The 57,671-nt window shown below is 67.9% G+C and carries 51 protein-coding genes and 1 pseudogene (1 of these 52 running past the window's edge); 20 read left to right on the top strand and 32 right to left on the bottom strand.

Annotated elements, in window-relative coordinates; genetic code table 11:
• Positions 1–196: 196 nt before the first annotated feature.
• Positions 197–1,147 (bottom strand): non-homologous end joining protein Ku, encoded by a 951-nt coding sequence (ku, locus tag VZC37_RS23565; protein ID WP_488803387.1) that lies wholly within the window; start codon positions 1,145–1,147, stop codon positions 197–199.
• A gap of 83 nt (positions 1,148–1,230) precedes the next feature.
• Between ku and VZC37_RS23570 the strand changes: the two genes are divergently transcribed.
• Together VZC37_RS23570 and VZC37_RS23575 are read left to right on the top strand one after the other, a co-directional pair.
• Positions 1,231–3,726 carry an ATP-dependent DNA ligase gene (locus VZC37_RS23570; protein ID WP_330436405.1) on the top strand — a complete coding sequence of 832 codons (2,496 nt, stop codon included), beginning with the start codon at positions 1,231–1,233 and terminating at the stop codon, positions 3,724–3,726.
• A gap of 40 nt (positions 3,727–3,766) precedes the next feature.
• A pseudogene (locus tag VZC37_RS23575) lies at positions 3,767–4,509 on the top strand (dienelactone hydrolase family protein).
• 22 nt (positions 4,510–4,531) lie between these two features.
• Here the strand turns inward: VZC37_RS23575 and VZC37_RS23580 are convergent.
• Positions 4,532–5,386, bottom strand: coding sequence for an SDR family NAD(P)-dependent oxidoreductase (locus VZC37_RS23580; protein WP_330436407.1), 855 nt, complete (start codon positions 5,384–5,386; stop codon positions 4,532–4,534).
• Positions 5,387–5,520: 134 nt separating this feature from the next.
• On the opposite strand from VZC37_RS23580, the gene VZC37_RS23585 reads away from it, so the two are divergent.
• A complete protein-coding gene (locus VZC37_RS23585) occupies positions 5,521–6,279 on the top strand; it encodes a metallophosphoesterase (protein WP_330436409.1) in 759 nt (252 codons plus the stop codon).
• 1 nt (position 6,280) lies between these two features.
• Here VZC37_RS23585 and VZC37_RS23590 read toward each other — a convergent pair whose 3' ends face one another.
• The 6 genes from VZC37_RS23590 to VZC37_RS23615 are packed head-to-tail and all read right to left on the bottom strand — an operon-like array spanning position 6,281 to position 12,386.
• Positions 6,281–6,751 carry a nucleoside deaminase gene (locus VZC37_RS23590; protein ID WP_330436410.1) on the bottom strand — a complete coding sequence of 157 codons (471 nt, stop codon included), beginning with the start codon at positions 6,749–6,751 and terminating at the stop codon, positions 6,281–6,283.
• Entirely contained in the window at positions 6,748–7,728 is a 981-nt protein-coding gene (locus VZC37_RS23595; RefSeq protein ID WP_330436412.1) for an ornithine cyclodeaminase family protein, read from the bottom strand. The genes VZC37_RS23590 and VZC37_RS23595 overlap by 4 nt, the downstream gene beginning before the upstream one ends.
• A 48-nt stretch (positions 7,729–7,776) precedes the next feature.
• Positions 7,777–8,703: an ABC transporter permease gene (locus tag VZC37_RS23600; RefSeq protein WP_330436413.1), complete on the bottom strand. Its 927-nt coding sequence runs from the start codon at positions 8,701–8,703 to the stop codon at positions 7,777–7,779.
• On the bottom strand, positions 8,700–9,851 hold the full coding sequence (locus tag VZC37_RS23605) for an ABC transporter permease (protein ID WP_330436414.1): 1,152 nt from the start codon (positions 9,849–9,851) through the stop codon (positions 8,700–8,702). The genes VZC37_RS23600 and VZC37_RS23605 overlap by 4 nt, the downstream gene beginning before the upstream one ends.
• Entirely contained in the window at positions 9,851–11,392 is a 1,542-nt protein-coding gene (locus VZC37_RS23610) for an ABC transporter ATP-binding protein (RefSeq protein WP_330436415.1), read from the bottom strand. The genes VZC37_RS23605 and VZC37_RS23610 overlap by 1 nt, the downstream gene beginning before the upstream one ends.
• Positions 11,393–11,402: 10 nt before the next feature.
• Entirely contained in the window at positions 11,403–12,386 is a 984-nt protein-coding gene (locus VZC37_RS23615) for a BMP family ABC transporter substrate-binding protein (RefSeq protein WP_330436416.1), read from the bottom strand.
• A 164-nt stretch (positions 12,387–12,550) separates the two neighbouring features.
• Here VZC37_RS23615 and VZC37_RS23620 point away from each other — a divergent pair, with 164 nt between their 5' ends.
• Positions 12,551–13,258, top strand: coding sequence for a GntR family transcriptional regulator (locus VZC37_RS23620; RefSeq protein ID WP_330436417.1), 708 nt, complete (start codon positions 12,551–12,553; stop codon positions 13,256–13,258).
• Positions 13,259–13,271: 13 nt separating this feature from the next.
• Here the strand turns inward: VZC37_RS23620 and VZC37_RS23625 are convergent, their stop codons facing one another.
• From VZC37_RS23625 to VZC37_RS23690, 14 genes are all read right to left on the bottom strand, one after another.
• Positions 13,272–14,291 carry an ElyC/SanA/YdcF family protein gene (locus tag VZC37_RS23625; protein ID WP_330436418.1) on the bottom strand — a complete coding sequence of 340 codons (1,020 nt, stop codon included), beginning with the start codon at positions 14,289–14,291 and terminating at the stop codon, positions 13,272–13,274.
• A gap of 149 nt (positions 14,292–14,440) precedes the next feature.
• Positions 14,441–14,875, bottom strand: coding sequence for a DoxX family protein (locus tag VZC37_RS23630; RefSeq protein ID WP_330436419.1), 435 nt, complete (start codon positions 14,873–14,875; stop codon positions 14,441–14,443).
• Positions 14,876–14,955: 80 nt separating this feature from the next.
• Positions 14,956–15,378, bottom strand: coding sequence for a nitroreductase family deazaflavin-dependent oxidoreductase (locus VZC37_RS23635; protein WP_330436420.1), 423 nt, complete (start codon positions 15,376–15,378; stop codon positions 14,956–14,958).
• Between the two features lie 197 nt (positions 15,379–15,575).
• Positions 15,576–17,105, bottom strand: coding sequence for an NAD(P)(+) transhydrogenase (Re/Si-specific) subunit beta (locus tag VZC37_RS23640; protein ID WP_330436421.1), 1,530 nt, complete (start codon positions 17,103–17,105; stop codon positions 15,576–15,578).
• Positions 17,102–17,407, bottom strand: a complete 306-nt coding sequence (locus VZC37_RS23645; RefSeq protein WP_330436423.1) for an NAD(P) transhydrogenase subunit alpha part 2 — start codon at positions 17,405–17,407, stop codon at positions 17,102–17,104. Before VZC37_RS23645 ends, VZC37_RS23640 begins: the two co-directional genes overlap by 4 nt.
• Positions 17,407–18,495: a Re/Si-specific NAD(P)(+) transhydrogenase subunit alpha gene (locus tag VZC37_RS23650; RefSeq protein WP_330436425.1), complete on the bottom strand. Its 1,089-nt coding sequence runs from the start codon at positions 18,493–18,495 to the stop codon at positions 17,407–17,409. Before VZC37_RS23650 ends, VZC37_RS23645 begins: the two co-directional genes overlap by 1 nt.
• A gap of 233 nt (positions 18,496–18,728) precedes the next feature.
• Entirely contained in the window at positions 18,729–20,234 is a 1,506-nt protein-coding gene (locus VZC37_RS23655; protein ID WP_330436426.1) for an alpha/beta hydrolase family protein, read from the bottom strand.
• A gap of 208 nt (positions 20,235–20,442) precedes the next feature.
• On the bottom strand, positions 20,443–22,020 hold the full coding sequence (locus tag VZC37_RS23660; protein WP_330436427.1) for a molybdopterin-dependent oxidoreductase: 1,578 nt from the start codon (positions 22,018–22,020) through the stop codon (positions 20,443–20,445).
• Positions 22,021–22,072: 52 nt separating this feature from the next.
• On the bottom strand, positions 22,073–23,548 hold the full coding sequence (locus VZC37_RS23665; protein ID WP_330436429.1) for an FAD-binding protein: 1,476 nt from the start codon (positions 23,546–23,548) through the stop codon (positions 22,073–22,075).
• Positions 23,549–23,765: 217 nt separating this feature from the next.
• A complete protein-coding gene (locus VZC37_RS23670; RefSeq protein ID WP_330436430.1) occupies positions 23,766–26,045 on the bottom strand; it encodes a heavy metal translocating P-type ATPase in 2,280 nt (759 codons plus the stop codon).
• Between the two features lie 6 nt (positions 26,046–26,051).
• Positions 26,052–26,192, bottom strand: coding sequence for a hypothetical protein (locus tag VZC37_RS23675; RefSeq protein WP_330436432.1), 141 nt, complete (start codon positions 26,190–26,192; stop codon positions 26,052–26,054).
• The gene (locus VZC37_RS23680) at positions 26,189–26,392 is read right to left on the bottom strand and encodes a heavy-metal-associated domain-containing protein (RefSeq protein WP_330436433.1); all 204 of its coding nucleotides are present in this window, start codon (positions 26,390–26,392) and stop codon (positions 26,189–26,191) included. The genes VZC37_RS23675 and VZC37_RS23680 overlap by 4 nt, the downstream gene beginning before the upstream one ends.
• A 94-nt stretch (positions 26,393–26,486) precedes the next feature.
• On the bottom strand, positions 26,487–26,798 hold the full coding sequence (locus VZC37_RS23685) for a metal-sensitive transcriptional regulator (protein ID WP_330436435.1): 312 nt from the start codon (positions 26,796–26,798) through the stop codon (positions 26,487–26,489).
• Positions 26,799–26,916: 118 nt separating this feature from the next.
• Positions 26,917–27,408, bottom strand: coding sequence for a hypothetical protein (locus VZC37_RS23690; protein WP_330436437.1), 492 nt, complete (start codon positions 27,406–27,408; stop codon positions 26,917–26,919).
• A 76-nt stretch (positions 27,409–27,484) separates the two neighbouring features.
• Here VZC37_RS23690 and VZC37_RS23695 point away from each other — a divergent pair, with 76 nt between their 5' ends.
• On the top strand, positions 27,485–27,655 hold the full coding sequence (locus tag VZC37_RS23695) for a hypothetical protein (RefSeq protein ID WP_330436439.1): 171 nt from the start codon (positions 27,485–27,487) through the stop codon (positions 27,653–27,655).
• A 480-nt stretch (positions 27,656–28,135) separates the two neighbouring features.
• Here VZC37_RS23695 and VZC37_RS23700 read toward each other — a convergent pair whose 3' ends face one another.
• The 6 genes from VZC37_RS23700 to VZC37_RS23725 form a co-directional block, all read right to left on the bottom strand.
• Positions 28,136–28,579 carry an alpha/beta fold hydrolase gene (locus VZC37_RS23700; protein ID WP_330436441.1) on the bottom strand — a complete coding sequence of 148 codons (444 nt, stop codon included), beginning with the start codon at positions 28,577–28,579 and terminating at the stop codon, positions 28,136–28,138.
• Positions 28,576–29,031, bottom strand: coding sequence for an alpha/beta fold hydrolase (locus VZC37_RS23705; protein ID WP_330436443.1), 456 nt, complete (start codon positions 29,029–29,031; stop codon positions 28,576–28,578). The genes VZC37_RS23700 and VZC37_RS23705 overlap by 4 nt, the downstream gene beginning before the upstream one ends.
• A gap of 84 nt (positions 29,032–29,115) precedes the next feature.
• Complete coding sequence (gene nadB, locus VZC37_RS23710) at positions 29,116–30,762, bottom strand: L-aspartate oxidase (RefSeq protein ID WP_330436444.1); 1,647 nt, start codon at positions 30,760–30,762, stop codon at positions 29,116–29,118.
• A 360-nt stretch (positions 30,763–31,122) separates the two neighbouring features.
• Complete coding sequence (locus tag VZC37_RS23715) at positions 31,123–33,171, bottom strand: heavy metal translocating P-type ATPase (protein ID WP_431309485.1); 2,049 nt, start codon at positions 33,169–33,171, stop codon at positions 31,123–31,125.
• A 100-nt stretch (positions 33,172–33,271) separates the two neighbouring features.
• Positions 33,272–34,066, bottom strand: coding sequence for an alpha/beta fold hydrolase (locus tag VZC37_RS23720; protein WP_330436446.1), 795 nt, complete (start codon positions 34,064–34,066; stop codon positions 33,272–33,274).
• A gap of 11 nt (positions 34,067–34,077) precedes the next feature.
• Complete coding sequence (locus tag VZC37_RS23725) at positions 34,078–35,121, bottom strand: NAD(P)-dependent alcohol dehydrogenase (RefSeq protein ID WP_330436448.1); 1,044 nt, start codon at positions 35,119–35,121, stop codon at positions 34,078–34,080.
• Positions 35,122–35,346: 225 nt separating this feature from the next.
• Between VZC37_RS23725 and VZC37_RS23730 the strand changes: the two genes are divergently transcribed.
• From VZC37_RS23730 to pgfA, 5 genes are all read left to right on the top strand, one after another.
• Positions 35,347–36,291, top strand: a complete 945-nt coding sequence (locus tag VZC37_RS23730; RefSeq protein ID WP_431309486.1) for a metal ABC transporter substrate-binding protein — start codon at positions 35,347–35,349, stop codon at positions 36,289–36,291.
• On the top strand, positions 36,278–37,048 hold the full coding sequence (locus VZC37_RS23735) for a metal ABC transporter ATP-binding protein (RefSeq protein ID WP_330436450.1): 771 nt from the start codon (positions 36,278–36,280) through the stop codon (positions 37,046–37,048). Before VZC37_RS23730 ends, VZC37_RS23735 begins: the two co-directional genes overlap by 14 nt.
• Positions 37,045–37,905 carry a metal ABC transporter permease gene (locus VZC37_RS23740; protein WP_330436452.1) on the top strand — a complete coding sequence of 287 codons (861 nt, stop codon included), beginning with the start codon at positions 37,045–37,047 and terminating at the stop codon, positions 37,903–37,905. The genes VZC37_RS23735 and VZC37_RS23740 overlap by 4 nt, the downstream gene beginning before the upstream one ends.
• 47 nt (positions 37,906–37,952) lie before the next feature.
• On the top strand, positions 37,953–39,353 hold the full coding sequence (locus VZC37_RS23745) for an ABC1 kinase family protein (protein WP_431309487.1): 1,401 nt from the start codon (positions 37,953–37,955) through the stop codon (positions 39,351–39,353).
• Positions 39,354–39,462: 109 nt separating this feature from the next.
• On the top strand, positions 39,463–40,932 hold the full coding sequence (gene pgfA, locus VZC37_RS23750; protein ID WP_330436457.1) for a cell envelope lipid trafficking protein PgfA: 1,470 nt from the start codon (positions 39,463–39,465) through the stop codon (positions 40,930–40,932).
• A 66-nt stretch (positions 40,933–40,998) separates the two neighbouring features.
• Here the strand turns inward: pgfA and VZC37_RS23755 are convergent, their stop codons facing one another.
• Positions 40,999–41,673, bottom strand: coding sequence for a hypothetical protein (locus tag VZC37_RS23755; RefSeq protein ID WP_330436459.1), 675 nt, complete (start codon positions 41,671–41,673; stop codon positions 40,999–41,001).
• A 433-nt stretch (positions 41,674–42,106) separates the two neighbouring features.
• Positions 42,107–43,069, bottom strand: a complete 963-nt coding sequence (locus tag VZC37_RS23760; RefSeq protein WP_330436461.1) for an alpha/beta hydrolase — start codon at positions 43,067–43,069, stop codon at positions 42,107–42,109.
• Positions 43,070–43,406: 337 nt separating this feature from the next.
• Between VZC37_RS23760 and VZC37_RS23765 the strand changes: the two genes are divergently transcribed.
• The 8 genes from VZC37_RS23765 to VZC37_RS23800 all read left to right on the top strand — a co-directional run bounded on the left by VZC37_RS23765 (position 43,407) and on the right by VZC37_RS23800 (position 54,619).
• Positions 43,407–44,897 (top strand): amidase, encoded by a 1,491-nt coding sequence (locus tag VZC37_RS23765; protein ID WP_330436463.1) that lies wholly within the window; start codon positions 43,407–43,409, stop codon positions 44,895–44,897.
• 77 nt (positions 44,898–44,974) lie between these two features.
• The gene (locus VZC37_RS23770; protein ID WP_330436465.1) at positions 44,975–46,636 is read left to right on the top strand and encodes an FAD-binding dehydrogenase; all 1,662 of its coding nucleotides are present in this window, start codon (positions 44,975–44,977) and stop codon (positions 46,634–46,636) included.
• A 46-nt stretch (positions 46,637–46,682) separates the two neighbouring features.
• On the top strand, positions 46,683–47,768 hold the full coding sequence (locus tag VZC37_RS23775) for a Dyp-type peroxidase (protein WP_330436489.1): 1,086 nt from the start codon (positions 46,683–46,685) through the stop codon (positions 47,766–47,768).
• Between the two features lie 45 nt (positions 47,769–47,813).
• Positions 47,814–48,623 (top strand): family 1 encapsulin nanocompartment shell protein, encoded by an 810-nt coding sequence (locus tag VZC37_RS23780; protein WP_330436467.1) that lies wholly within the window; start codon positions 47,814–47,816, stop codon positions 48,621–48,623.
• A 183-nt stretch (positions 48,624–48,806) separates the two neighbouring features.
• Positions 48,807–50,540, top strand: a complete 1,734-nt coding sequence (locus tag VZC37_RS23785) for an ABC transporter ATP-binding protein (RefSeq protein WP_330436469.1) — start codon at positions 48,807–48,809, stop codon at positions 50,538–50,540.
• Positions 50,537–52,483: an ABC transporter ATP-binding protein gene (locus VZC37_RS23790; RefSeq protein ID WP_330436470.1), complete on the top strand. Its 1,947-nt coding sequence runs from the start codon at positions 50,537–50,539 to the stop codon at positions 52,481–52,483. Before VZC37_RS23785 ends, VZC37_RS23790 begins: the two co-directional genes overlap by 4 nt.
• A 116-nt stretch (positions 52,484–52,599) precedes the next feature.
• Positions 52,600–53,958: a TrkH family potassium uptake protein gene (locus VZC37_RS23795; RefSeq protein ID WP_330436471.1), complete on the top strand. Its 1,359-nt coding sequence runs from the start codon at positions 52,600–52,602 to the stop codon at positions 53,956–53,958.
• Entirely contained in the window at positions 53,951–54,619 is a 669-nt protein-coding gene (locus VZC37_RS23800) for a potassium channel family protein (RefSeq protein WP_330436472.1), read from the top strand. Before VZC37_RS23795 ends, VZC37_RS23800 begins: the two co-directional genes overlap by 8 nt.
• A gap of 10 nt (positions 54,620–54,629) precedes the next feature.
• Here the strand turns inward: VZC37_RS23800 and VZC37_RS23805 are convergent, their stop codons facing one another.
• Entirely contained in the window at positions 54,630–55,304 is a 675-nt protein-coding gene (locus VZC37_RS23805; protein ID WP_330436490.1) for a hypothetical protein, read from the bottom strand.
• 58 nt (positions 55,305–55,362) lie between these two features.
• On the opposite strand from VZC37_RS23805, the gene VZC37_RS23810 reads away from it, so the two are divergent.
• Complete coding sequence (locus VZC37_RS23810; protein WP_330436473.1) at positions 55,363–55,935, top strand: YdeI/OmpD-associated family protein; 573 nt, start codon at positions 55,363–55,365, stop codon at positions 55,933–55,935.
• A gap of 150 nt (positions 55,936–56,085) precedes the next feature.
• On the opposite strand, the gene VZC37_RS23815 is transcribed toward VZC37_RS23810, so the two are convergent.
• On the bottom strand, positions 56,086–56,877 hold the full coding sequence (locus VZC37_RS23815; protein ID WP_330436474.1) for an SDR family oxidoreductase: 792 nt from the start codon (positions 56,875–56,877) through the stop codon (positions 56,086–56,088).
• 175 nt (positions 56,878–57,052) lie between these two features.
• Here VZC37_RS23815 and VZC37_RS23820 point away from each other — a divergent pair, with 175 nt between their 5' ends.
• Positions 57,053–57,671, top strand: partial view of a M23 family metallopeptidase gene (locus tag VZC37_RS23820; protein ID WP_330436475.1) — the 5' portion only. It continues 113 nt past the right edge of the window; 619 of the gene's 732 nt are visible here — the first part of the coding sequence; its start codon is at positions 57,053–57,055; its stop codon lies off the right edge, out of view.

Consider the following 57,671-nt stretch of genomic DNA (forward strand, 5'->3'; position numbering starts at 1 on the left):
CTCGTCCGCAGCGCAGTCGGCGCCAGAATCGGTGTCGTCATGGTGTTCGGTCATCGTCACCCCCCGGCAGACCATTCATCCGAACGTATGTTCGAGAATAGACCCGTTTCGGGCAGCCGTCAACCCCCGAGCACCACCACTTGATACGTCTATCCGAGGACCCGAACGCAACGAGCAGAAAGTACTGCCGAAATCGTCAGGCGGACTTCTTGGCCGCCGATTTCTTCGCCGGCGCCTTCTTGGCTGTGGACTTCTTCGCCGTCGACTTCTTCGCCGCGGCCTTCTTGGCGGGCGCCTTCTTCGCTGCGGCCTTCTTCGCAGGCGCCTTCTTCGCGTCCTTGTCGTCGTCGTCCTTCGACGACCCGCCGGAATCCTTGTCCTTCACCGATGCCCGCAGGGCGGCCAGCAGATCGGCGACCTCGGAGTCCTCGTCTTCCTCGGGCTCCTCGTCGCTCTCCGGGAACGCCTCGGCACCGTCGGCTTTGGCCTCCACGAGCTTCGACAGCTCGTTCTGATAGCGGTCCTCGAACTCCGAGGGGTCGAAGTCCTTGGCCATGGTCTCGATGAGTGACGCCGCCATGTCGAGTTCCTGCGGCCGGATCTCGGTGTCCTCCTCGAGGAACGGGAAGTCGGCGGCACGCACCTCGTCGGGCCACAGCAGCGTCTGCAACGTCATCACACCGTCGACGACACGCAGCGCCGCCAACCGTGTGCGGTTGCGCAACGTGAACTGCGCGATGGCGAGCCGCTCGGTCTTCTGCAGAGCCTGCGCGAGCAGCGCATACGCCTTCGGAGACTTCGACGACGGCTCGAGGTAGTAGGGCTTGTCGAAGTAGATCGGGTCGACCTGCTCGGTCGGCACGAACTCGAGGATCGAGATCTCCGGGCTCTTCTGCACCGGCAGTGTCGCCAGGTCCTCTTTGGTGAGGATCACTGTTTCGCCGGAGTCGGTTTCGTAGGCATTGGCGATGTCGGAGTAGTCGACCTCGGTGTCGGTGCCCTCCCGAACGCGGCGATACCGAATCCGTGTGCCGTCCTTGGAGTCGACCTGATACGACTTCCGGTCGTGGCTTTCCGTGGCCGAGTACACCTTGACCGGCACGTTGACCAGGCCAAAGCTCAGATCGCCCTTCCAGATCGAGCGCATGGCGTTCATTGTGCCACCCGTTGGTGAAAACCTCGGCGCTCAATGGGAGATCGACCGGCGATCGAGCGTGGACAATGGTCGTCATGGCCGGTGGTGAGACCCTCGACGTCGACGGGCGTCGCATCGCGATCACCAACCTCGACAAGGTGCTCTACCCCGATACCGGAACACGGAAATTCGAGGTCATCGACTACTACTCACGGATCGCCAACGTGATGCTGCCGCATCTCGACGGGCGCCCGATAACCCGCAAGAGGTGGCCGAACGGTGTCGAGTCGATGCCGTTCTTCGAGAAGGATCTGCCGTCCTCCGCGCCGGAGTGGCTCGAGCGTTTCGGCGAGCAGCACAGCAAGCGGGTGATCACCTATCCGTTGGCGTCGTCGCGTGCGGATCTGGTGTGGTTCGGGCAAATGGCCGCGCTCGAGCTCCACACACCGCAGTGGCGGGTGCCCGAACCCGATTCGGGTCCGCCCAAGGCCGATCGCCTCGTCCTCGACCTCGACCCCGGGCCGGGCGTTCCGCTGTCCCAGTGCGCCGAGGTCGCGCTGATGATCCGGGACATGCTGGCCGCGGCCGGGCTGACCGCGTTCCCGGTCACCAGCGGCGGCAAGGGCATGCACCTGTACGCGCGGTTCGACCGGCCGGTCTCCCCCGACGCCGCCCGCACCGTCGCCAAACAGATCGCGACGAGCCTGGCCAACGCCCATCCCGACGACATCACCGCGACGATGGCGAAGTCGGTTCGCGACCGCAAGGTGTTCATCGACTGGAGTCAGAACAGCGGCTCCAAGACGACGCTCGCGCCGTATTCGATGCGGGGCCGCGAGCAACCGTGGGTGGCGGCACCGCGGACCTGGGATGAACTCTCCGACCGCGACATCGCGCAGTTGCTGTTCGACGAGGTGCTCGACCGGGTCGACTCCGAGGGCGACCTGTTGGCGGACCTCGACGTCCCCCCGACCCGTTTGACCCCTGAGGAGACCGCTAGCGGAGGGTCGTCCTCTTCGATCCCTGAGGAGACCCGGAGCGCTAGCGGAGGGTCGTCACGAAGGGCCACCCCCCAGAAACCCAACGCCGAGAGCCCCCCAACCGCACAGGAACTCATCGAGGCAACCGCCGATCCCCACATCCCCGATCCCCCTGTTCCCGACCCTGTCGTCAGCCTCGGCGAGTATCGCCGCAAACGCGACGCCGGTAAGACCCCCGAACCGTTCGGCGACGACGCCCACCGCGAACGCCAGGAGTCCGGCGACACCTCCGAGGGCCCGATCTTCGTGATCCAGGAGCATCACGCCCGCCGCCTGCACTACGACTTCCGGCTCGAGCGTGACGGCGTGTTGGTGTCGTGGGCGGTGCCGAAGAACCTGCCCGATGACCCGGGGCAGAACCGGCTGGCAGTGCACACCGAGGATCACCCGATGGACTACGCCGACTTCGAAGGTGACATTCCTGCAGGCGAATACGGCGGCGGGCATGTCGAGATCTGGGACCGCGGCACGTATGAAACGGAGAAGTGGCGCGACAACGAGGTCATCGTCCGCCTCCACGGGGAGCGAATCCAGGGGCGCTACGCCCTGATCCGGACCGGTGACAAGAACTGGCTGGCGCACCTGATGAGCGATGAGCCGCGGCCGATCCTGCCGGACAGCCTGCGCGATCCGCGGCCGATGTTGGCCACCGACGAGTCGATCGAGAACCTCGACGGCCGCGACTGGGCATTCGAGGGCAAGTGGGATGGCTACCGAATCCTGTTGCGCTACATCGACGGGAACTTCCGGCTCACGTCGCGATCGGGTATCGACATGACCAAGGATTTCCCCGAGTTGCGTTCCATCGCCGACGATCTGGGTCTCATCGACGTCGTCCTCGACGGCGAGGTCGTGGCCCTCGACGCCAGCGGTCGCACCAACTTCACGCTGCTGTCGGCGCGGAACGCCACCGAGGAGGACCTGACCCTCAAGCTGTACATCTTCGACGTCCTGTACCTCAACGGCACCTCGCTCCTGCGGCGGTCGTGGTCGCAACGTCGCGAGGTACTCGAGGAGATCGCGCCCCTGCTGTCGCGGTCGGCCTACGCCGAAGTGCCGCCGCTGCTGTCGGGTCCGGGTCGCGCGGCCGTCGAGGAGAGCCGCGAGCAAGGGTACGAGGGTGTCATCGCCAAGCGGCGGACGTCGACCTATCAGCAGGGTCGCCGCACCACCCAATGGCTCAAGCACAAGAACTGGAGCGATATCGAGGTGGTGGTCGGCGGCTACCGCCCGGGTCGTGGGAACCGCGCCAACACCATCGGATCACTGCTACTCGGACTGCCCGAGGAAACCGGCCTGCGCTACGTCGGCCGGGTGGGCACCGGCTTTTCCGATGCCCAATTGCGCATGCTGGCCGAAGAACTGGAGTCCTTGCGGATCAACCGATGCCCGTTCGTGGACAAACTGGACCGCCCGGTGGCATCCAGCGCGATCTGGGTGTTGCCCAAGATCGTCGGCGAGGTCCGATTCATGGACTGGACCACCACCGGCCACCTGCGTCACCCGAGCTGGCGCGGAATCCGGCGGGACAAACTACCAGGTGACCTGTGAGAGAAGCCGATCCGAGGAGAGGACCCCTGTGCCCAACGAGATGATCGACATCCGCACCGACGACGGCGTCGCCGACGCGTATCTCACCCGGCCGGACGGTGTTTCCGGACCGCTGCCGGGCGTGCTGTTCGTCATCGACGCCATCGGCCTACGTCCCGGACCAAGGAGATGGCCGATCGGATCGCGTCGTGGGGGTATGTCGTGTTGGCGCCCAACGTCTTCTACCGTCACGGCACCGCAACGGAACTCGAGTCCACCCTCGACCTCACCGACCCGGACAACCGCCGGCCGTTCTTCGCGCAGGCGATGCCCCGGGTCCACGCCCTCACCGACGACCTCGCCGAGGCCGACTTGTCGCGATACCTCGACACGCTGCGCGGACTCGACGATGTCGCCGACGGGTCGGTCGGCGCCACCGGCTACTGCGCCGGCGGGCGATGGGCGCTGCTGGCGGCCGCCACCCGACCGGATGTCGTCGGGGCGATCGGCATGTTCCACACCGGCGGGCTGGTGACCGACGATTCCGCCAGCCCTCATCTGCGCCTACCGAAGGTTCGCGCCGAGATCCTGGCGATCCACGCCGACCGGGACGCGACGATGCCTCCCGAGGCGATCGCGAGGTTCGAACACGCGTTGACCAGTTCCGGCGTCACTCACCACGCGACTGTGTATCCCGGTGCGCCGCACGGATACACCATGTCGGACACCGCCGCCTTCCATCCGGAGGCCACCGAGGAGCACTTCGACGCGTTGCGGTCATTGTTCGCGCGAACGCTTCACTGACCCCACGCAATGGCGGCAGGGATCAGAGCTTCTGGCGCTGCCGCTGCTGCGCAACGAACTTGGTCGCCAGATGCTGCATGACGCCGGGCGCGAACCGGGAGAACCGCCAGGCCATCCGGGCCTGCGCCGGGACGACGAGCAACGGCCGGTTGCGGTCGATGGCCTCGAGGGTCTCGGCCGCCAGACGGTCGGCGGGGTACGCGGCGCGCACGCCCTGCCCGGACAGGTAGTACGACCGCCCGCTGAAGCCACCGACCCCGGGGTCATCGAGCAGCGGCGTCTCGACGGCCGCCGGGCACAGGGCAAGGACGCCGACACCATGGGCGGCCGCCTCGGTGCGCAATGCCAGGGACAATCCGACGACGGCGTGCTTGGTCATGACGTAGCTCGTCAGGAGACCGGCCGCGGTGAGACCGGCCATGGACGCGGTGTTGACGATGTGCCCGGAGCGCTGGCGGATCATGTGCGGGTAGACGGCGGTGACCCCGTGCACGACACCTCGGATGTTCACGTCGATGATCGAGTCCCATTGCGCCGGGCTGAGCATCTCGGTGTTGCCGCCCAGTGCGAAACCCGCGTTGTTGAACATGAGGTCGATCCGCCCGACATGGTCGATCGTGGCATCGACGAGTTCCCGAACCGCAGCCCCATCGGTCACGTCGAGCCGGGCCGCACGCACGGTGCCGCGACCACTCGCGAGTTGCCCGGCGACCCGGTCGGCGGCCTCGCAGTCGATGTCGGTGCAGACGACATCGGCTCCCGCGTCGACGAGGGCAGTGGTGAGCGCAGCCCCGATGCCCGATCCGCCGCCGGTCACGATCGCTGTTCGACCCGTCCACCGATCCGAGTCGGCACCACGAACTAGAACACGTTTCACCCCGCTGACCGTGTCACTCGCGACCGCGGCTGTCAACGAGGTGCCGTGGGTGGACGCGGCCGGACCACGCCCTCATCGTGCCTTCTCGCGGACGCTTGGCTAGCCTCAGGTGAGTCAGTGACCAAGGAGCGTGTGTGTTCGTCGTCGCCCACATCAGCGACCCTCATTTCAACGGCACGCGGTACAACCGCCGCCGGATCGAGGCGACGCTCGACTACATCCACGCACGCGCGCACGGGATCGACGCCCTGCTGGTGACCGGCGACATCACCGACGAGGGCAGCGAGTCCGAGTACCGCGAGGCGCACGGCGTGCTCTACAGCCCGTTGCCGATGCTGATCACCGCCGGAAACCATGATCACCGCGAACGTTTCAACGCCGGCCTCCTCGGACGGGAGAGCAGCGCACCGGTCAACCGGGCACAGCTCATCGACGGTGTGCTGTTCGTGATCTGCGACAGCTCCATCCCCGGCCGCAACGACGGCCACATCGCCGACGAGACGCTGGCCTGGATGTCGGCGGAGATCGCCGCGGCAGGCGCCCAGACCCCGGTCGTGGTGGCGTTTCACCATCCCCCGGTGACACTGGGAATGGACTTCATGGACTCGATCCGCCAGACCGGAGAGGAACGTCTCGCGGCCCTGGTGTCCGAATACCCGAACATCGTGGGCTTCGTCTGCGGGCACGCGCACAGCCCGTCGGTCACCACCTTCGCGGGACGACCACTCGCGATCGCGCCCGGCGTCGCATCCACACTGAATCTTCCGTTCGAGGGCACCGAGGTGGTCAACCGCGGACAGCCGCCGGGTATCGCCTTCCATTTCCTGCTCGGTCTCGACGAGGGGCCCGATGCGTGGCGGCTCGTCACCCACTTCCGATCGGTGATGTTCTAGCTCACGGTGATGCGTATCGGCCCATCACCCGCAACGCCTCTGCTTCGAGGAGCGGCCCATCCACCACGGTCGCGGCGTCGCTTGTCGCGATCACCCCCGCACAGGTCGACCGGAACTGCGGACCGTCGGGCAGGATCTCCGTGAACGCGGCCGACGATGCGGCGAACACGATCCGCCCGATACCGCCCCACACACATGCCGCGGTGCACATGGGACACGGCTCACCACTGGCGTATACGGTTGCGGCCGTGAGCCGTTCGCCGAATCCCTCGTCGATCGCCGAACGCAACGCGACCAGTTCCGCATGCGCCGTGATGTCGCCGGTCGAGCCGACCTGGTTGTATCCCTCGGCGACAACAGCATCGTCCACGACGACAACGCTGCCGAATGGCCGATTCCCTTCCTCGCCGGCGAGTTGGGCCAGATCGATGCTGCGCTGCAAGAACTCTCGATCGCGATCCGGATTGGTCATCCCGCCAGCTCCACTGTCATCCCGACACCCCGCTCGGTGGCGGCATCGACCAGCAGGCGCGCGGTGACGAGGTCCTGCAGTCCGATCCCGACGGAATTGAACAGAGTGATCTCGTCGTCCTGAGCCCTACCTCGTTCGGGCTCGACGATCACGTCGCCGAGTTCGATCGCGACGTCGTCGGCCGTGAGGTGGCCTTCCTCGATGGCGAGCACCACGTCTCCCGATTTTGCCAGCGCGGTGGACCGGCTGTCCACGACGACGCGCGCCGCAGCCATGGCTGCGCCGTCGACCTCACGGTGATCCGCCCGCGGCGGGGCACCGACGACATTGATGTGCAATCCGGCCCGGAACCAACCGCCCTGGACGATAGGCTCACGCGACGGCGTCAGCGTACACACGACATCGGCAGCCGACACCACCTGCCGCGGCGAGTCGGCCGACTCGACCTCGATGTCGAGATCTGCTACGGCAGAGCGGAATCGGTCCACGGTCGCGGTGCTGCGCGACCACACGAACACCTTGTCGATCGGGCGGATTCGGGCGATCGCCCGGGTGTGTTCCACCGCAAGCGTGCCCGCCCCGATCAGCCCGAGCGATGTGCTCGAGGTGCGCGACAGGTGGGCCGTGGCGACGGCGCTGGCGGCCGCGGTGCGGATCGCCGTGATCAACCGCCCGTCGATCACCGCCTCGCACTCGCCGGTGTCGGCGGACATGAGGAGGATCGTCGACCGCTGCGCCGGGTGTCCCGCGTCCCGGTTGAACGGCATGTCCGACAACATCTTCACGGCACTGCAGCGATGCCGCCGGGCGGAGGCCGCCATCGGCAGGACCGTACCGCCATCGATCGGCAGCATCGACGGCGCCGGACTGGCGGCGGCGCCGGTGGACAGGTCGATGTGTGCCTGTTCGACCGCGGCGTAGACCGCCGCCCGGTCGATCAGGTCGACCACATCGGAATGGGTGAGGACGATGGCCATCACTGGGCCCTTTCTCGTGCCTTGACGTAGTTCTCGGACAGGGGTGGGTCAGATGCGACCGACATAGGGGACGGTGAGACACGATGGGGCCTTGCGCCCACCGACGAACCCGGCGACGGCCACGATCGCGATGACATAGGGCAGCATCACCAGCAGCGCGTAGGGAATGTCCACGCCGACAGCAGGCAACGCGAACTGCAGTGCCCGCGCGATACCGAAGAACAGCGTCGCGACGACGATACCGGCGACCCGCCAGCGGCCGGCGATCACGGCGACGACCGCCAGGTATCCCATGCCCGCGGTCATGTTCTCACTGAACGACCGCACCTCCGACAGAGCCAGCTGCGCTCCGGCCAATCCGCCGGCGCCCGCCGCGATCATCACACCGAGCACTCGAGTCCGGTTGACCGCCAAGCCCGTCCATCCCGCCGACGTCGCGTCCTCGCCCACCGCATCGACGCGGATGCCCATCATTGTCCGACCGGAGAAGATGACCGCGAGTGCCACCACGACCGCCAGGCAGAGGTATCCCAGTGCGGTCTGCCCGAACAGCGCCGGCCCGATGACGGGGAGGTCGCTGATGACGGGGATGTGGATGTCGTCGAATGCGGGGACGTTGTTGCCCTTGCCGCCGCCGAGCAGGATGCGCGACCCGAACGTGGTGAGACCGAGGGCGAGCGCGTTCGCCGCCACGCCGATCACGATCTGGTCGGCCCGACACCGGACGCTGAGCAGTGCGTTCATCACTCCGAAGATGAGTCCGGCACCGATACCGGCGAGGACACCGAGGACGGCGGAGCCGGTGGTGGCGGACGCGAGCACGCTGGTGAACGCACCGCACAGCATGATGCCCTCCATGCTGAGATTGAGGACGCCGGCTCGCTCGCTGATGGACTCGCCGGTGGCGGCGAGCAGCAGCGGGATCGCGAATGCAGCTCCGCTGGTGAAGATCTCGGTGATCATGGTGGTGTTCACGCGCGGACCTCCTCTGCATCGCCGGCCGCGTCGCGAACTTCGGCGTCATCGGGCTGTTGTGGTCGCGCCGGCGGCGCCGACGATGCCCACCAGGCCGTGGCCGCGATGAGGATGATGAGGATGCTCTGGACAACGGTGATGGTCGACGACGGGACGCCCGCCTCGAGCTGCAGATTGATGCCACCCGAGACCAGGAAGCCGAACAAGAGGGAGACCCCGGCGACGGCGATCATCGACCCGCGGGCCAGCAGTCCGACGACGAGCCCGCTGAACCCGAATCCGGATGAAAAGCCCTCGGCCAGAACGAATGGCGCCGACGCGACCAGCAGCCCGCCGGCCAGACCGGAACACCCACCCGCGGCGGTGAGCCCGAGGAACCTGGTGCGATCGATGGGTACACCCATGCGCGCCGCGGCCGACGGCGACGAGCCGACGGCGCGCAGACGCAACCCGATGGCGCTGTTACGCAACATGATCCCCACGACAATGGCCAGGACGATCGCGATCACGATCGCGATCGTGGCGGGATTGCGCGGGATTCCCAGCAGGGGTAGGTGCGTCGACTCCGCCAGCGATTCCGACTGCGGCAACGTTTCCGATGATGTCATGGGCTGGCGCAGTAACGCTGCTTCGTGCACCATGAGCACCACCATCGCCAGCCCGACGAAGTTCAGCAGCAGAGTGGTGATGATCTCGCTGGCGCCTCGCCGGACCTTGAGCCACGCGGCGATCGCCGCCCACAGTGCGCCGCCGAGGACCGCAGCGATCAGCGCGACCGGGACACCGACCATCGGCGGAACAGCGTCGGGCAACGACACCCCGACCGCGGTGGCGGCGATACCGCCGAGGCAGATCTGACCCTCGCCGCCGACGTTGACGAGCCCGGCACGGTAGGCGATCGTGAAGCCGATCGCGACCAGCATCAGGACTGCTGCGCTGTTCATCGAGGTGCCCACGGCGAACGGCGAACCCAGGGTTCCGTCGATCAGTGCTCGGATAGCGGTTGCCGGACTCGCGCCGGCCGTGGCGGCGAGCGCGAGGCCGACTCCGGCGGCGATCACCAGCGCTCCGAGCCCGACGACGATCGGGTTGCGTGGGCTCAGGGGCACGCTCGACAGCGGCCGCAACCGGGAGTGGACGGTGGTCATCACGCGACTCCTGTGAGTAGGTTGCCGACTTCGCGGGCGGCATCCGGGTCTCGGGTATCGACGGACCCATGCAGTCCGCCTCGGTAGGCGACGACGACGCGATCGCACACGGACAGCAGTTCGTCGAGCTCGCTCGAGGTCACGAGGACGGCCGCTCCCTCGTCGGCGGCGGCCCGCAATCGGTCGAGGACGAACGCGACGGCGCCGACGTCGAGCCCACGTGTCGGCTGCGCGGCGACCACGACACGCAATCCGGGTGTGCAGAGTTCCCGGGCGAGCACCACCTTCTGCTGGTTGCCACCGGACAGACTGCCGATCGATGCGTCCGGACCCGGCGCACGGACATCGAACTCGGTGATCGCGGTCTGCGCGTCGGCCCGCATCCGGGACCGATCGAGCAGGCCCCAGCGTCGATATCGGGAGAGCCGTGGCATCGCCAGGTTCTCGGCGATACTCATCGCGGCGATCATGCCTTCGGCGTGACGGTCCTCGGGGATCACCGCGAGACCTGCGCGCGTCCGGCGGGCCGGCGTCGCCGTGGTCAGGTCGACCCCGTCGATCGTCACCGTGCCCGCGTCTGGGCGCAACGCGCCCGAGAGCACCGCCGTCAGCTCCGACTGGCCGTTGCCCTCCACGCCGGCGATCCCGACGATCTCGCCCGCCCGGACGTCGAGATCCACCCCCGACAGGGCGACCCGGCCATCTTCATGGGTCACGCGGACACCGTTGACCTGTAGGCAGACAGGCGAATCGACAGGCGCTCGCGGTGCACGGAGCGGGGCTTCGATGGGTGATGTGGCGTCGCCCAGCATGAGCTCGAGCAACTCCGATCGCGTTACGTCGGCGAGCGGCCCACCGCCGACGACGGTCCCGCCTCGCAGCACGGTGGCCTCGTCCGCGACCCGGGCGACCTCACCGAGCTTGTGGGTGATCAGCACGACCGACTTCCCGCTCGCGGCAAGGGCCGTGCAGGTCGCGATGAGTGCGTCGATCTCGCCCGGATCGAGAACCGCGGTGGGCTCATCGAGCAGGATCAGACGCGGATCCCGCAGGAGCGCCTTGACGATCTCCACGCGCTGCCGAGCACCGACACTGAGGTCTTTCACCATCGTCGCCGGGTCGACCCGCAGTCCGTACTCGTCGGCGACCCGATCGAGGTTCTCCCGCAGTTGCCGCCGCGGCGGACGGAATCCTCCGGAGCCGAGCAGAAGGTTGTCGGCGACCGTCATGGTCGGGATCAGCGAGAAGTGCTGATGCACCATGGCCACACCGGCATCGATCGCGTCTGCCGGCCCGGCGGGTCGGTACGCTTTGTCGCCGAGCATCATCCGACCGGCATCCGGCGACACCGTCCCGAAGATGGTGTTGCACAGGGTGGACTTGCCTGCGCCGTTCTCGCCGAGAATGCAGTGCACCGCGCCGGTACGGACGGACATGGTCACGTCGCGTAGTGCCCGTACCGTTCCGAAGGTCTTGGCCACCGAGTCGAGGGTGAGCAGCGAGTCCGTCCCGGTCACCGGGATATCCGTGGTGATCGACATCGTGGGCGGCTCAGTAGGGGGTGACCGAGCCGTCGGCGATGGCGGATTTCGCCCGCTCGACCGCCTGGGTCACTGCGGGATCGGTCGAGCACACGACGTAGTCGGTGCCGTTCTTGTCGGTGGTCAGCCCGAACGGGACCTGTGCGGCCTCCCAGGTGCCGTCGAGCATCGAGGTCACCGCGTACTCGACCTCGGTTCCGATGTCGGTCTTGACGTAACCGGTGTAGACCGGATTGGTGCAGTCCCCGGGAATGGGCCCGCCGCTCATCCGGTTTCCGGTTTCCTGCGCCGCCTGCTCCAAACCCTGTTTACCGAGGTTGACGACCTGACTGAGGACATCGGCACCCCCGGCGTACGCCGCGGCCGCGGCCTGCTTGGCCTTGGCCGGATCGTTGAAGTCGCCGACGTACTGAGGGGCCAGAACCCGTACTCCGGGGCGCGCGAAGTCGGCGCCGTTCTCGAAAGCTATGGCAGAGTTGACGATCGCCGGAAGCTCCACGCCGCCAACGAAACCGATGGTTCCCGCTGTCGACGATGTGGCCGCCGCCGCACCGGCCACGAACTCGGCTTCGGCCTGTTGCGGGTCGTAGTAGGCGAGATTCTCCATCGGTTCTGCGTCCGCCGGACCGCCGATCTCGACGAACGTGACGTCCGGGAACTGCGGGGCGACCTTACGAAGGTCGGCATCGGTCTGCCCGCCCACCGAGATCACGAGCTCGTTCTCGGAGGCGAATCGCTGCAGCGCCTGCTGGTAGTCGGCGGCCGCGACCTGCTCGACGTAACTGATCTCGACCTGATCGCCGTATTGTTCCCTGACCCGGTCGACGCCGGCGTAGGCCGACTGCATGAATCCGGTGTCGTTGACCGAGCCGGGCAGAAACACCCCGACGGTGAGAGTTCCGTCGTCGGCAGCAGAGCCGGATGATCCGCAGCCGGTCAGGCCGAGTGCGAGCGCGCCCGCGGCGATCAGCGCGATGGGAAGCGTGCGTTTCATGGCTTTCTCCTGGTCAGTCGGGGCAACCCCTTAGCGGTATACCGTTATGAAGAGAGTCGAGGCCGTTCATTGCGTACGCATTACGCATCCGTAAGAGGACCGTTAACGGTATACCGTTAACGGTGCGGCCGGTACGCTGACCTTCGGGACGCGAGGAGACGACAGTGACCAGAGCCGAAGCGGCAGCAACGAAGAAGTCGCTGCGCGACCATGCCTACGACGCGTTGCGTGCGCAGATCGTCGGCCTCGAGCTACCTCCCGGGACCCGACTGGTCGAACGCGATCTCGCGGTCGAACTCGAGGTGTCCCGCATACCGCTCCGCGAAGCGATACAACGACTGCAGCAGGACGGCCTCGTCGTTGTGGTCCCCCGTCAGGGAGCGATTGTCGCCCCGTTCACCGCAGACGACGTGCGCGACCTGTTCGATGTCCGGGAGAGCCTCGAGGTCCTGGCGGCGCGGCTCGCGGCAGAACGCGCCGACGCGGCCGGACTCGAAGCTCTCGCCGACCAACTCGAGATCGCACGCGACGCGACTGCCCGCGACGACAAGCCGGCCATCGCCGCCGCCAACGCCCGGTTTCACACGATCATCGTCGATCTCGCGGCAAACCCCTTGCTGGAGAACATTCTCGGCCCACTCGAAGCCCGGACACAATGGCTCTTCCATCTGACGAAGTCGCGCGATCCCGGCGTGCAATGTCGCGAGCACGAGGAACTGCTGGCGGCCATCGCCGATCATGATCCCGACCGGGCGGCCGAATCCGCGTTCCACCACGTGCATTCGGGTCGCGCCACCAGTCTGGCGATGGCGGCCGAGTGGTCGCGCACGACTCTCGATCCGGTCGCCCTGACCAAGAGTCGGCGCAGGTGAGCGCGGGCCTCTCCTACTCCCCCAGCATGGACGAACCCGCGTCGAGCAGGCCCTCGAGGAACTCCGTGAGCAGCGCCGGTCCGGTGTCGGGCAGGTTGTCCGGCAGCGGGAGGCCGGCCTGACGTGTCGCCGGAATCCCGGCGGCACGGGTGGCCTCGAGGCGAATTCCCTTCTGCTGGTCGCGGGTCAGGGGGTTGGCGTACTTCGACAGTTCCGTCTCGGTGGTGACCGTCGCGACGGATCGGAGCCCGACCGCGGCGAAATCGGCTGCAGCACGACGGATGTGGTTGGGCGAGGTGATCAGGATGATCTCGCTGACACCTCGGCCACGCAGGATCTCGGCGGTGTTCTGGGCGTTTCCGACCGTCGATCCCGAGCGTCCCTCCTCGGTGATCCGGCCCGCGTCGACCCCCTTGGACACCAGCCACTTCTTCATCGCGGCCGCCTCGGTGACGCCGGCCTGAGGTGCTCCTCCACTCACCACGATCGGCGCGGTCGACATGGTGCCGGCCTGCGACTTGCCTGCGGTGACCCGACGAACGAGCTCGGGTGCCATCTTGCCGTTGCGATTGAGACCGAAGCCGAGGATGACGATGGTCGGCTGCCCGGAGATCGTTTTCGGCGCGGTGTCCGGGACTATCTGCGCCGCGGCGTCCACGCCGTCGATGATGTTGCGGGCCGCGGTCGCCAAGGTCCGGTTGATGCCGTTCAGCCGCGTCAGCGCAGCTTTGCTCGCGGCGGGATCATCGGCCTGTGCGGACCAGATCGCCTGCAGAGCAAGGGCATAGGGATCAACCGGAACGACGGCGAGCATCTCCTCGAGGGACTCGAGACCGCCGGGGACATCTCCGGCGGCGAACTTCTGCTGCGCCGAGTTGTAATAGGTGGACGGGTCGACCGCCGTGACCACCGGCCGCACGTCGAGGTGACCCGCGCGATCGGCCGGCAGCCCGCCGACGACGGCCCCGCCGATCGCACATGCCGCGATGGTGGTGAGCGCAGCGATTCTCCGGCGCCGTTTCACTCTGGTCACATTTGTCACTTGCGTAACAGTACGGCGGTTCGGCAACGACGCCGCACCCGTCCGGTCCCAGATGGATAACACCCGAAGGCCGTGGCCGCTCACACGACTCGTTCGCGCTCATCCCCCGATGAGCGCGAACGAGAGGTGTGAGTGGCGGATCAACGCCGGATTCCCGCCACCTTCAACAGCTCCGGACGACGCAGAGCCAGTGCGGCCCAGACGAGGATGCCGAAGTACACCGGGAACAGCGTGTGGTCCAGCAGCGGGTCCTCGACCCGCATGTGTGCGGTCACCGCTCCGCCGAAGTAGGCGGTCAGACCGATCGCGCCGAGCACAGCGGTACGCGGGATCGCATACGCGACAAGGCAAGCCGCAAGTGCGATCGCCATGACGTAGGTCTGGTCGATCGGGAACCCCAGTTCGGCGGTCCCGTCGATCACGGATTCGGGCTGGGTCACCTTGCCGACGATGTCGAACGCCAGGAAGGCGCCGAGCAGCACGCTGAGCACGACTCCCGTTGTGTGCCTCCAGTTCCGGGAACCGGTCTGCACGTCGGCGGTGGGGGTGCTGGTGGTGGTGGTTGAAGCGGTCATGATGTCCTCCGGGTGGGTGTGAGTGGTTCTGCCGGGTTAGACCACAGCTCGCGGAGAAACTCATCGCCGACCGCCGAAGGTCAGCGAGAAACCAGTTTGACCAGTGGGTATTCGCGATCGGACTTCGATGCGTATTTGGCGTAGCGCGGCTGTTCGCTGGTGATGCGCTGCCACGCGTGTTCACGGTCGGCCCCGTCGAGCAGCACCGGCGTCACGGCTTCCTTCTGACCGTTCGGAAGTTCGATCTCCGCGGATTCCGGATGTGCCATCAGGTTCGCGTACCAGTCGGGGTTGCGTTTGCCGCCTCCCGACGCGACGAGCAACCGCGCGCCGTTCTCTGCGGCGAACCAGGAGATCGGGGTCTCGCGCGCTGCTCCGCTCCTGCGCCCGGTGGTGTGCAGGATGAGCATGTCCATACCCATCATCTGCGGCTTGCCCTTTCGCCGCAGCTTACTGGTGGTGTACGCGTTCATCTTTCGCTGAAACCACAGTGACAACGACATCGTCTCCTCCTTCATCGGGCCTACTACCACCCACGGTAGTGAGCCCCCTCGGACCACGCTTCTCGATTCCTGACCCCATCGTCGCCGCCCCACCCGAAAACGACTCTTCCCCCAGACCTTGCTTCGTCGGCCGACTGCAACCGGCCGACGAAGCGAGACCTGGGGGAAGAACCGACAATCAGCGTCGGCGAGCCCGCCTACAGCGCCTTGAGCTCCTCGATGACGCTGTCGACACTCTTCTTCGCGTCGCCGAAGAGCATCGAGGTGCCGTCGGCGAAGAACAGCGGGTTCTCGATGCCGGCGTAGCCGGAGCTCATCGACCGCTTGAGCACGATCGTCGAACGTGCCTCGTCGACATTGAGGATCGGCATCCCGTGGATCGGCGAACTCGGGTCGTTGCGTGCCGCCGGGTTGGTGACGTCGTTGGCGCCGATGACGATGGCGACGTCGGTGCGGTTGAACTCACCGTTGATGTCGTCCATCTCCTTCATCGCGTCGTACTCGACGTCGGCCTCGGCGAGCAGCACGTTCATGTGGCCGGGCATCCGGCCGGCGACCGGATGGATGGCGTACTTGACCTCGACGCCCTTCCCTTCCAGCAGAGCGGCCATCTCCTTGACGGCGTGCTGCGCCTGTGCGACGGCCAAACCGTAACCGGGAACGACGATCACCTGATTCGCATATGCCATCTGGATGGCGGCGTCGGCGGCCGAGGTGGCCTTGACGGTTCCGCCCGCGGCACCGGGTCCACCGGCCGCGGCGTCGTCGCCGCCACCGAAGGAGCCGAACACGATCGCCGGGATGGACCGGTTCATCGCCTTGGCCATCAGGTTCGTCAGGATCGAGCCCGACGCGCCGACGATCATGCCGGCGACGATCAGTGCGGTGTTGTCCAGCGCGATACCCGCTGCGGCGGCCGACAATCCGGTCATGGCGTTGAGCAGCGAGATGACCACCGGCATGTCGGCGCCGCCGATCGGGAACACCACGAACAGTCCCATCACACCGGCCGCGACGAGCAGACCGACCATCCACCATCCGCTGGCACCGCCGCCGTTCGCGGCGTCGATACCGAGGTAGATCGCGATGCCGAGCGCCACCACCAGCAGCACCATGTTGGCCAACTGGAACAGCCGCGCGTTGCCGACGAATGCCTTCTCCACACCCTTGGGCACGATGTCCTGCAGTTTGGAGAATGCGACCAGCGATCCCCAGAACGAGATCGACCCGATGATCGCCGCGATCAGTGACCCGATCACCAGCGGCGAGGCGGGCTCGGTGTTGTGGAACACCGAGAATCCCGAGGTCTCGAGGAACTCCGCCCACGCGATCAGTGCGACGGTGCCGCCACCCACGCCGTTGAACAGCGCGACCAGCTGCGGCATCGCGGTCATCTTGGTCTTCAGGGCGGGCGGAATACCCAGTACCACACCGAGAACCAGACCGATGACGATCAGAATCCAGTTGATCGCCGGAACCCCGACGGTGGAGTGTCCGTCGTCTCCGACGGCACCTTCGTTGTAGACGTAGAGCAGTGTCGCCGCGACGGCCAGCCCCATACCGACGGCGGCGATCCAGTTGCCGCGCACCGCCGTCTTCGGACCGGTCAGACCCATCAGGCCGTAGATGAACAGGGAGAACGAGACGATGTAGAGGGCCATCACCAGATAGGAGATGCCCTGACTCGGGGTGTGGGCGTCCGCCGCCAGCACCAGGTGCGCGGTCACTTGGCGACCTCCTTCTTACCCTTGAACATGCCCAGCATCCGGTCGGTGACGGCGAAGCCACCGATCACGTTGAGGGTGCCGAACACCAACGCGACGAACGCGATGATCCGAATACCCCAGTTGGCGTCGGCGGGCAGTTTGCCCAGCACGACCAGCGCACCGAGCACGACGATGCCGTGGATGGCGTTGGTGCCCGACATCAGCGGGGTGTGCAAGGTGTTGGGCACCTTGGAGATGACGGCGAAGCCCACGAACCCGGCCAGAACCAGGATCGCGATGTTCGCCAGCAGTCCGGTGTACATCAGGCCGACACCTCCTCGTCGCTGCGGGTGACGCACGACGCGGCGACCACCTCGTCTTCGAAATCCGGTGTGATCGCACCGTTGTCGTCGAGCATCAGCTCGATGAGTGCGAGCAGGTTCTTCGAATAGAGCTCACTGGCGTGCTCGGGCATCGTCGCCGGCAGGTTCAGCGGCGACGTGATGGTCACGTCGTGCTTGACGACGGTCTGCCCGGGTTCGGTCAGTTCGCAGTTCCCGCCGGTCTCGCCCGCGAGGTCGACGACCACGCTGCCGGCTTTCATCCCTTCGACCGCGGCAGCCGTCACCAGGCGCGGCGCGGGACGACCCGGCACCAGCGCGGTGGTGATCACCACGTCGAAGCTCTTGATGGCGTCCTCGAGGGCCTGCTGCTGCTTCGCGCGCTCGTCATCGGTGAGTTCACGGGCGTAGCCCCCTTCGCCCGCGGCGTCGATGCCGAGGTCGAGCCACTGGGCACCCACCGACCGCACCTGCTCGGCCACCTCGGGCCGCACGTCGTACCCGGTGGTCCGGCCACCCAGACGCTTGGCGGTGGCCAACGCCTGGAGTCCGGCGACACCCACACCCAACACCAACACCGTCGCCGGCTTGACCGTCCCGGCAGCGGTGGTCAGCATCGGGAAGAACCGGGTCGACAGATCCGCCGCGGAGATGACCGCCTTGTAGCCGGCGACGTTGGCCTGCGAACTGAGCGCGTCCATCACCTGCGCGCGCGAGATCCGCGGAATGGCCTCGACCGCGTACGCCTCGACTCCCGCCGACTTCAGCGCGTCGATCTGGTTGTCCGCGTTGCGCGGCGCGAGGAATCCGATCAGTTTCTGCCCGCTGCGCAACTTCCCGATCTCGGCATCCGACGGCGGAGCAACCCGCACCACCACGTCGGCCGAATACGGGTCGCCGATCGTCGCACCCGCGTCCACGTATTGTTCGTCTGGGATCAAAGCCTCCAGACCGGCACCCGATTCCACGATCACCGGGACACCCTTGCCGACCAGCGTGCCCACCACCTTCGGGACCAGCGCCACACGGCGCTCGCCCGCGGCGGACTCGCGCACGACACCCACACTCATAGATCTCACCTTTGGTTTCGGACAGTTCGCACTTGGCTGACCGGACCCGCGGTCGCCTCACATCGCATTCGGATCGCGGTTGCGATGCGCCGGGAGCAGTGCATTGTCACCCGGCTCACAGAAAAAACGTGCGACGAACATAGCACGAGGTCACGCGCAAGGGTCCGATCAGTCGGATTGGTCACTCAACCCTTGACGGAACATGTTCTATGAGAAATAGACATCTGTCCAGTCTACTGTCCAGGTGTGCTCTCGGGGGTGGCCACGCCCTCGGTGTCCTCGGCGGCGGGATCCGAGTCGTCGTCGGGATCCGAAACATCGTCGGGATCCGAATCATCGTCGGGAGCTGATTCGTCGGCGGTCGGGACTTCCGTGGGCTCCGGGCTCGTGGCGGATGATTCGTCGGCCGATTCATCGGGTCGCCCAGGCTCCGGGGAATCGTCGTCGCTCGTCGTGTCCGGGGTCGTGAGTTCCGTCGTCGTGGGCGGTGCCGTCGAGGTGGGAGCCGTGCCCGGCGTCGAGGTGGTGCTCGATGTCGCCGCGGCGGTGACGCCATTCGTCGCGGAGGCCGGCCCTGAATCCTCGGCCGAATCCGAATCCTCCGCACGCGCGTCGAGGACGTCGGGATCGGTGACCGGCACGGTCGCGCCGAGTTGCTCGTAGAGCCACACCTGTACGTCCCGTGGTGTCGGGATCGGATATCCACGCAACGTGCTCTCGCGGCCCGGCATCGGGACCTCGACCAGTGCGCTCAGCACGTCGTCGACCTCGGTCGGCACCGGGACACCCAACGCCCGCAGCATCATGCCCCACGGGTTTCCGCCGTCGAGGATGACGTATGTCGTGTTGCCGTCCTCCCACTCGTCGACGACCTCGTATTGGTTGACCCGGTCACCGAGCACCGCGTGCACGATCGTTCCGGGGAGCAGATAGAAGATCGTCTCGAACGGGTGGGCGAGGGGATTGCCGAGACCGCAGATGTAGTCGCCGCGCACGCAGTAGGAGATGACCTCGATGTCGCCGGTGCTCGCCGGGTCACGTTCGCCGTTGGTGTAGATCCCGGGGATGAAGCTGGGCACGACCGTCTCGATCCCGGTGTGCGGGAACCGGGTGTCGCCGCCGATGACCACGACGACGTTCTCGTCCGGGATCGCGTCGGGATCGCCCGCGGCATATGCGCGATGCAGTTCGTAGGCGATGTTCATCGCAACCGGCCCGCTCTGCGAGTAGCCGTTCACGAGGATGGTCCCGGTGCGTCCGCGCTCCTCCCACGCGCGGAGCGCGTCGTCGACGCCCGCGATGGTTCCGGCATCCACCGAGTCGTTGTAGGTGACGCCGGTGTCGTTGACCGACACGACGCGGCCGAAGAGCCGGAAGCCGATCGCGGCGGGATAGACGACGGGCACGATCGTCGGATCGTACGACTCGCCGGTGGCCGGGTCGTCATAGAAGCCGATGCCCGCTGTGCGCACCCGTTGCCCGACCGATTGACGGTCGCCGCTTCCGGGAACGAGGATGACGGTCGTGTCCTGGCCGAGATCGGCCGGCAGCCACGTCGGTTTCGAGCGCACGATCTGCGGATACCACGTCGTCGGATCGGTGATCACCACCGGCGATTCCGGCTCGCTCTCCGCGGCGGCAGCAACTGACGGCGGCGCCGACAGCGCGACCCCGAGCACGGCCACGAGAGGTAGCACCGCCAGTGCGGCCGTCCTGCGCGTCCGTCGTATACGGGTCATCGACCCCGAGTGAGCTGCTGATGCCGTGCCGGATGCCGCCATGCGACCGTCCCCTCCGCCGAGCCGGACGTCGCCCGGCTTTCCCTCCCGTATCGGTGTCGCAGGCTGGATCGTTATCCGCCGCGACCTGTTTCGGTCGGCCCCGCCCGGTCGAATTCGCAGAAGTGTATCGGCGCGACGCCCGGTCGGCAGCGCTTTGGTCGAGCGTTCAGTCGATGGTGTAGATCCGGGAGTCGAGTCCGGTCGCACCGTCGGGGATCGGAGCCGCGTAGGCCTCCACCTGCTGCTGGCCGTTCTGATCGGTCGCCCGGCATTCGACGGTGTGGTCGCCTGGCGTCGCCGACCACACGAATCGCCACTGACGCCACGTGTCGACCGAATACTCGGTGGCGAGTTCCGCGGGCTGCCAAGGCCCTTCGTCGATGCGGACGTCGACTGCGGCGACACCGGTGTGCTGGGCCCATGCCGTTCCGGCCAGGACGACCTCGCCCGACGACTGCCGCGCATCGGTGGGCCGATCGATGCGCGACGCCAGTTTGATCGGCCCCAGCGCCGACCAGCCACGCGTCGTCCAATACGCCTCGGCGTCGGCGAACCGGGTCAGCTCCCAGTCGACCACCCACTTCGTCGCCGACACATAGCCGTACAGCCCGGGCACGACCTGCCGGACCGGGAAGCCGTGTTCGACCGGCAGTGGTTCGCCGTTCATACCGACGACGAGCAGCGCGTCACGCCCGTCAGTGACTGCGGAAAGCGGTGTGCCACATGTCCATCCGTCCGAACTGGTGGACAGCAGCATGTCCGCACCCGGCTGCACACCGGCACGATCGAGCAAGGTCTTCATCGGTACGCCCAGCCAGCGCGCGTTGTCGATGAGGTCGCCGCCGACGTCATTGGACACACAGGTCAACGTGACGAGTCGTTCGGTCATGGGCATCGCGATCAGTTCGTCCCACCCGATGCGGATCTCGTTGTCGACCAGGCCGTGGATACGCAACGACCAGTCGTCGGTGGTGAGGTTGGGGACCTGCAGCGCCGTGTCGATCCGGTAGAAGTCGTCGTTGGCGGTGACGAACGGCGTCGCTCCCGGGAGGTCGAGATCCGCACCCGACGGGACGGGCGGCGCGGCGGACCGCGGAGTCGGCAGGACGATGCGGGTGCGGTCGGCGACCGTGCGCGCGGTGTCGGCCAGCATCCGACGCCCCACCGTGCCGACGACGACGGCGAGTGCGGCGACGCCACCGGCGGCGAGCACGAATCGCCGGCCGACACCCTGCGACGGGGTCGCGTCGTCCGGTGGGCTCACCGCGTCGACGCCGACCGGGTCCTTCGGATCCGAAGGGGCGAGCAGGCCGACCAACATCCGCAGCACGACGACGGCCACCGCCGCCCCGAGCACCGACGGAAGGACGAATGTCCAGCGGGAATCGGGACGATCGAGCGCGGCCAGCACCCCGATCGCACCGAACACGACGATGATCGCCGCACCGAGCGGTGGACGGCGGCGTTCGGCGATGCCGCAACCGGCGGCGATGATCGCGATCAGCACGCCCATCCCGATGTAGAGCGCCGGTTTGTCGGCGGTGCCGAATGTGCCGATGGCGAACTCGCGTCCGACGGTCGGTGCGTGGTCGACGACGGCGGCGCCGACCGCGAAGTACGGCGATGCGGCGGGGTCGATCAGGGCTGCGACCAATTCCCCGACCGCGAGTCCGGCGCCGACGGCGACCAGACCGGCGAGGGCGGCGGCCAGGGTGTGGCCGCGGGTTCGGACGTCGGGGGTCATATCCCCTTGATACCGCAGCGATTCGGTGTCCGGTGGCAGTCCCGCCGGGACGTCACCCTTCGGTCACAACCTCCGCGCGTGAAGCGGCGTGCCGGCCGGCTCGACGGCCGAAGTACGAACCCTCGCCGAGCTGGGTGCCGCTGGCGTAGCCTTTGCCGTCCTGCGCGAGGTTTGCGGCGCACGCGCCGGCGGCGTAGAGGCCGGGGATCGGGGAGCCGTCGTCGGCGAGGACCTCGGCATCGAGAGATGTCGCCATTCCGCCGATGGTGAAGCAGGAGTACATCGCCTTGCCGAGACTGAGGTCGAAGGCACCCCACGGTCCGTGATCCTGTGGGGCCAGGAACTCCGCCGCCTTGTGGAAATCGGGGTCCTCGCCGTTCGCGGCGTTGGCGTTGTAGTCGGCGAGGGTCTTCTGCAGCCGCCCCTCGGGGATACCGAGGTCCGACTCCATCTCGGCGACGGTCTCCCATCCGTCGATCAGCTTGATCAGCGGGACCTCGGGTCGCTGCATGTGCGCTTCGTCGACGATCAGGTACGCGGCCGAATCCGGTTGATCCATCACGAATCCCGAGGTCCGCGAATGGTACGAGTCCTCGGCGACGAAGCGGTCGCCGTTCTTGTTGACGACGATGCCGGTCAGCAGGATGCTCGGCGGATAGATCGGCGCGGTGACGAAGGCCTGGTCCATGTGTTTGAGCGCGGCACCCACCGATGCGCCCAGCCGGATGCCCAGCCCGTCGTCGTAGGTGCTGCCGAGGGTGAACGGCTTCTCCGCGACGTGCGGGACGTGCTCGGCGACCATCTGTTCGTTCATCACGAAGCCGCCGGCGGCGATGACCACCGACCGTGCGCGGATCACCCCTTCCGCGCCCGGTCGACGCCAAGAGGCGCCGACGACCCGTCCGGTGTCGTCGACGACGAGCTGCCGGGCACCCGTCTCGTACCGAAGTTCGGCGCCGAGTTCGGCGAGCCGTTTGACCAGCAGGTCGACGACCATCGACGCGCCGCCGGTGTCACCGGGGACGGGGACCTTGTGTCCGCGCGGCGCCGGTGTCGCGATGTCCTTGAACGGCCACACCTTCTCGTTGCCGGTGAACATCAGTCCTTGCGTCTGCGGCTGGATGACCGCCTTCTCCGGGTAGAAGCTGCGCTCGAAACTGAAGCCGAGGGCCTCGAGCCAGTTGAAGTGTTCGACGCTGTCGACGCAGTACGCGTGGATCTTCTCGGGTTCGGGTTCACGCGAGACCGCGGTGAGGTACTTCTCCATCTCCTCGGGGCTGTCGTCGTGGCCGGTGGCCTGCTGGACCGCCGTTCCGCCGCCGAGGTAGAAGTGTCCGCCGGCCATGCATGTGGTGCCGCCGGCCGCCGCCGCCCGTTCGAGGACGAGGACCTTCGCGCCGGCCGCGGCCGCCTCCACCGCGGCACTCCCACCCGCGATTCCACACCCGATGACCAGCACATCCACGTCGTCGGAGAACTCTGGCACCGACTCCAGCACGATGGTCTCCGGGATCTCCGCTCCTGCCATGGCCACAGAGTAGACGATGAACTAGAACTTGTTCTAGTTCCGGGTGAGATGGCCTTCGTGACGCTCGCAAGCTCGCTCCTCAGGCAGCGGAAGGTGTCGCTCGCAAGCTCCGGGTCTCCTCAGGGAACTGGTGGCCGCCCTGCGAGCGCCACCACCCCGGTCCCTGAGGAGCGAGCTTGCGAGCGTCACGAAGGGTCACGAAGGGCCGCAACAAGGATCACAAACGCGGATGCGCCCGGAACCGCCGCAATCGCAGGCTGTTGGCCACCACGAAGACCGACGACAACGCCATGGCCGCACCCGCGAGCATGGGGTTGAGCAGGCCGGCGGCCGCGACCGGGATCGCGGCGACGTTGTAGGCGAACGCCCAGAACAGGTTTCCCTTGATGGTCCCGAGAGTGCGGCGCGCGAGACGGATCGCATCGACCACCGCCCACAGATCACCGCTGACCACCGTCAGATCACCGGCCGCGATCGCGACGTCCGTACCCGTCCCCATCGCCAACCCGAGATCGGCCGCGACGAGCGCGCCGGCATCGTTGACCCCGTCCCCGGCCATCGCGACCGTGCGGCCCTCACGCTGCAGTTGCTCGATCGCCGCCACCTTCTGGGCCGGGTCCACCTCGGCGATGACCCGGTCGATGCCGACCGCACGGGCGACGTGTTCGGCCGCGCCGGAATTGTCGCCGGTGAGCAGCACCGGGGTCAGCCCCATCCGACGGAACTCGGCGATTGCCGCTGCCGACGAGTGCTTGACGGTGTCCCCGACGACGAGCACCCCGACCGGCCGGTCGTCGAAGGTCACGACGACTGCGGTCGCACCCTCGGTGTGCGCGTCGTCGACGGCACCGGCCAGTGCCGCCGGGAGTTGTCCGCACGACGCCGGTTTGGCCACCGCCACTCGCACGCCATCGACGTCGGCGCTCACGCCGCTGCCCTCGACGGCGCGGAAGCCGTGCGCGGTGGGTAACGGTGCCGTTGTTTCGCGTTCGGATGTCTCGCGTGCGGCCACGACGATCGCGGCGCCGATCGGGTGTTCGGAACCCGACTCGGCCGCCGCCGCCATGCGCAACACCCGATCAGCCGGCGGGTCGTCGGGTTCGGTGCCGGCGACCACGGAACGTAGCTTCATCTCGCCGGTGGTGACGGTGCCGGTCTTGTCCAGCACGATCGTGTCGATGCGTCGGGTGGACTCGAGGACCTCGGGGCCCTTGAGCAGGATCCCGAGTTGCGCTCCGCGTCCGGTCCCGACCATCAGCGCGGTCGGTGTGGCGAGGCCAAGCGCGCACGGGCAGGCGATGATGAGCACCGCGACCGCCGCGGTGAAGGCCATGGCCACGTCGCTCGAATCTCCGCCGGCGCCGGCGCTTCCGAGCCAGAACCCCAGTGTCGCAACGGCGATGGTGATGACCGCGGGCACGAAGAACGCGGAGATCCGGTCGGCGAGGCGCTGGGCGTCGGTCTTGCCGGCCTGCGCGTCGGCGACCATCTTCGCCATCTGCGCGAGTGCGGTGTCGGCGCCCACGCGACCGGCGCGGACCACCAGCCGTCCCGCCGCATTCATCGTGCCGCCGGTGACCTCGTCGCCGGCGGTGACCTCGACCGGGACCGATTCACCGGTGATGATCGACGCGTCGACCGCCGAGACGCCGTCGACGACGACGCCGTCGGTGGCGATCTTCTCGCCGGGGCGGACGACGAACTGGTCTCCGACGGCGAGATCGGCCACCGGGACACGTCGTTCGCGGCCGTCGACGAGCACCGCGACGTCCTTCGCACCGAGATCCATCAGGGCACGCAGGGCGTCGCCGGCCCGGCGTTTGGCACGTTTCTCGAAGTAGCGTCCGGCCAGCAGGAAGGTGGTGACGCCGGCTGCGGCCTCGAGGTAGATGTTGCCGGTCCCCTCGCCGCGGGTTGCGATGAGGTCGAAGCCGTGGCTCATGCCCGGTTCGCCTGCGGTACCCAGGAAGAGCGCATACAGCGACCACGCGAACGCGGCGAGCGTCCCCATCGACACCAAGGTGTCCATCGTCGTGGCGCCGTGCCGCAGGTTGATCCATGCCGCCCGATGGAAGGGGTAGCCACCCCACACCACCACGGGCGCGGCGAGGGTGAGCGAGAGCCACTGCCAGTAGGTGAACTGCCACGCCGGGATCATCGCCAACGCGATCACCGGTGCGCTCAGCACCGCCGAGATGACGAGCCGTTGCCGTAGAGCATCGAGTTCCGGGTCCACACCGGCGTCCGACCCATTCACGTCATCGGTCTCCGGGCCGGACCGGTCGGGCGCGACGTCGTAGCCGGCGTCGCGGACCACGGCGATGAGCGCCGACCGGTCGATCGTCGACGGATACTCGACGTGTGCTTGTTCGGTCGCGTAGTTCACCGACGCCCGCACTCCGTCGAGCTTGTTGAGTTTGCGCTCGATTCGGTTCGCGCAGGACGCGCAGGTCATCCCGTCGATGTCGAAGTCGGCGTGCTCGATGCCAACGGTCATGTCGGTCTACTCCGCGTGCTGCTGATGGGTCGGGGGCGCCGGCGGCGGGCTGTCGACGGGATCGACCACGCGGCCGACCCCGAACGACAGGGCGAAGACGACGGCCATGGCGGCCAGGAATCCGCCGACCCGGTAAGCGGGGCTCATGCCAACTCGTAGCCCGCCTCGGTGACCGCGGCGGTCACCTCGGCGAGGTCGATCGATCGGTCACTGGTCACCTGCACCGCGCCGGTGTCGAGCGCGACGTCAACGCTGCGGACACCTGCGATGGCCTCGATCTCCTCGCGGACGGATGCCACGCAGTGGCCGCAGGTCATTCCGGTGACGGTGTAGGTGGCGGTGGTCATCGTCGAACCTCCTTGGATCGGTCGGCGGAATCCGGTGTGCCGGAGTCTGCCGAAACAGCTTGTTGTCGAGTCTTTTTCGCAGAACGGAAACTCGTCAGGACTTGACGAGTCGAGTGATGGCGGCCATGGCCTCGTCGACCTTCTCCCGGCCGGCGGCGTCGCTCTCCTGTGCCGCGTGTACGACACAGTGGTTCATGTGCTCCTCGAGGAGGCCGAGGCCAACGGCCTGCAAGGCTTTGGTCATCGCCGACACCTGCGTGAGGATGTCGATGCAGTAGGCCTCGTCGTCGACCATGCGTTGCAGTCCCCGCGCCTGCCCCTCGATACGGCGTAGCCGTCGGAGGTAGTCGTCCTTGCGGCCGATGTAGCCGTGCTGACTCTGTTCGACGTGCTCGGTCTGTTCCATTGGCCGCGCCACCCTTCGTATACCGGTACCCCCCTAGGGTACATGGTGGGCGGACGTGGCCGACACAGCCTCTGACGAGGGCTTGTGGCTTACGTGAGGGCGACCGGTTCCGACGACCCTACGGGCCCGGCGTGCGACCACCGGATCGGCGCACCGCGGCGGCGAGTTGCTCGAGTGCTGCGGCGACGTCACGCAGGGCCGCGGCGATCTCGGCGTCGGGCCGCGGCGCAGACCCGGATACCTCTTCCCCGGACGCACCCGCACCCGGGGCACCCTGAGCCCCGCCGCCGTGAGCACCGGAGCCCTGACCTGCGGGGACAGTCGGTGGTGGGGGCAGAACAGGTGCGGGCTGCGCCGGGGCAGGCTGTGCGGGAGCGGGCGGGGGCGGCGCGGTGGCGGCCTCCTCTGGATCGGGGAGGCGATGTCGGCTGATCGAACGCGCCCCCTGGTCGGCGGGCGGTTCGGCGTTCGTGGACCGGCGACCGAGCCGATAGCCGCCGGGCGCTCCCGTCGCGCCGGCGGCAACCGGCTGCGGCGGCACGCCACGCGGGACACTCCCGGTGGCCTCGGGGGGACGGGGCCGGACCGGACGTTGCTGTTGCTGCGGCATCGGTCCGGACCTCGGGGCTGCCGGACGGGGCTCGCGGCCTCCCGGTGGAGTCGGCCGCGGCGCGTTCGATGGCGGGGTGTTCGGAGGCTGGGGGTTCGGGGGCGGCATGTTCGAGGGTGGCGGGCTGTTGCGAGGTGGCGGGGTCGTGGCAGCGGGCCCGGCGGGTCGTCGTCCGGTCGACGGTGCGGCCCCGCGCGGTGGCGCAGGTGCGGCGGCCGGTGTGTGGCCGTTGGACGGGGCGAAGTAGTGACCCCCACCGTGGCCTTCATAGAACAGGCAACCGGCCCCCTGCGGAGAGCGGGCGGTGCACGGGTTCCGTTCGATGAGCGACTGCGCGTGATCGTCGAAGTCGTTCCACTCCAACCACAGTCGGCGGTCGACCCGCGGATGGGTACTCGCGTCTGTCGCGTGGTTGCCACCGTGACCGGCCGCGAGGCGGCAGTGCAGCAGCCATTCCGACTGGCCGGTGAGACCCAACGCGGCACGCTCGGCTGGCGTACACACGACCGTCGACCAGCAGCCTTCGCCGTTCATACGGTCACTCCTTCGCGCACGACGCGCATACGATGCTCGATCACGAACCGGCTCCGGGCACGCGTGTGTGTACCACGCAGCACCCGCCATGTGACGCCCCCGACAGCGCCCCGTGACCGCTCAGTGCCCTCCCCGGCGGCAAGTGTACGAAGAACCCGGGCGTCACCGCTAGAGACACGGCGCAAAGGTGCGGTCAGGCGGGCGAGTCGTCGTCGGCGAAGTGATCGAGGATGCGGCGATGCACGGGGTCGGGTTGGTCGAGATGCAGAAAGTGCCCCGCCGACGGCACCTGCGCCACCTCGCTTCCCGCGGGCAGGAAGTCGACCAGCCGGTTGGCGAACTCCGGCCGCATGCAACCGTCGGCGTCGCCGTGCAGGTAGAGGATAGGCGAGACGGGCGGACGCAGCCACGCGGTGGCGTCGTCGGCGTACCGGGCCGACACCCGCCCCCGCACCGGCGCCCGGTAGTACCCGAGCGCCGCCGCGCGATGGGCCGGCGTCGGCACCGCGGCCAGCGCGTTGGCGATGTCCTCGCCGGCCGGCGGTGGCCCCCACCGACGCCACAACATCGGGATGACGCGGTCGAGCAGACGTTCCGGCAGCACCGGGAGCAGGTTGAAGCCGATATACCCGCTCATCGCCATCTGTCGCGGCAGCAGACGCACCCGCCACGCAGCGGTTGCCGCCGGATCACGGCGATCGGCGGGACGGCGAGCGCGACGAGGCGCCGGAACCGATCATCGGTGCGCGCGGCGATGGCGTTGACCGTCATCGCGCCCCAGTCGTGGCCGATCAGGACGGCACGCCCGTCGCCACCGAGCGCGTGATGCAGCGCCAGCGCGTCATATGCGAGTGCGGCGACGTGGAAATCACCGTCGTCCGGGATGTCGGACGGCGCATAACCTCGCGTGAACGGCGCCACCACCCGGTACCCCGCCTCAGCCAGTACCGGCCCGAGATACCGCCAGGTCCAAGCGGAATCGGGGAAGCCGTGCAGACAGATCGCCAGCGGCCCCTCGGGGTCCCCCCAGCACAGCGCATGGAGCCGGATGTGACCGAGGTCGACGTCGATCCGTTCGGGCGCGGTCATGGTGGCCGACGTTACCTCGCGCTGTGCGCTCTCCGGTGAAATGCGCGAAGTCGTCGGGCCAGCGAGTCGTCGTGTGGCTCCCGATCAGGACTGCCCCGCGAGCTCCCGGACTGGCAGTGATTCGGCTCCCACGCATTCGACGATCCCACCGTCGACCAATCCGAAGCATCGGCTGTGCGCCGTGGTGTCGGTGCCGGGATGATCTGTCCGGGTGTGACACCCACGCGACTCGGTGCGGGCGGTGGCCGCCGCGACCACCACGCCGGCGGTCAGGGTCAGTGCCGCGTCCTCGACGTCGCTCACGATGTCCGGCGCCCGAAGCGGGGCAGTGCGCAGGAGGTCGGCGACGGTGGCCAGTCCGGTCGCATCGCGACGTAATGCCACCGAACGGGACATACTGTCCTGCAACACCTCTCGATGAAGAACCGGTGCGGGCAGGACGGTCGAGGGTGCGGTCTCGGCGATCGGCCGGTCGGCGCGTGTGACCGCGACCGCTGCCGCCCGACGACCCATGACGAGTCCTTCCAGCAGGCTGTTGGAGGCCAGGCGATTGCCCCCGTGCAAGCCGGTTCGAGCGACCTCGCCCGCCGCCAGCAGGCCGGGCACGACGGTCCGGCCGTCGACGTCGGTGAGCACACCGCCGCATAGGTAGTGCGCGCCGGGGACGACCGGGATGAGACCGTCCTCGAGATCGAGTCCGGCCGCGACGACGCCTGCGGTGACCGTCGGGAAGCGCTCCACGAACCCCGGGACCGACCGCACGTCGAGATACACACACGCGTCGCCGGTCTCGGCGAGCCGGGCCTCGACGGCGTTGGCGACGACGTCGCGGGGCGCCAGATCGCCCAGCGGATGGACGCCGGCGGTCACCGACCGCCCGGCCGCGTCGACGAGGCGCCCGCCCTCGCCTCGGACGGCCTCACTGATCAGCGTCCGCCGCCCCCGGGCGCCGGGAACGTAGAGCATCGTCGGGTGGAACTGTATGAACTCCATGTCGGCGACGACCGCCCCGGCCCGCAGCGCCAGCGCGATGCCGTCGGCGGTGGCGCCGGCTGGATTGGTGGTCGCGGCGTACAGGTGTCCGCTTCCGCCGGTCGCGAGCAGCACCGACGGCGCGTAGATGACCCGGTCGCGTCCCCGGCTCCGTGTCGCGACACCGACGGTCTGCCCGTCGGACATCAGCACCTCGGTCGCCACGGTCTCGTCGTGGCAGATGATCGGTAGCTGCGTCGCCGCCGCCCGCAGACGGCTGGTGAGTGCGCGTTGCACCTGCGCACCCGTCGCGTCGCCGCCGGCGTGCACGATGCGACGAACCGAGTGGCCTCCCTCGCGGGTCCGGGCCATCGAACCGTCAGCGGCGCGGTCGAACTCGGCACCGCGCACCATCAGCTCTGACACCGCCGACCATCCGTCGGCCAGGATCGGGCGGGTGGTGAGCGGGTCGGTGAGGCCGGCACCGGCAGCGACGGTGTCGGAGAGATGCAGGTCGACGGTGTCCTCGGCGACGGTGGGGTCGACCACAGCGATCCCACCCTGGGCGTAGAAGGTGGCGGTCGGCTGTTCGACGAGATCGTCGCGCCACGCCGGTCCCTTGTTCAGCACGACGACCCGCAGTCCCGCCTCGGCCGCCGACAGCGCTGCGGTCAGTCCGGCCACCCCGGCCCCGATCACGACCAGGTCGGCCCGCGACTCGTCGGTCCACGCGTTCGGCCGCCGCAGACGATCGCTCATGGTCACACCTCTCGGGAGACGGGCTGTGCGGTCGGTCCAACGCCGCACCCCTGTTTTCGATTCCCAGTCGAAAACCCGACTCTACCCGTTCACCCGATCGCTGAGGAGCGAGCTAGTCCTCGATCCCTGAGGAGCGAGCCTGCGAGCGTCACCTCGTCCGATCCCTGAGGAGCGAGCTTGCGAGCGCGCCGCCCTGAGGAGCGAGCCTGCGAGCGTCTCGAAGGGTCACGAAGGGCGCCCTTCGTGACGATCCTCCGCAGGCTCCGGATCTCCTCAGGGACCAGGTGGGTGACTTGCGAGCGTCACCTCTCCCGATCCCTGAGGAGCGAGCCTGCGAGCGTCTCGAAGGGTCACGAAGGGTCACCCATCGTGACGCTCGACCGACAGATCCGCCCGCCGCAACAGCTGGGCGTTGAGCGCCACGATCACCGTCGACGCCGACATCAGGATGGCGCCGACGGCCATCGGCAACACGAATCCGATCGGTGCGAGGACACCCGCCGCCAGCGGCACCGAGACGAGGTTGTAACCGGCCGCCCACCACAGGTTCTGTCGCATCTTCCGGTAGGCCTGCGCCGACAACGACATCGCCGAGAGGACCGTTCGCGGATCATCGCCGGCGAGCACCACACCCGCAGATCCGATCGCGACGTCGGTGCCTGCGCCGATGGCCACGCCGACGTCGGCCCGCGCCAGCGCCGGGGCGTCGTTGACGCCGTCGCCGACCATCACCACGGTCGACCCGTCGGACTGCAGATCCGCGACAATCGACTCCTTGTCCTCGGGACGGACGCCGGCGTAGACGCGGTCGATGCCGAGTTCGGCGGCCACCGCCTCGGCGACCTCGCGCGCATCTCCGGTGGCCATGACCGTCTCGATGTCGCGCCGGGCCAGCTCCCGCACCGTCTCGGCGGATTCCGGCCGCACCTCGTCGGCGAGGGCCAACGCGCCGACGACGCGTCCGTCGACCACCACGTGCAGCATCGTGTTGCCGTTCGGCTGCAGCTCGTCGGCGGCCGACAATGCATCGAGCGAGCGTTCCGCCAGCATCCGGGGCCCGCCGACGGAAACCTCACGGCCGTCCACGAAGGCCCGCACACCGACTGCCGCGCTCGACGAGAAGTCCTGCACCGCAGGGATGGTGAGCTCGCGTTCCGTCGCGGCACGGACGATCGCCGCGGCGAGCGGATGCTCGCTGTCGGACTCGGCAGCGGCCGCGACCGCCAGCACCTCATCGTCGGACCAACCATCGGTGACGACGTGGACGACGGCCGGTTCACCCTTGGTGAGAGTGCCGGTCTTGTCGAACAGGACGACGTCGGCCACCCGCAACGTCTCGAGCGCGACCCGGTCGGTCACCAGGACGCCCATCTTTGCGGCCCGTTCGGTCGCGATCGCCACCACCAGCGGAATCGCGAGACCCAGGGCGTGCGGGCAGGCGATGACCAGGACGGTGATGGTCCGGATGACGGCGTTGTCGGGCTGCCCGACGGCCACCCACACAATGGCGGTGATCACCGCGGCGCCGAGCGCGAACCAGAACAGCCAGCCGGCGGCGCGGTCGGCGAGTCGCTGAGCGCGGCTCGACGAGTTCTGGGCGTCCGAGACGAGCCGTTGGATCCCGGCTAGCGCGGTGTCGTCGCCGACGGCCGTCACCCGCACCCGAATCGCGGTGTCGGCGCTGACGGTTCCCGCGACGACCTTGTCCCCCACGCCCCGGGTCACCAGCGCCGATTCACCGGTGATCATCGACTCGTCGACTTCGGCCGTCCCCGAGACGATCTCACCGTCCGCAGGAACGCGTCCGCCGGGACGCACGATGACGAGGTCATCGATCTGGAGGTCGGCCGGTGAGACCGTGCGGATGTCGTCGCCCTCCACCCGTTCGGCCTCGTCGGGCAGCAGCGCGGCGAGCGACTGGAGCGCCGAGGTCGTCTGCGCGACCGAGCGCATCTCGATCCAGTGCCCGAGCAGCATGATGACGATCAGCAGCGCCAGTTCCCACCAGAAGTCGAGTTCGTGGTGCAGGAGGCCCAGCGACGCGCCCCACGATGCGACGAACGCCACCGTGATGGCGAGCCCGATCAGGGTCATCATCCCCGGTGTGCGGGACCGCAACTCGTCGACCGCGCCGGTGAGGAACGGGCGGCCGCCCCAGACGAACATGACCGTGCCGAGAATGGGCGAGATCCATTCGGTGACACCGCCCAGATCCGGCAGGGAGTACCCGAGGAGGTCGGCGAACATCGGGCTGGCGATCACCACCGGCACCGCCAGCACCGTCATGAGCCAGAACAGGCGACGGAACATCGCGATGTGGTCGCCGTGGTCGCCGTGGTCATGCTCGGCGTGACCCTCATGCTCGGCATGCGTGTCGTGAGCGGAGTCGGGTGCTGCGTTGTGCTCCATGAGCCCGTTCTATACCCCTAGGGGGTATAGGTCAAGGCGGTCGAAACCGCCGCATCACTCTGGCCGCCAAAACGGCTGGTGAGGTCTGCGGTCGAACCGGTCAGGTCGTGGCGAGGAAGTCCGCGACCTCGTCGGACCAGGAACGCAGCGCGCTCGGCGTCGACGCCACGCGCAGTTCCGCATTCGGTAGCGCCGCGGCGAGCCGTTCGCCGCTACTGACCGGATGCGCCGGGTCTCCCGTCCAGGCGAGGATGAGTGTCGGCTGGGTGAGTGCGCCGAGCTCATCGGCGGACGGGAGGTCGGTGATCGCCGATCCGCGCAGCACCCAGGGATAGATCGATGCGCGCGCCGACACGGGGCCGACATATCGTTTCGTGTCGGCCAGCGCGGGAGAGGCGGGAACATCCGGAGCCGCACGCATATACGCGGCAAGGCCGCCCCGTTCGATTTCGTCGGCATCCGCCACTCGCAGCGGCGTCAAGGCACGCCGGGTATCCCAGATCGTCGGCGGCGTCGTGAGTACGAGCCGGTTGAACCGCTCAGGGTGGGCGAGCGCGGCACATACGATCGTCGCAGTTCCCATCGAGGCGCCGATGGCGTGCACTCGTTCGCCCGGCGCCGCGACATCGAGCAGCGCGAGCAGGTCTCCGGCGAGCTCCGGCCACGTGTACTCCTCCGCAGTCTGTCCACCACTCGACCTACCGTGGCCCCGAGCATCGTAGCGAATCAATCGGTGGCGTGAACTCACTGCACGCCAATCGAATTGGCCGGATGACTCCTCCCCGTAGGCGCGTGAGCTCATCCCGTGCGCCCACACCGCCGCCGGTCCGCGACCCGTCTGGTTCCAGGCGAGTCGCGCACCGCGGATGTCCGCGAATCGGAAGGGCGGCGTCACCGTCGGACCGACTAGAGCGTCGCCGTGTCGATGACGAACCGGTACCGCACATCGCTGGCGACGACCCGGTCGTACGCCTCGTTGATCTTGTCGGCGCCGATCACCTCGATCTCGGAGCCGATGCCGTGCTCAGCGCAGAAGTTCAGCATCTCTTGGGTTTCCGCGATGCCTCCGATCATCGAGCCGGCAAAGCTGCGCCGATTCGCGGCGACCGCGAAGGCCGGCACCTCGATCGGATGCTCGGGCAGCCCGAGTTCGACGAGTGTTCCGTTGAGGGCGAGCATGCCGAGGTATGTCTGCATAGGCAGATTCGCCGACACCGTGTTGATGATCAGGTCGAACTCGTTGCGCAGGTTCGTGAACGTATCCGGGTCGCTGGTGGCGTAGTAGTGATCGGCGCCCAGCCGCAGTCCGTCCTCCATCTTCTTGAGCGACTGCGAGAGCACTGTCACCTCGGCGCCCATCGCATGGGCGATCTTGACACCCATGTGCCCGAGGCCACCGAGCCCGACGATCGCAACCTTCTTGCCCGGGCCGGCGTTCCAATGCCGCAGCGGCGAGTAGAGGGTGATCCCGGCGCAGAGCAGCGGCGCGGCCTCGTCGAGGCCGATGCCCTCGGGAATGCCGCACACATAGTTCTCGTCCACGACGATGCCCGTGCTGTAGCCGCCGTGGGTGGGCTCGCCGTCACGGTCGACGGCGTTGTAGGTGCCGGTCATTCCGCGTTCGCAGTACTGCTCGTCCCCGGCCTTGCAGGGCTCGCATTCGCGACAGGAGTCGACGAAGCATCCGACCCCCACCCGGTCACCGACCGAGTAGCGGGTGACCTCGGCGCCGACCGCGGAAACGATGCCGGCGATCTCGTGGCCGGGCACCACCGGGAATGCGGTACGGCCCCACTCACCGCGGGCGGTGTGGATGTCGGAGTGACAGATCCCCGCGTACGCGATGTCGATGACCACATCGTGCGGTTTCGGATCCCTGCGCTCGACGGTGGCCGGCTCGAGAGGAGCGTCGGCTGCGGTGGCGATGTACGCGTTGACGGTGGTGGGCATGGATGCTCCCTGTTGTTTGACGTCAGGTTCGCGGGATGTGAGTCGAGCTCGTGAACTCCCGCTGCGGACCTCCCCGCACTCGTTCCAGTGTTCCGCAGAACCTGCGGCCGTTGTGCCGACGAGCGAGTTCGTCACATCAGGGAATACTCCGTGCCAAACAGCGAGCGTGGTCTTCTACGGCACATCTAACTTGCAAGTTCGGGCACCCGAAAATATTCTGTCGGCATGCCACCAGCCCGCCGCGGCGCATTCGTCCTCGTCGTCGTGATGCTCACCGCGCTGCTCGGCGCATGCGGCACGACCCAGGCGGACGCCGGCGAGCCCAAGGTGCTGACCACGTTCACGGTCCTCGCCGACATCGGTCGCAACGTGGCCGGCCCGCACGCCGAGGTGGTCTCGCTGACCAAATTCGGCGCCGAGATCCACGGCTACGAACCCACCCCGGGCGACCTACACAAGGCCATGGACGCGTCCCTGGTGGTGGTCAACGGACTGCACCTCGACGACTGGTTCGAGCGGTTCCTCGACGACATCGACGTCCCGCGCATCGTCGCCTCCGACGGCGTCGACGCGATGGGAATCAGCGACATCCCCGGCGCGGCCGCCGACGACGCGGACACCCCCAACCCGCACGCATGGATGTCGCCGACCGAGGCGAAGGTCTACGCCGACAACATCGCGGACGGGCTCGCCGCCGTCGACCCCGACCACGCCGCCGACTACCGTCGCAACGCGGCGGCATACGGCGAGCAGCTGGACGCGGAACGGCAGCGGCTTGTCGCCGCGGTCGCCGCGCTACCCGCCAACGAACGAGCCCTGGTGTCGTGCGAGGGCGCCTTCAGTTACCTCGCCCGTGACACCGGACTCACCGAGCACTACATCTGGCCGGTCAACTCCGAGCAGGAGGCGACACCGCAGCAGATGCGACGAACCGTCGACTTCGTCCGCACCCGCAACGTGCCGGCGGTGTTCTGCGAATCCACGGTCAACGACGACCCCATGCTGCAGATCCAGCGTGAGACCGGTGCCCGCTACGGCGGGGTCCTCTACGTCGACTCACTGTCCGAGTCCGACGGACCGGTGCCCACCTACCTCGACCTGCTCCGCCACGACATCTCCACGATCGTCGACGGCCTCACCGGAAAGGACGCTGACCGTGCCGACTCCTGAAGTCTCCCAACCGGTTCCCGCCCTCGACATCGCCGGACTGACCGTCCGCTACGGACCCGTGGTGGCGCTCGACGACGTCTCGATGACCGTGCACTCCGGCCGGATCTGCGGTCTCATCGGCATGAACGGTTCGGGGAAATCGACTCTGTTCAAGTCGATCATGGGGCTGGCGCGGCCCACCGCGGGACGGGTGACGATCGCCGGCCACACCATCGCGCAGGCCCGCGCGCGCGGCCTGGTCTCCTATGTGCCGCAGGCCGAGAACGTCGACTGGGAGTTCCCCATCTCGGTACGCGAGGTGGCGATGACCGGTCGGTACGGGCGGCAGAACCTGTTCCGGCGCATCACCTCCCGCGACCGGACCGCCGTCGACGATGCCCTCGACCGGGTCGGATTGACCGACCTCGCCGACCGGCAGATCGGTCGCCTGTCCGGCGGGCAGCGCAAACGGGCGTTCGTCGCGCGCGGGATCGCGCAGGGCGCGGAGATCCTGCTGCTCGACGAGCCGTTCGCCGGCGTCGACAAACGTTCGGAGGCAACGATCATCGACCTTTTGCGTGAACTGACCGCGGCGGGTCGTACAGTGCTGATCTCGACTCACGACCTGTCCACACTGCCGTCGTTCGCCAGTGAGGCCGTTCTGCTGATGCAGCGGGTCCTCGTCCACGACACCCCGGAAGAGGCGCTGCGGCCGGAGAACCTGGCGTTGGCGTTCGGCGTCGATGTGACCGGCCGGGACGCGGAGGTGAATCGATGATCGAGTTCCTCGTCGAACCCTGGACGCTGTCGTTCATGCGCGACGCCTTCCTCGCCAGCGCGGTCGCGGCCGCGGTGTGCGCGCTGATCAGCTGCTGGATCGTGCTGATCGGCTGGTCGCTGATGGGCGACGCGGTATCGCACGCCGTCCTGCCCGGCGTGGTGCTCTCCTACATCTTCGGTGCGCCGTTCGCCGTCGGCGCGGTGATCTTCGGCTTCCTCGCGGTCGCCCTCATCGGGACCATCCGCGACACCAGCCGCGTCAAGGAGGACGCGGCGATCGGCATCGTGTTCACCACCCTATTCGCGCTCGGCCTGGTGCTGGTGTCGGCGACGCCGAGTCAGACCGACCTCGGCCACATCCTGTTCGGCAACGTGCTCGGGGTCAGCGGCTCGGCGCTGTGGCAGCTGATCATCCTGGCCGCCGTCGTCGCCGCGGTCCTGGTGGTCAAACGCCGTGACCTGACGCTGTTCGCGTTCGATCCGGTGCACGCGCACGCGATCGGGCTCTCCCGACGATGGCTCGGCGCCCTACTGCTCGGACTGTTGGCGCTGACCTGTGTGGTCGCGCTGCAGATCGTCGGCGTCATCCTGGTGGTGGCGATGCTGATCATCCCCGGCGCCGCCGCCCACCTGCTGACCGACCGGTTCGGCCGCATGCTCGTACTGGCGCCGGCGCTGGCCGTCGCGGCCACCGTCGTCGGGATCTACGTCAGCTACGGCGCCGACGTCTCGCCCGGCGGAATGGTGGTCGTCACCCAGGGTGTGATGTTCGCCCTGATCTATCTGTTCGCACCGCGCAACGGGCTCGTGACCAGCCGGTTCACCCACCGCCGGACCGTCGCCGCGGCCGCCTGAGCGGCCCGTCGCCTGGGATCCACCCAGCACGATCGTTACACTTGCCGATGGTGACAACGCAGAGATCCGCTGACGACGGCCGCAATGCCACACAGACCGACCTCCGCGCGCAACTGCCGACAGTGTCGCCGCTGACCGAGATCACGCGGTTCAGCGCGGCGACGGCACATGCCGCGGCGGGAGTCGGTCGTTTCGTCTTCCACGCGGCGCGGGGCGTCCTACAGGGCAGGACCCCGACCGCGGCCCTCGTCGCCCACGAGATCCGAACCACCTTCGAACACCTCGGGCCGACGTATGTGAAGCTCGGGCAGCTGATCGCCTCGAGTCCCGGCGTGTTCACCGAGACCCTGGCGACCGAGTTCGAGTCGTTGCTCGACCGGGTCCCGCCGGCCGACCCTGCCGAGATCCGCGCGCTGTTCATCGCCGAACTGGGCCGTACCCCCGAAGAGGTCTTCGCGACATTCGACGTCGACCCCATCGCATCGGCGTCCATCGCCCAGGTGCACACCGCGACCCTGCATTCCGGCGAGGAAGTGGTCGTCAAGATCCAGCGACCGGGCATCACCGATCGACTCGCCCCCGACATCGCCCTGCTCGAGCGGTTCGCCGGGCTCGCGGAGTTCTCGGAGTACGGACGCATGCTCAGCGCCCGGCACGTCGTGGAGGATTTCGCCGACGGCCTCGACGACGAACTCGACTTCCGCAACGAGGCCGACACCATGCGCGAGTGGTACGAGTGTCTGCGGGCCGGACCGTTCGGCGACCGCGTGCGGGTGCCGGAGGTCTACGACGCGTACACCACCTCCCGCGTGCTGACGATGGAACGGGTGTACGCGATCCGGATCGACGACGGCGAGGCGGTTCGCGCCGCCGGCCACGACGGGGTCGCGCTGTGCCGCAACCTGCTGTTGTCGCTGCTCGAATCGGCATTCCACGGCGGACTGTTCCACGGCGACCTGCACGCCGGCAATGTCCTCGTCGACGCCGACGGCACCCTGGTGCTGCTCGACTTCGGCATCGTCGGCCGCTTCTCGAAACGCACCCGCCGCATCCTTCGACAGCTTGTCGTCGACCTCATCGTGCGCGGCGACTACGAGGCGGCCGGACGCGCCATCTTCCTTCTCGGCGCCGTCCACAAGCCGGGGTCGACGGCGCAGGGTGCCGAGGACATCAAGAAGGTCGCCATGCCGCTGGGCGCCACCGACCTCGCCTCGATGTCCTACACCGACCTCGGTCGGCAGTTGGCGGCGGTGGCCAAGGCGCACGATGCGCGTCTCCCCCGTGAACTGGTGCTGGTCGGCAAACAGCTGCTCTACGTCGAGAAGTACATGAAGCTGCTCGCGCCGCGTTGGAAGGCGATGGCCGACAAGGAGATCTACGGCTACATGGCCGGGATCATGAAGGAAGCGGAGCGGGACCGGCGAGCCGACCGCGCCGCATCCGGCTGAACGCCGACCCCGTTGTCCAGAGACCTCCGACGCCAGCGGACTACTCGCCGCTAGGGTTGGGGCGTTGAGTTGTGCGTTTCGATCGTGAGTCTGTGGAGAAAGTGGAGAGATGAGACGACTGTGGCTGGCGCTGCCGGCGTTCCTCGGCGCCGCGTTAATCGCCGCCGCCATTGCCATACCGCTGTTCCTCGTACCCCAGCTACGGGTGGTGCCGCTCGACCTCGACATCACGTCGGTCGCGACCACCGTCCCCGAGGACGGCTCCACCGGCGACCGCTACCCGGCCCGGATCTTCGACCGGTGCTCGGTCGGTGAACGGCGGGCGCAGGTGGTCGATGCCCATCTGAGCCAGCAGCGGCGGTCGGTGATCGTCGAACCGTCGGATCGGCGCCAGGCGACCCTGCAGTCGGCGCAGACGGTGCAGATCGACCGCTATCGCGACGCCGACGGCAACGAGGTCGAGCCCACCATGGCGGCCGCCGACGCCGAGCGCGAGTGCAACGACGGACTGCTGACCGCCAACATCGACCGGGTGTCGGTGAACCGCAGCACCTCGGTGCCGAACGGGACGGTGAGCTCGTTGCAGCTCGAGGCCGCTCCGGAAGGGGTCAACCCCGACGACGTCTCGGTCCAGCTGCCCGATCGGCAGGGGTTCCAGTACAAGTTCGGCTTCGACGTCCAGAAGCGTTCCTACCTCTACTACGACACCAACACCCGTCAGGACATCACGGTGGACTTCGTCGGGGAGTCGACCATCGACGGGGTGACCGTCTACGAGTTCGCCGGCGAGGTGCCCGAGACGGACGTGTCGAACCTGCCGAACGCGCAGGGCCAGGCCTCGCTCGGCACGATGCTGACGATGCCGGCAAGTTGGTGGGGCATCACCGGTCGCGGTGTCGCGCCGGATGACGACGTCACCATGCACCGTTATGCGACGGCCACCCGCCACGTGTGGGTAGAGCCGCAGACCGGCACCATCATCGACGGCAGGGAGGACCAGCAGCAGTACTTCCGGTCCCCCGACCAGAGCGATGCCAACCCGGCACCGATCCGCGACTTCCGCATGGACGTGCTCAACGCGCGGTTCAAGTGGTCCGACGACACCGTGTCCAACCAGGCCGCACGCGCCGACGACTACGTCGGCCAGCTGCGTCTCGGCGGCTTCTGGCTCCCGCTGATACTCGGCATCGTCGGCGTCGCACTGCTGGCGCTGTGGCTGCTGCTGTGGTGGCGCGGACGGCGTCGCGACGACGACGCAGTCCCGCCGTCGGACGACGACCCGGATGCGACCGCCCGACTCGACGAGCCCCGCCACGCGCGGGCGTCGGACGCCACAGCGACCGAATCGGGCGCAGCGGGTGCCGGTGCCGCCGGATTGGGCGCGGCCGGTGCCGGGGCGGCTGCCGGTGGTGGTTCCCATGCCGCAGGCACGGGCCCCTGGGACCAGCCGACCGAGAAGATCCCCCGCGTCGAGTCGTCCCCCGCCGACGAGTCGTCCACGCAGTCGTTCACGCCGCCGCCGTCCGACGACGAGACCCAGCGCTACCGTCGGCCGTCGTCGGAACCGCCGGCCGAGTAGCCGAACGCTCACCGTCCCATCAGACGCGCAGGGTGCAACCTGCGCGTCTGGTGGGAACCGGTGCGTTCACGCCGCCGCCACCAGGCCAAACTTCTCGAGCCACGCACGCACCATCCCCGCGACCCGGCCGGCCTCCAGATCCGCCCAGACCCAGCGGATCACCATCACCCCCATCCCACGCAGCCGGTCCTCACGCGCCTTCTCCCGGATCACCGCGTCGACGACCGTTTCGCCGTCTCCGATGTGCTTGCAGTACTTGACCTTGCCGTCGAACTCGCCGATGAGCTTGCCGTCCCAGTCGTAGTCGGTACGCGCGACGAAACGGCCGCGAGGGTCGAAGAACTCATGCTGGAGTCGCGGCACCGGCAGGCCCGCGACGATGATCTGCGCCCGCCCCCACGACTCGCCCGGGTTCTCCGCGCCCGGGTCGGCCAGATCCAACGCTCGGCGCGCCTGTGCGACGCCCCGACGGCGTTGCTGCAGCATCGTCGCCATCAAGGTCAGGTCTGCGCCCTTGCGGAGCGCGGCGTCGAAGACGGCAAGCGCTCCGGCAAACTTGAGAGGGGTCGAACACGCGACGTCGACAGCGGTCCGTTCGAGGGATGTCACCCGAAGACCCTCGACGACCACCACGTCACCAGGACCGAGCCGGCTCGCATGCACGTGCCGATGACGATCGGCCCGCCCACCGGCCGTGGCGTCGATGGTCAGGTGCGCCCGCCGAAGGCTCGGCTTCAGCATGGGCAGGTGGTGCAGGACAGCCGCCGACTCGTGACTGATCACCGCCGCGGGGCCGCTCTGCAACGCGACCGCGATCGCGAGCAGCCGGTGTTCCTCCTCGGCAGTCCGCTCCGCACGGACGGCAAAACGTCCCGCGGATCACCTTCACCAGGTCGCCTCTGGCACATGCCCGTTGCAGTTCGTTGTCCGTGTGCGCCGCCGAGATGGCCGCCGCCCGGTGGATCAAGCCGTATGAATCGGTCGGAAAGAACGTCATGCATCTTCGACGCGCGGGCGCGCGTCGCGGTTTCACTTCGCAGAAACGCGCACGTTCCAACTATCCGCGCTGGTTGCACCCTGCGCGGGTGGTTGGAAGCTGAGCGACTAGGGCTCTAGACAACACAACGGCCGGTGACCATTCCTGGTCACCGGCCGTTGCGGTAGATCTAGCCGATCAGAAGAACGACGGAGCAAACGTGGAGCGCCACGACTGCTTGAAGTCGCTCTGCCAGTAATCCCACCAGTGCGCGCCGTCCGGAGTGATGCGGGTGGTCAGCTTGACGCCCGGGACCACCGCGAGGCGGCCGATGTAGAGCTGGCTGGAGGTCGACGCCGCGACCTCGAGCGGGATCATCTGAGCGAACTTGACCGGGTCGAAGTCGGCGCTGGTCGGGTTCACCGACGAGTCGTAGCGGCTGCCGACGCCGGTGCCGGCGGAGACGAACACGTGCTTGCCGGCGAGGGCGTTCGCGGTGAGGAACGGGTCGTTCGCGGCCCACTGTCCCGCGGGCCACAGGCCCCACATGTTGACCGGGTTGCCGCCCATCTCGATGACCGACGCCTGGATGCCCTGGTTGAAGCCCGGCAGCGTGACCGTCGGGTAGCCGCTGTAGGAGGCGACCGCCTGGTAGAAGCCCGGGTGGCGCGACGCGAGGTTCAGCGCCGAGGTGCCCGACATCGACAGTCCGGCGACACCGTTGCGGCGGTTGTCGCTGTTGTGACGACGCTGCATGTAGGCGGGCAGCTCACGGGTCAGGAAGGTCTCCCACTTGTTGAGACCCAGGTTCGCGTCGACGCGCTCCCAGTCGGTGTAGAAACTGCCGGCACCGCCGAACGGGATGGCGACGTTGGCGCCCTTGCCGTTCATCCAGCGGGCGACGTCGGTCTCGATGAGCCAGCCGCTGTTGTTGTTCGGCGCACGCAGACCGTCCAGCAGGTACAGCGTGGGCTTCGGGCCCCCGCCACCAGCGGACACGATGCACACCGGGACGCTCCGGTTCATCGCGTTGGAGTAGACGGATTCCACGTTGCATCCGTTTGCCGCGTGGGCTGCAGGCGCGGCGACCGCTGCGGCGCCCGTGGCGGCAAGAAGAGCCACGAGTCCGGCGACCAGGCGCTTACGGGCGCGTGTCAGCATTCACAAGTCCTTATCGATCTTGACCACGAGTCGGGCCGGTCATTCTCAGGGCATTCTCACGGGATTCTATGGCTCGTTCAGCCGACGCATACCCGTCGTCAGGGAGTGTAACGGCTCGATAACACTCCGGCAAAGCCAAGAACGCGGCCCGCTGACCGGCGACGACGCACGATTCCGGACCCGCGAAGGGACGACCTGCATAAACACTCGTGGACGCGGCAGACCTATGTCGACCGTTCATGTGACCGTCGATCCGACGCTATCTCGTCGTTATCGGTTTGCTCGATCAACGGTGACAATCCGGCTGAGGCCGGTGCGGGACACTAGCCTGAGAGCGGTGGAACCCAGCGAATACCGACGCCATGACGCCACCGCGCTCGCCGAACTCGTCGCCGCCGGCGATGTCACGCCGGCGGAACTCCTGAAGGTCGCGCGCCTGCGTGCCGACGAGGTCGATCCGGCGCTGAACGCGATCGTCCTGCGGATGGACGACACCGCCGACTCCCGTGCCGCCGACCCGGATTCGCTCACCGGCCCGTTCGCGGGGGTGCCGTTCCTCATCAAGGACCTTGCCCAGGAGTACCGCGGCTACCCGACGTCGTTCGGCTCCCGGTCGCTGTCCCGCCACATCGCTACCGACCACTCCGTCGTCGTCCGCCGGTTCCTCGAGGCAGGTCTGGTGATCTTCGGCAAGACCAATACCCCCGAGTTCGGCGCGAAGGGCATCACCGAACCGGAGTTCTGGGGTCCGGCACGCAACCCGTGGAACACCGACCACACCCCCGGTGGGTCGTCGGGCGGATCGGGCGCCGCAGTGGCCGCCGGGATCGTGCCCGCGGCGGGCGCCAACGACGGCGGCGGTTCGATCCGCATCCCGGCGGCCTGCAACGGACTCGTCGGACTCAAGCCGACCCGCGGTCTCGCACCGTTCGGCCCGGTGTCGGGCGAGTCGATGTTCGGCATGGCGGTGCAGGGGGTGGTGTCGCGGTCGGTACGCGACGCGGCCGCCCTCTACGACGCCATCGTCGGCCCCACCGACGGATCGGTGTACCCGACGCCCACCCCGCGGACTCCGTTCGCCACCCAGATCACCACCCCGCCGTCGCGACTACGGATCGGGTTCTCGACGTCGTCGGCGATCAATCCGAACCCGCACCCGGAAGCCATCGCCGCCGTGGCACGAACGGCGCAGGTGCTCGACGACCTCGGGCACCACGTGGATGAGGTGACGCCGCCCTACGACGACGGGGCACTCGCCCGCGACTTCCTCACCATCTGGTTCGCGGTGCTCGCCACCGAGGTCGACGAGACGCGCGCGCTGACCGGCGCCACCGACCGCGACTTCGAGGCCGACACGCTCGCACTGGCCGAGCTGGGCCGATCCGCAGGCGTGGTGGCGGCGATGACCGCGTTGAACAAGGTCAACGACTACGTGCTCTCGTTGTCCCGTTTTCATCAGACCCACGACCTCTTCCTGACCCCCACACTGGCCACACCGCCGCTGCGCATCGGCGCCACCACCACACCGTCGCTGCTGCAGGGCGCGTCGCGGGTCATCTCGAAGGTGCACGCAGGCAGCCTCTTGGCGCGCACCGGACTCCTCGACGACCTGATCGAACAGAGCCTCGGCTGGGTGCCCTACACCCAGCTCGCCAACCTCACCGGCCGCCCGGCGATCAGTGTGCCGATGCACTGGACCGCGGACGGTCTGCCGCTCGGGGTGCAGTTCGTCGGGCGACTCGGCGCCGACGGCGACCTGCTGGCCCTGGCCGCGCAACTCGAGCAGGCGGCGCCGTGGGCGCACCGCTACTCCGACATCTCCGTCTGAGGCGTCTGCCAGACGCAGCCCGACCGCCGCGGACCGGGCGCTAAGGTCAACCCATCCGATTCGATGAGGAGGGGCCCGTGAGCGAGCAGCAGGCCGACGCGGTGGTGGTCGGCTCGGGATTGGCGGGACTGGTCGCGACCTACGAGCTCACCCGAGCGGGGCGCAAGGTCGTCGTCGTCGACCAGGAGAACCGCAACAACCTCGGCGGCCAGGCCTTCTGGTCGCTGGGCGGGCTGTTCCTCGTCGACAGCCCCGAACAGCGACGCCTCGGCATCAAGGACTGCGCCGAGCTGGCCCTGCAGGACTGGATGGGTTCGGCGGGGTTCGACCGCGACGACGAGGATTTCTGGCCACGACAGTGGGCGCGCGCCTACGTCGACTTCGCCGCCACGATCAAACGGCAGTACCTGCACGACCTCGGTTTGCGATTCACCCCGGTCGTCGGTTGGGCCGAGCGGGGCGGCGGATTCGCCGACGGCCACGGCAACTCGGTGCCGCGGTTCCATCTCACCTGGGGCACCGGACCGGAGGTCGCCCGGATCTTCGTCGAGCCCGTCCTGGAGGCGGAGAAGCGAGGGCTGGTGGAGTTCCGGTTCCGCCATCGTGTCGACGAGATCGTCGTCGACGACGGCGCGGCGACCGGGGTACGCGGAGCGGTCCTGGCCGACACCGATCTGGCGCGCGGTGTGGCGTCGTCGCGGGATGTCGTCGGCGACTTCGAAATCCACGCCGGGGCCGTCGTCGTCACGACCGGCGGCATCGGCCACAACCACGAGATGATCCGACGCAACTGGCCCACCGAACGCCTCGGCCCGGCACCGGAGACGATGATTTCGGGCGTCCCGGCCTACGTCGACGGCCGGATGCTCGGCATCGCCGAGGACGCCGGCGCGAGCCTGGTGAACCGGGATCGCATGTGGCACTACACCGAAGGCATCCACAACTGGGACCCGATCTGGCCCGACCACGCGATCCGCATCATCCCGGGCCCGTCGTCACTGTGGCTCGACGCCAACGGAAATCGGCTCGCACCCCCCAATTTCCCGGGCTTCGACACCAATTCGACGATGAAGGCGATCCTGTCGACCGGCCACGACTACTCGTGGTTCATCCTCACCCAGAGCATCATCGAGAAGGAGTTCGCGCTGTCGGGATCCGAGCAGAATCCCGACATCACCAGCAAGGACCTGAAATTCGCGGCGAAGAGCCGCCTGGCCAAGGGTGCGCCCGGCCCGGTCGACGCGTTCGCCAGGCACGGCGTGGATTTCGTGGTGCGCGACAATCTTCCGGAGCTGGTGGCCGGGATGAACGAGATAGCTCGCGGACCCAAGCTGGACCTGCAGCACCTCGAGCGGGTCATCTCCGCGCGCGACGGGCAGATCGACAACAAGTACTCCAAGGACGCGCAGATCATGGCGATCACCAACGCGCGACAGTACCTGGGAGACAAAGTCGTCCGAGTGGCCAAGCCCCATCGGCTACTCGACCCCGCGCACGGTCCGCTGATCGCGGTCCGGCTCAACGTGCTCACCCGCAAGACGCTGGGTGGCCTGGAGACCAACCTGGATTCTCAGGTCATGCGCCCCGACGGTACGGCGTTCGACGGCCTGTTCGCCGCGGGCGAGGTGGCCGGGTTCGGCGGTGGCGGTGTGCACGGTTACAACGCACTCGAGGGCACCTTCCTCGGTGGCTGCATCTTCTCCGGGCGGGCGGCGGGTCGGACGATCGCGCGCGGTTGAGCGGGGATGCGCCGAGTCCCGGTGGGCTACAGTGAGTCGCGTGCCGATCCCCGCCACACCGATCCCACAGACGATCCTCACGCGCAAGACCACCTCGGCGCTCTTCCTCGTGCTGACCGTCGACGAGGGCGGCGAGGACGCGGTGCGCGATCTCCTGGCGGATCTGCCGACACTGACCCGCGCGGTCTCGTCGCGCGCACCGGAGGCGGCACTGGCAGCCATCGTGTCGATCGGTTCGGACGCGTGGGACCGGCTGTTCGACGGCCCGCGACCGCAGGCGCTACGGCCCTTCGTCGTCTACGAAGGTGACGTCCACACGGCACCTGCGACGCCGGGCGATCTGCTGCTGCACATCAAGGCCGACCGGATGGACCTGTGTTTCGAGGTCGGCCGGCTGGCCATGGACGCCCTCGGCGATGCGGTCACCGTGGTCGACGAGGTACACGGCTTCCGCTACTTCGACCTGCGCGACATCATCGGTTTCGTCGACGGCACCGAGAATCCCGTCGGGCAGGCCGCCATCGACGCGATCACGGTCGGCGACGAGGACCCGGCCTTCGCCGGCGGAAGCTACGTCGCGATCCAGCGCTATGTGACCGACCTCGAGGCGTGGAACGCGTTGAGCGTCGCCGACCAAGAGGACGCGATCGGGCGCACGAAGCTCGACAACGTCGAGATGGACGACGACGTGAAACCGTCGAACTCGCACATCGCACTCAACGTCGTCGAGGACGAGGACGGTGAGGACATCGACGTCGTTCGCGACAACATGCCCTACGGCGACGTCTCCGGGTCGGGCGAGCGCGGCACCTTCTACATCGCGTATTCCGCGGGGCCCGACGTCACCGAGGAGATGCTGCGGAAGATGTTCATCGGTGACCCGCCCGGCAACTACGACCGGCTACTCGACTTCACCACCGCGGTCAGCGGCGCCCAGTTCTTCACGCCCACCATCGATTTCCTCGAAGACCTGCCGGACCCGCCGACCGCGCCCGCCGACGAGGTCGATGACGCCGCGTCCTCCTCCCCCGCTGATCGAGTAGCCACGAGCGAGCGCAGCGAGCCCGAGGCGTATCGAGATCGAGATCGAGATCCTGCCGACGGCTCACTCGGCATCGGCTCCCTGCACTGACCACCAGACCCACACCGACACCCGACCCGACCTCCAGGAGGCACCATGAACAACCTGCATCGCGAACTCGCACCGATATCCGATTCCGCCTGGGCGGAGATCGAGGAGGAGGCCACCCGGTCGTTCAAACGCAACAGCGCGGCCCGTCGTCTCGTCGACGTGAACGGCCCGCTGGGTTCGGAGATCGCGTCGGTCACCCTGGGCCACCGCAGCAAGATCGACTCCCCCGCTGACGGGATCGTCGCGCATCAGCGGCAGGCACAGCCGCTGGTGGAGCTGAAGGTACCGTTCACCCTGACCCGCGAGGCCATCGACGACGTCGATCGCGGCGCGCAGGACTCCGACTGGGATCCGGTGCGCGACGCCGCCGCCGAACTCGCCCGTGCCGAGGACCACGCGGTCTTCGAGGGGTACCCGGCCGCCGGCATCACCGGCATCCGGGCGGCCGCCTCGGCGACACCCATTGCGCTTCCGCCGGACGTGCGCGACTACCCCGAGGCGCTCAGCCAGGCGACGACCGCCCTGCGTCTCGCGTCGGTCGAGGGGCCGTACTCGCTGGCGTTGTCGAAGGACGTGTACACGCTGGTCAACGAGACCTCCAACCACGGCGTCCCCGTCCGCGACCACCTGCAGCGACTCCTCGTCGCCGACGGCGACATCGTGTGGGCCCCGGCGATCTCGGGCGCGTTCCTGCTGAGCACGCGCGGAGGCGACTTCGAACTCAGCATCGGCCAGGACGTGTCGATCGGCTACGACCATCACGACGCCGACACCGTCACCCTGTACTTCCAGGAGACGTTCACGTTCCTCGCCTACACACCCGAGGCCGCAATCCCGTTCACCTTCAACGGCTGACGCTTCCTTCGTTGGTCGAGTAGCCCGAGGCGCCAGCCGAGGGCGTATCGAGGCCACGGCACCAGGTCTCGATGCGCCTCCTCGCTCCGCTCGTCGGCTTACTCGACCGACGACATGTGACGATCGTCGTCCTACTCGACCATCGGAAAGCTGTGTTGCTAGCGTCGTCGGAGTGATCACACCATGCTGAGCCGTCTCATCCGCACCTATCTGTCGCGATACCGCGGATTCATGGTGGGTGTGGTCGGCCTGCAGTTCGTGGCGACCGCGGCGATGCTCTACCTACCCACTCTCAACGCCGACATCATCGACAACGGGGTGGCGCAGGGCGACACCGACTACATCCTGCGCATCGGCGGCTGGATGCTGGTCATCACGATCGCCCAGGTGATCTGCACGATCGCCGCCCAGTACTGCGGAGCGCACGCCGCGCTGGGCGCCGGACGCGACATCCGTCGCGACCTGCTGCACCGGGTCAACCGGTTCTCCGCTCGCGAGGTCGGCACCTTCGGGGCGCCGTCGCTGATCACCCGCACCACCAACGACGTGCAGCAGGTCCAGCTCCTCATCGTCATGAGCAATGCGATCCTGGTGATGGCGCCGATCATGTGTGTAGGCGGCATCATCATGGGCGTCCATGTCGCGGCGGATCTGTCGTGGTTGCTCGCGATCGCGGTGCCGGTCCTCGGCGTCACCGTGGCGATCCTGATCAGCCGGATGATCCCTGGCTTCCGGGTCATGCAAAGCCGTATCGACGCCGTGAATCGCATCCTGCGCGAGCAGATCACCGGTATCCGGGTGGTGCGCGCATTCGTCCGCGAACGCCACGAGTCCGACCGCTTCTCCGTCGCCAACGATCAACTGTCCGATGCCACGTTCCGCGTCGGCCGGATCATGGCACTGTCGCTGCCGCTTGTCATGCTGATCACCAACCTCACCATCGTCGGGATCATCTGGTTCGGCGGTCACGCCGTCGTCGACGGCACCGTCGAGATCGGTGCGCTCACCGCGATGATGAGCTACGTCATGCAGATCATGATGTCGGTGATGATGGCGTCGTTCCTGGCGATGATGGCGCCCCGCGCCGCCGTGTGCGCCGAACGCATCTGGGAGGTTCTCGACACGGAGACGTCGGTGGTGTCCCCCGCCGACCCGGTCGGATTCGCCGACGACCCGGCGACCGTCGAGTTCGCCCACGCCGAGTTCCGCTACCCCGGCGCCGACGCCCCGGTACTGCGCGACATCACCTTCCGTGTCGAACCCGGCACCACCACGGCCATCGTCGGATCCACCGGCTCCGGCAAGACCACGCTCGCCGGTCTGATCCCGCGCCTCATCGACGCCACCGACGGCGCGGTGCTCGTCGGCGGCACCGACGTTCGCGAACTCGACCCCGAGCTGCTCCGGTCGGTGATCGGCTTCGTCCCGCAACGCCCGTACCTGTTCTCCGGCACCGTCGCGAGCAACGTGCGATACGGCAGACCCGACGCCACCGACGAGGAGATCTGGGAGGCGCTGCGGACCGCGCAGGCCGACGACTTCGTGTCCCGCATGCCGCAGGGTCTCGACGCACCGATCGCCCAGGGCGGCACCACGGTGTCGGGCGGCCAGCGCCAACGTCTCGCCATCGCCCGGGCCGTGATCCGGCGGCCATCGGTGTACCTCTTCGACGACTCGTTCTCCGCCCTCGATCTCGCCACCGACGCCCGACTGCGGGCGGCACTGCGTCCGGTGACCCGCGACGCGGCGGTCGTGGTGGTCGCCCAACGTGTGTCGACGATCGTCGACGCCGACCAGATCGTGGTCCTCGACCGTGGACGGGTGGTCGGGCTCGGTCGGCACGACGAGCTGGTGTCGACCTGCGCGACGTACGCCGAGATCGTGGAATCCCAGATGTCGATCGGACCGACGTCATGACCCGCCCGCAGGGTGCCGGCCCCCCAGGACCGGCGATGTCCGGCCCACCGGCGGAGAAGCCGCGGTCGTTCGGACCGTCGATCAAACGTCTGCTGCGGTTGTTGCTCGGCCACCGCCTGGTCATGTGGACGGTGTTCGCGTCGACGGTGGTGTCGGTGGTGCTGATGGCCATCGCCCCGCGGGTGCTCGGCCATGCCACCGACCTCGTGTTCAACGGGTTCATCGGCTCGACCCTGCCGTCGGGAATCACGAAGGATCAGGCGGTCGCCGGGATGCGCGAGCGTGGTGACGACACGTTCGCCGACATGGTGAGCTCGATGGACGTCGTGCCCGGCGTGGGTGTCGACTTTTCGGCGGTCGGCCAGGTGTTGCTGATCGTCGCGCTGCTCTATGTGTGCTCGTCGTTCCTGAGCTGGGTGGCCGGGTACCTGATCAACGTCGTCGTGGTGCGGACCGTGCGCCTGCTGCGCGCCCGGGTCGAGGACAAGATCCACCGGCTGCCGTTGCGCTATTACGACGCGCAAGCCCGCGGCGACCTGCTCAGCCGAGTCACCAACGACCTCGACAACCTCTCGCAGAGCCTGCAACAGACCATCTCGCAGTTCCTCAACTCGGTGCTGATGGTGTTTGCGCTGCTGGTGATGATGATCTGGATCTCGCCGCTGCTCGCCCTCATCGCGATCCTCACCGTGCCGTTCGCGTTCATCGCGACCGCGCAGATCGCCAAACGGTCGAAGCCGCACTTCATGGCCCAGTGGTCATCGACGGGCGCGCTCAACGCCCAGGTCGAGGAAGCGTTCACCGGCCACGAGCTGGTCAAGGTGTTCGGACGCCAGCAACAGGTCGAGGCGACGTTCGACGAACGCAACCAGAAGCTGTACGAGTCGAGCTGGCGGGCCCAGTTCATCTCCGGGATCATCATGCCGACCGTCATGTTCCTGGGGAACCTCAACTATGTGGCGGTCGCGGTGGTCGGTGGACTGCGGGTGGCATCGGGGTCGCTGAGTCTCGGTGAGGTGCAGGCGTTCATCCAGTATTCGCGGCAGTTCACGCAACCACTCACCCAGATCGGGTCCATGTTCAACCTGATGCAGAGCGGTGTTGCCTCGGCCGAACGCATCTTCGACGTCCTCGACGCCGACGAGGAGACCCCCGATCCGTCGTCGCCGGAATCACCGGCCGACGGCAACGGTCGGATCGAGTTCGATGACGTCTCGTTCCGCTACGTCGACGACAAGCCGCTCATCGAGAACCTGTCGCTGGTCGCCGAACCCGGCCACATGGTCGCGATCGTCGGCCCCACCGGCGCCGGGAAGACGACCCTGGTCAATCTGATCATGCGGTTCTACGACGTCGATTCGGGCACCATTCGCGTCGACGGCGTCGATTCACGCCGTATGACGCGCGACGACCTGCGTGAACGCACCGGCATGGTGCTGCAGGACTCGTGGCTGTTCGGCGGCACGATCTTCGAGAACATCGCCTACGGCGACCCGACCGCATCCCGCGAGGAGGTCATCGAGGCGGCGGAGCTCAGTCACGTCGACCATTTCGTGCGCACCCTGCCCGACGGCTACGACACCCTGCTCGACGAGGAGGGGGGCGGCGTGAGCGCCGGTGAGCGACAATTGATCACCATCGCACGCGCCTTCCTCGCCAAACCCACGATCCTGATCCTCGACGAGGCGACGAGTTCGGTCGACACCCGCACCGAGTTGTTGATCCAGCAGGCGATGGCCGCCCTGCGCACCGATCGGACCAGTTTCGTGATCGCGCACCGACTCTCGACGGTCCGCGACGCCGACGTCATCGTCGTGATGGAGGACGGCCACATCGTCGAGCAGGGCACGCATGACGAGCTGCTGGCCACCCAGGGCGCATATTGTCGGCTCTACAACAGCCAGTTCGCCGGCCCCGTCGAGGACGAACCCGTCGCGCCGTAGGGCGGCCGTCTCGTTTCGGCCGCAGTTCCAGGTTCCGGCTTGCGGACGAAAGTGCGGCCGGAAGCGGTAGCTGCGGCCAGAATTGGGTGACGACGGCGGCGGGAGGGAGGGTGTCCATGGGGCTGTTGGGGGCGCGGCACCCGGCGCGTCTGGTCGCGGCCGGGTTCGCACTCGCGGTCGTCGTGGGGACCGCGGTGCTGATGCTGCCGATCGCCACCGAGAGCGGGGAGTCGACCTCTGCGGTCACCGCACTGTTCACGGCGACGTCGGCCGTGTGCGTGACAGGCCTGGTCGTCGTCGACACCGGGTCGCACTGGTCGATGTTCGGCGAACTCACCATCCTCACGCTCATCCAGGTGGGCGGACTGGGCATCATGACCCTGGCGTCGATGCTGGGGCTGATCGTCGCCAGACGAATGGGCCTACGGATGCAGCTGGTCGCCCAGGCCGAGACCCGCTCGGTACAGCTCGGCGACAGCCGGCGCGTGGTGATCGGTGTCATCGTGCTCAGCCTCGCCGTGGAGGCGGTGATCGCCGCGATCCTCTCGACCCGGTTCATCGTCGGATACGACGAGAACGTTGGTCGGGGAATCTATCTCGGTATCTTCCATGCGATCTCGGCGTACAACAACGCGGGCTTCTCGCTCTATGCGGACAGTCTCATGCCGTTCGCGAGCGACCTGTGGATTCTGGTTCCCATCGTGGTCGGCTTCGTCATCGGCGGGCTCGGCTTCCCCGTCGTGTTCGAGGCCTACCGCCGTCTCCTGCGGCGGCTGCGGTCGGCCACGGCACCGGCACGCGGGTGGTCGCTGCACACCAAGATCACGGTGATCACCTACGCGATTCTGGCCGTCGCGGGTGCGGTGGCGATCACCGCCGCCGAGTGGTCGAACCCGGCAACCCTGGGGCCGATGGGCCTGGTGGACAAGGTGACCAACGGTGTCTTCCAGGGCATGTCGCCACGCACGGTCGGATTCAATTCCATCGACATCGGCGCGATGCACCCGTCGTCGCTGCTGGTGACCGACATGCTGATGTTCATCGGCGGCGGCAGTGCGGGCACCGCGGGCGGCATAAAGGTCACCACGTTCGCTCTGCTCGCCTTCGTCGTTATCGCCGAGATCCGTGGTGAACCGACGGTGCACGTGATGGGCCGCAATCTGGCGCCCACCGTGCAGCGTCAGGCGATCACGGTGGTGTTGCTCGGTGTCGGGGCTGTGGTGGCGAGCACGCTCGCCATCATGTTCATGACCGAGTATCGGCTGGAAACCGTGCTGTTCGAGGTCGTCTCGGCGTTTGCGACGGTCGGTTTGTCCACCGGGATCACGGCCGATCTGCCCGCCGGTGCGCAACTGTTGCTCGTATTGTTGATGTTCGTGGGCCGGTTGGGTCCCATCACGCTCGCCACCGCTCTCGCGTTGCGAGAGCGCGGTCGCCGGTACGAATACCCCGAGGAGAGGCCGATCGTTGGGTAGCAGAAACCGCCACGGGACGCGGGTGGCCGTCATCGGCCTGGGTCGCTTCGGGAGTTCGTTGGCGCGCGAACTCGTCGAGCAGGGTTCCGAGGTTCTCGGTATCGATTCCGATCCCCGGCTGGTGCAACGTTATGCCGAGGACCTGACGCATGCCGCGGTCGCCGACACCACCGACCGGGACGCGCTGAAACAGTTGGGTGTGCCGGACTTCCGACTCGCTGTAGTGAGCATCGGCGCCGATCTCGAGGCGAGCATCCTCACGACGTCGCTGTTGTCGGACTTCGGGATTCCCCGGATCTGGGCGAAGGCCACGAGCCGCCAGCATGGACAGATTCTCGAGCGCGTCGGCGCCCACCACGTGGTACTACCCGAACACGACATGGGCGAGCGGGTCGCGCACCTCGTGACCGGCCGCATGTTGGATTTCATCGAGTTCGACGAGGACTTCGCCATGGTGAAGACCTTGGCTCCCAACGCGATCATCGGGAAGTCGCTGTCGGCTGGGCGACCGCGGGAGCGGTTCGGCATCAACGTCGTGGCCGTCAAACAGCCCGGCGGGCACTTCGTCTACGCCACCGAGGACTCGGTCATCGCCGCGGGCGACATGCTGGTCGTCGCCGGACGGACCGAGGACGTCGAGAGATTCACCGACCTGCCATGATCCGGGCCGATCACTCCGCGCGTCCGCGGCCGGGCTCCAAAGCCGCCGCGATCCGGTGTTCGAGCTTCTCGCTCGCCGCAGGCGGGACCACGATGAGGCCTTCGAGTTCGTCGCGGGCCCTGCGGTAGGCCGCTTGCCGTTCGGCCGCGGTGGCCGCGTCGTTCGCCGCAACCGCGACGAGGCGGCGCGCACGTTCGAGGCGTTCCCGTTCGACCGGCGAGAAGTCGGTCTGCCTGCGTCTGCGGGCCTCACGCTCGGCGGCGTCGAACGCGGTCGCGTACTCGCCGACCGCGTCCCGGTAGTCGGCGAACGCGGCCGGGTCGAGCAGGTCATCGGGATCGGCAGGCCGCAGGTCGTCGGCGTGCACTTTCGCGCGATGAAACGCCAGCGTCAACGGATCACGCAGGTCCGTCATCATCGGGTATTCGATGAGGGTGGCGAGGTCGAGCTCGTAGTCGAACCATCGTGCGTTCACCTCGTCGTGGCGCCGCAACGTCTTGGTGATCGACGTCTTGCTGGTCTGCGTGATCCGCAGTTCCTCGGCCCGCGATGTCGCCCGGATCCGTTCGAGTTCGATCTTGTCGCGGCGGCGCTTCTCGTTGTACGCGGCGATCCGGGCCGCCCAGCCCCCGACGACACCGCCGATCGGGAAGATCAGCCACCAGAAATCGCCGATGGAGCCCATGATGCTCACATCTCCAATGCTACCGACGCTGGTCGGCGCCCCCATTACGCTGGGAATCGTGGCCGACCCGAATGCAGAACGGTTGCACCTGGCGACTCTCGACGAATGGCACAACTGGCTCCGCGAGCACCACGACACCTCCGCAGGTGTCTGGTTCGTCTTCTGGCGCAAGGAATCCGGAAAGGAACCCCTCGACTACGACCAGGTGGTCCGGGAGGCGCTGTGCTGGGGCTGGGTCGACGGCCACACCCGCGTGATCGATGACGACCGGCGCGGCATGTGGTTCACCCGGCGCGGGCGCAACAGTGCGTGGGCGGCGTCGAACAAGGCGCGCGTCGACGACCTGGTCAGCGAGGGGCGGATGCAGCCGGCCGGTCAGGCGGTCATCGACGACGCCAAGCAGCGTGGACTGTGGACTCTGCTCGACGACGCCGAGGCGCTCGTCGAGTCACCCGAACTGGCCGCCGCACTCGACGCCGACCCGGCGGCCCGGACGCACTGGGATGCGTGGCCGCCGAGCGTCCGGAAGTTCGCGCTGGCGCAGCTCGCCTTCGCCAAACAGCCCGCCACCAAGACCCGGCGCATCGCCACCATCGTCGAGAAGGCCGCGCGGGACGAGCGCCCTTCGTGACGTTCCTCCGCAAGCTCCGGAACTCCTCAGGGTCCGAGTGGGGAACGAGCGGGCGTCACCCCCCGACCCCTGAGGAGCCCGCGAGGAACGAGCGCCTCACCCCCCGACCCCTGAGGAGCCCGCGAGGAACGAGCGGGCGTCACGAAGGGTCTACAAGTCCGGTATCGGCAGATCCAGGTTGGGCGAGATGATCCCGCCGTCGACCTCGAGGATCTTGCCGGTCACGTACGCACCGGCCGGGGACGCCAGGTAGAGCGCCGCGGCCGCGATGTCGGCCGGGTCGCCAAGACGATGCAGCGGGGTCGACTCCTCGACCGCGGTGCGCATCCCGTCGTCGGCCGCGACGATGTCGAGCGCCGACGTCAGGATCGCGCCCGGTGCGATGCCGTTGACGCGGATGCGCGGATTGAGATCCATCGCGGCGATCCGCGTGTAGTGGGCGAGGGCGGCCTTGGCGGTGCCATAGGCGGCGTAGGCGCGGCCGGGCAGCCGCCCGACCGCCGATGTCACGTTGATGATCGACCCGCCGTCGTCGCCCGCCAACAGGTGCGGAACTGCTGCGGTGACCAGCGCATGGGCGTTGGTGACGTTGAAATCGAAGGCGGCGGACAGATGTTTGGGCTTGGTGTCGAGCAGCGGCCGCGGCATCGCCCCGCCGACGTTGTTGACGACGATGTCGAGCCGTCCGAACTCGTCGACCGCGGCCTGGGCGAGGCCCGCGACGGCGTCGAGGTCGGACAGGTCGGCGGCGACCACCTTCGCCCTGCGACCCGCCTCGCGGATCTGCGCCGCCACCTTGTCGAGCTCGGGTTCGCTGCGCGCAGAGATCACCACGTCTGCGCCGGCCTCGGCGAAGGCGACTGCGATGGCGGCACCCAGGCCACGCCCGGCGCCGGTCACGACCGCCACTTTGTCATCGATTCGGAATCTGTCGAGGATCACGGGTTCGAGCCTGCCACGAATCGCGCAGAACTGAAACACGTTCTATTTTTCTGGTCCCACACGTGATCTGAGCCACTTCGGCCCCCTCCTCTCAGGATCCACTCAGCGGCGTATGGGTAACCTCGCCGAGTCCTTGCCGATACCAAACTGTTACCGATTCTGAGATGGACAAGCTGTGCCTCAACACCGACTGAACGACACGTCGACGCTCCCCTTCACCCGCGTGCTCGACTCGAACTCTCGCACCCGAGCGGCCGGACGCCATCGCGCAACCGCGTCGCGCACCACCACCCGGTCGGCAGTGCGTACCGGCGCGCTCGCCGCCTTCGTCGGCGCGATCGGACTTACCGCAGGCACCGCCGCACAGGCGACCGCCCAGCCGGCGGCGCCCCAGTTGCCGATCCCGGCGAACGTCGCCCTCCCGGACAATGTGAAGCTGCCCTCGAACCTGAACTTGCCGCCGGAGATCGACGACTTCGTTCGCGACGCATTGCCACCGTCGGTGTTCGCCCCCGGCCACGGGCACGCAGTGAAGCCGGTCAGCGGCACCGTGACCTCGAGCTACGGCCCGCGCTGGGGCACCCACCACAACGGTGTCGACATCGCGAACAAGGTCGGCACCCCGATTTACGCCGTGACCGACGGAGTCGTCCTCGAGTCCGGACCGGCCTCCGGATTCGGACAATGGGTCCGAGTGCGGCAGGACGACGGCACCATCGGCGTCTTCGGACATGTCGACCAGAGCTTCGTCCGCGCCGGCCAGAAGGTGCACGCCGGCCAGAAGATCGCCACCG

It is taken from the genome of Gordonia sesuvii (genome assembly GCF_036350415.1).
GTDB classification, from domain to species: Bacteria; Actinomycetota; Actinomycetes; order Mycobacteriales; family Mycobacteriaceae; genus Gordonia; species Gordonia sesuvii.

Bases quoted from the DNA above. Each gene is read 5' to 3' on its own strand.
- VZC37_RS23615 (WP_330436416.1), bottom strand. From the start codon at position 12,386: ATGAAACGCACGCTTCCCATCGCGCTGATCGCCGCGGGCGCGCTCGCA.
- VZC37_RS23745 (WP_431309487.1), top strand. From the start codon at position 37,953: ATGGTGACAACGCAGAGATCCGCTGACGACGGCCGCAATGCCACACAG.
- VZC37_RS23645 (WP_330436423.1), bottom strand. From the start codon at position 17,407: ATGTACACCGGACTGCTGGCGAACATCGCGATCCTGGTTCTGGCCGGG.
- VZC37_RS23715 (WP_431309485.1), bottom strand. From the start codon at position 33,171: ATGGAGCACAACGCAGCACCCGACTCCGCTCACGACACGCATGCCGAG.
- VZC37_RS23590 (WP_330436410.1), bottom strand. From the start codon at position 6,751: ATGACCAATCCGGATCGCGATCGAGAGTTCTTGCAGCGCAGCATCGAT.
- VZC37_RS23595 (WP_330436412.1), bottom strand. From the start codon at position 7,728: ATGGCCATCGTCCTCACCCATTCCGATGTGGTCGACCTGATCGACCGG.
- VZC37_RS23725 (WP_330436448.1), bottom strand. From the start codon at position 35,121: ATGCCCACCACCGTCAACGCGTACATCGCCACCGCAGCCGACGCTCCT.
- VZC37_RS23705 (WP_330436443.1), bottom strand. From the start codon at position 29,031: ATGACCGCGCCCGAACGGATCGACGTCGACCTCGGTCACATCCGGCTC.
- VZC37_RS23630 (WP_330436419.1), bottom strand. From the start codon at position 14,875: ATGACCGCTTCAACCACCACCACCAGCACCCCCACCGCCGACGTGCAG.
- pgfA (WP_330436457.1), top strand. From the start codon at position 39,463: ATGAGACGACTGTGGCTGGCGCTGCCGGCGTTCCTCGGCGCCGCGTTA.
- VZC37_RS23655 (WP_330436426.1), bottom strand. From the start codon at position 20,234: ATGACCCGTATACGACGGACGCGCAGGACGGCCGCACTGGCGGTGCTA.
- VZC37_RS23675 (WP_330436432.1), bottom strand. From the start codon at position 26,192: ATGAGCCCCGCTTACCGGGTCGGCGGATTCCTGGCCGCCATGGCCGTC.
- VZC37_RS23635 (WP_330436420.1), bottom strand. From the start codon at position 15,378: ATGTCGTTGTCACTGTGGTTTCAGCGAAAGATGAACGCGTACACCACC.
- VZC37_RS23605 (WP_330436414.1), bottom strand. From the start codon at position 9,851: ATGACCACCGTCCACTCCCGGTTGCGGCCGCTGTCGAGCGTGCCCCTG.
- VZC37_RS23610 (WP_330436415.1), bottom strand. From the start codon at position 11,392: ATGTCGATCACCACGGATATCCCGGTGACCGGGACGGACTCGCTGCTC.
- VZC37_RS23700 (WP_330436441.1), bottom strand. From the start codon at position 28,579: ATGAGCGGGTATATCGGCTTCAACCTGCTCCCGGTGCTGCCGGAACGT.
- VZC37_RS23650 (WP_330436425.1), bottom strand. From the start codon at position 18,495: ATGAGTGTGGGTGTCGTGCGCGAGTCCGCCGCGGGCGAGCGCCGTGTG.
- VZC37_RS23785 (WP_330436469.1), top strand. From the start codon at position 48,807: ATGCTGAGCCGTCTCATCCGCACCTATCTGTCGCGATACCGCGGATTC.
- VZC37_RS23755 (WP_330436459.1), bottom strand. From the start codon at position 41,673: ATGCTGAAGCCGAGCCTTCGGCGGGCGCACCTGACCATCGACGCCACG.
- VZC37_RS23760 (WP_330436461.1), bottom strand. From the start codon at position 43,069: ATGCTGACACGCGCCCGTAAGCGCCTGGTCGCCGGACTCGTGGCTCTT.
- VZC37_RS23780 (WP_330436467.1), top strand. From the start codon at position 47,814: ATGAACAACCTGCATCGCGAACTCGCACCGATATCCGATTCCGCCTGG.
- VZC37_RS23660 (WP_330436427.1), bottom strand. From the start codon at position 22,020: ATGACCCCCGACGTCCGAACCCGCGGCCACACCCTGGCCGCCGCCCTC.
- VZC37_RS23805 (WP_330436490.1), bottom strand. From the start codon at position 55,304: ATGGGCTCCATCGGCGATTTCTGGTGGCTGATCTTCCCGATCGGCGGT.
- VZC37_RS23790 (WP_330436470.1), top strand. From the start codon at position 50,537: ATGACCCGCCCGCAGGGTGCCGGCCCCCCAGGACCGGCGATGTCCGGC.
- VZC37_RS23670 (WP_330436430.1), bottom strand. From the start codon at position 26,045: ATGACCGTTGGCATCGAGCACGCCGACTTCGACATCGACGGGATGACC.
- VZC37_RS23740 (WP_330436452.1), top strand. From the start codon at position 37,045: ATGATCGAGTTCCTCGTCGAACCCTGGACGCTGTCGTTCATGCGCGAC.
- VZC37_RS23795 (WP_330436471.1), top strand. From the start codon at position 52,600: ATGGGGCTGTTGGGGGCGCGGCACCCGGCGCGTCTGGTCGCGGCCGGG.
- VZC37_RS23730 (WP_431309486.1), top strand. From the start codon at position 35,347: ATGCCACCAGCCCGCCGCGGCGCATTCGTCCTCGTCGTCGTGATGCTC.
- VZC37_RS23570 (WP_330436405.1), top strand. From the start codon at position 1,231: ATGGCCGGTGGTGAGACCCTCGACGTCGACGGGCGTCGCATCGCGATC.
- VZC37_RS23685 (WP_330436435.1), bottom strand. From the start codon at position 26,798: ATGGAACAGACCGAGCACGTCGAACAGAGTCAGCACGGCTACATCGGC.
- VZC37_RS23665 (WP_330436429.1), bottom strand. From the start codon at position 23,548: ATGGCAGGAGCGGAGATCCCGGAGACCATCGTGCTGGAGTCGGTGCCA.
- VZC37_RS23690 (WP_330436437.1), bottom strand. From the start codon at position 27,408: ATGCCGCAGCAACAGCAACGTCCGGTCCGGCCCCGTCCCCCCGAGGCC.
- VZC37_RS23680 (WP_330436433.1), bottom strand. From the start codon at position 26,392: ATGACCACCGCCACCTACACCGTCACCGGAATGACCTGCGGCCACTGC.
- nadB (WP_330436444.1), bottom strand. From the start codon at position 30,762: ATGAGCGATCGTCTGCGGCGGCCGAACGCGTGGACCGACGAGTCGCGG.
- ku (WP_488803387.1), bottom strand. From the start codon at position 1,147: ATGCGCTCGATCTGGAAGGGCGATCTGAGCTTTGGCCTGGTCAACGTG.